Below are 56,768 nucleotides of genomic sequence, written 5' to 3'. Positions count from 1 at the left end.
GGGTCCCTTGTGATGTGGAGGTGGAATGACCCCTGACCCACGCGCTACCCCGCCTGCCGGTTCAGGCGGGGCCGACAAGTTCGACGACGACGAGTACCCCGCTTACACGATGGGCCGGGCCGCCGAGATGCTCGGCACCAGCCAGAACTTCCTGCGCAGCCTGGACGAGGCCGGCTTGATCGAGCCGCAGCGCTCGCCTGGCGGGCATCGCCGCTACTCCCGCCAGCAGCTGCGCATCGCCGCACGCGTACGAGAGCTGGTCGACCAGGGCACGGCCGTCGAAGCCGCCTGCCGCATCGTCTCCCTCGAGGACCAGCTTCACGAGTCCCAGCGCCAGAACGAGGAACTGCGCTCCGCCGAATAGCCCCGCCGGGTCAAGTGTGCTGGCAAGACACCGCAGCACACTCCCGGCGCCTTTCGCGCACTTGCTCCGCGGGACACCCATTCGGAACCGCTAGCGCTCGGCTATGCCGTTTCCGGCTGAAACTCCGGCGCCATCGCGGCTTCCGAGCGAATCAGATGTCCAGCATGTACGGAACCTCAACCTGAGCCCGCCCGCTCATCCACTCCCGCAGGGCCTTCGTCGCCAGCACATCATCCTCGTTGTACCGCAACAGCCGTTCCCGCTGTTCGTCGTCAGGAACAGCGCCGTCCATCCCGACCGCGTCCCGGTACCACCGCATCGAGGCCTCGCCGCCGGCCTCCGGATCCCGCCACGAGAACCCGGCCACCGGAGCGATCACCTTCAACCCCTTGCCCCGCGAGCACAGGAACTGATCCGTCACACTGCGGAACAGATCCACCCATTCGTCAGAATCCACAAAGGACTGCACGGCCCGCTTCTCCGGCACCCCGGAGTACTCCCTGAACCGGTCGACCGACCCGAACAGCCACCGGTTCTCCGCGAGCGCGTTGTAGCAATACGCCCGGAAAGTCAGCCCGGCGGCAAGAGCCCGCGAGCGAACATCCGTGAACCACGCCCAGAACTCAGCGAACGACCGCGCCTCGTCGACCGTCGGCAGCGGTTCCCAGGTCGCGAACGCCCGGTACCCCTGCGGCACCCCGATGTCCGCTCCGGACAGCAGCGTCCCCCACAGATAAGCCCCGGAATCGCCGAAGCTTTCCATGTCCACGTCGACCTCGACGTCCGCGCGCGGCACCTCGATCTCCGGTGTGCGGCGCACCACCGTCAGGTCCGCCAGCCATGCCCTGGCCAGCATGATCGCGTCCGAGAACGTGCCGCCGGTCCAGTTCATCGGCGGCATCTCGGCTGCCGGGTCGAGCGCGGCCAGCTTGTCTACAGTGGACACACCGACACGGCGCAGCTCGCCCGCGTCCTCGCCGCGCACCACCAGGCTTACGTCACGCGTTTCGGTGAGCACGACCTCGCAGGTGGCCCAGAAAGGACACCGGCGGCATTCGAGCACGCGCGAGGGCGCGGCCAACGCTTCGGCGCCGGTGGCAGCGGCGGTCGCCACGGCGAGCCGGTCGGCGAAGCGTGCGTCGTATTCGTCCAGCGCGCTGCGGCCGCCTGGCCAGGTGCCCGCGGTGAGGTCGTGCCAGACGACGACGTCAGCGTCCAGCCCGATCACGCCGCCGATCGCGCGGCCGCCGGCCGCCAGTTCGCGCGTCTCCAGCATGCGCCGCAGGTGGGCGAGCCGCAGCTGGTCCCGCGGCTGCGAGCGCACCTTGCGCAGTTCGTCCGGCGAACGGCGCGCCGGGTCCAGCTCCGTCATCGCGGTGGTGGGCGCGCCCTGGCCGCGGTCGGTGATCCGGTGCCGGACCACCAGCACCGGCACGTATCCGTCGCCCACGCGCACCAGCAAGTCGATGCCGCCGCGCCGGTGCCCGACCGGATCGGCGGGCAGCAGCGCGCCCCAGATGTACTGCACGGCATCGGCGAACGCCTGCTCGGTGAGCCGCACCCGCTCGCCCGCGGGCGCGGTGCGCGGCACCCGCGCCCAGGTGGCGTCCGGGCCCGAGGCCGCGACCAGCTGTTCGAGGATTTCCTCGCGGTGCGCGGTCGCGTCGTCGATGCGCTGTTGCGCGGTCGGATCCGGCGGCGGCAACGGCACGTCGCGCATCGCCGGGTCGTGTTCCAGGTGCACCCGGCGGCGGCAACGACTCACTGCTCCCGCGTCGAGCAACACCTCGTCTCCCATAGCGATCACAATAGATCGTGGGTACGACATTCCCCGCGCGAGCCGACATGCCCGTCACGTCGGGGACCAGTAAGTTCATCCGGAGAAGGCGTGGGAGGTAACGGCCATGGCGCGCAAGGCCAAGCAAGACAAGGCCAAGCAGGACGAGGGTGAAGCCCGGATCACCCCGAAGAAGGCGAAGAACGCGGTCGCGGTGGCCAAGGTGCTCGGACCGGCGGTGCTGCCGGTGCTCGCGCCGTACGCGGTCCGCGCGGCGGGCGCGGCGCGGGAGGCGTACGACCGCTACCAGGCCCGCAAGCTGGGTGTCGCCGTCGACCAGCTCGGCGAGTACACCGGCCGCGGCGCGGCGCTGCACGCCCGGATCGCGGGTCTCGTGCAGGGGCTCGGCGAGCTGAAGAAGTCGGCGAAGGCGACCGAGCAGGACCAGAAGTTCGCTGTCGAAACGCAGTCGACGCTGGAACAGCTGTCGGCCACGGTGCGCGCCGCCGAGCGCATGCCCGCGGCTCGGCGCAAGGCCGCGCACCGCGCGGTGACCGGCGAACTGGACCGGCTGGAAGAGCAGCTGCTGCACCGCTTGGGCATCTGAAAAACGGCGAAGGGCCCCTTGAGCGAACTCAAGGGGCCCTTTCCGCTGCCGGGAAGCGCTACTTGATGAAGCCCTTCTCCAGCATCCAGTCGTGCGCGACGGTGCCCGCGTCCTTGCCGTCGACGTCGACCTTCTTGCACAGCTCGACCATCTGCTTGTTGTCGAGCGCCGCGGCCACCGTCTCCAGCGGTCCGCGGATTTCCGGGTGCTGGTTCAGGAACTCCGTCCGCAGCGTCGCCGCCGCGTTGTACTGCGGGAACGCCTTCTTGTCGTCCTCGAGCACGCGCAGGTTCAGCCCGGAGATCCGGCCGTCGGTGGTGAAGACCTCGCCGACCGGGCAGGTGCCGTTGGCCACCGCCGAATAGATGGTGCCGATGCCGAAGTTCTCGATCTTCGGGTTCTTGAACCCGTACGCCTTGACCGCCGCCGGGAACCCGTCCTGGCGGCTGGTGAACTCCGTCTCCAGGCAGAACCGGTTCTGATCGGGGTGCGTGGTGAGGAACTTCGCCAGGTCCGACGTGGACTTGAGGTTGTTCTTCGCCGCGTACGCCTCGGTGGTGGCGAACGCGTACTGGTCGTTCAGCGGCGAGTAGTTCAGCCAGGTGACGCCGTACTTCTCCGCGTCCGCCTTCTTCGTGGCCTCGTACTGCGCCTTCTCCCCGCCCGGCACCGGCAGCTCGTTGCCCTGGTAGTTGATCCAGCCGGTGCCGGTGTACTCCCAGGTCACGTCGGTCTGCCCGTTGAGCAGCGCCTGCCGCGACGAGTTCGACCCCTTGATGTCGGTGAGGTCGACGACGTCCATGCCCGCCGCGCTCAGCGCCATTTCGGCCATGTAGCCGAGGATGATGTTCTCGGTGAAGTCCTTCGACCCGACGACCACCCGCTGGCCCTCGAGCGACGAGATCGGCCGGATGGACCCTGGTTCGATCTTGAACGGGATCGAGGTGTTGACGTCGAGCCCGCACGCCGAGAGCGTCCCAGCGAGCAGGGCGGCGCCGACCAGCGCCCCCGCTTTTTTCAGGACGTTCATCAGCGCAGTCCCTTCGGTCCGAAGTACTGCTCGGCGACCGCGCCCAGCCAGTCCACCAGCAGTGCCAGCGCGACGGCCAGCACCGAACCGGTGATCAGCACCTTCGTCAGGTTGAGCTTGTAGCCGGTGTCGATCAGGAGGCCGAACCCGCCCGCGTTGACGAACATGCCGAACGTCGCGGTTCCGACCGCCAGCACGAGCGACGTGCGCAGGCCGGCCAGGATCAGCGGGACCGCGAGCGGGAATTCCACCCGCCACAACACCTTCTGCGCGGACATCCCGATGCCGCGGCCCGCGTCGATGAGCGACGGGTCGACCTGCTGGATGCCGACCATCGTGTTGCGCAGCACCGGGAGCAGCGAATAGAACGCCAGCGGCAACGCGGCGACCCAGAGCCCGCCGACCGCGCCGGTGAAGATGAACCACAGCACGAGCACGCCGAGCGCGGGCGCGGCCTGTCCGATGTTCGCGATGGCCAGGAAGACCGGCGCGAGCCATTTCGCCCACGGCCGGGTCACGATGATGCCGAGCGGCACCGCCACCAGCACCACGATCGCGGTGACCACGACGGTCATCGCCACGTGGTCGCGCAGCGCGGTGAGCAGCGACTCCGCGTTCAGCGTTTCCTTTTCGGTCGCGGTGAGCCCGCTGGCGAACACCCAGATCAGCGTCACGGCGACGATCAGCACGACCACGGCGGGCTGGGCGAACAGGCGGACGCGTTCCGCGCGGCGGGAGCCTGACTCGGTACTGAATCCGGTATCGACGGCAGCGGTCATGCCGTGGCCCCGTCCTCGTCGACGTGGTCGTCGGCGTGCTCGTCGCGCAACTGCTGGATGGTCGCGATGACGGTGTCCAGCTTGATCGTGCCCGCGTACTCGCCGCGCGCGCCGGTGACCGGCACCGAACCGCCTTCGGCGAGCATCGCCTCGAGCGCGTCCTGCAGCGTCGACTGGAGGCTCACGATGTCGCGCAGCGGCTTGCCGACCGAACCCAGCGACGTGGCGTTGGTCAGCTCGCGGACGTGCACCCAGCGGATCGGCCGTCGCCGCTGGTCGAGCACCAGCGCGAACGGCTTGCGCGATTTGCTCAGCTTCTCCCGCACGTCCGCGGGCGCTTCGTCGATCGTCGTGGTGAGCGCGTCCTGCTGGAGTTCGACGTCGCGCACCCGCAGCAGGGTCAGCTGCTTGAGCGAGGCACCGGCGCCCACGAAACCGGCGACGGTGTCGTCGGCCGGGTTCGCCAGGATCGACTCCGGGGTGTCGTACTGCAGGATCTTCGACTGGTTGCCGAGCACCGCGATCCGGTCGCCGAGCTTGACCGCCTCGTCGAAGTCGTGGGTGACGAAGACGATCGTCTTCTTCAGGTCGGTCTGCAGCCGCAGCAGTTCGTCCTGCAGGTTGCCGCGGGTGATCGGGTCGACCGCGCCGAACGGCTCGTCCATCAGCAGCACCGGCGGGTCGGCGGCGAGCGCGCGGGCCACCCCGACGCGCTGCTGCTGCCCGCCCGACAGCTGGCGCGGGTAGCGGTCGCGGAAATCGGCCGGGTCGAGCCCGACCAGGTCCATCATCTCCTCGACCCGTGCGGAGACCTTCTTCTTGTCCCAGCCGAGCAGGCCGGGCACGACGGCGATGTTCTGCGCGACGGTGAAGTGCGGGAACAGCCCGGCCTGCTGGATCGCGTAGCCGATCTGGCGGCGCAGGGTGTCCACGTCGAGCTTCAGCGCGTCCTGCCCGCCGATGGTGATCCGGCCGGACGACGGCTCGATCAGCCGGTTGATCATCCGCATCGTGGTGGTCTTGCCGCAGCCCGACGGGCCGACGAACACCACGATCTTGCCCGCGGGCACGACCATCGAGAAGTCGTCGACGGCCGGGGCGCGAGTGCCGGAGTAGCGCTTGGTGACGTGGTCGAGTTCGATCTCGACGCCGGAGACGTTTTCTTCGGTCGCAGTGTGCTCAGCCACGGACACCCCTAGAAATGGTGAATCGCTTGATCAGGACGTAGATGCCGTCGAGCACCAGCGCGAGGATGACCACGCCGAGGGTGCCGGTGAGGGCCTGGTTGAGGGAGTTCGTGCTCCCGGCGTTGGTGAGGCCGGAGAAGACCTCCGCGCCGAGGCCGGGGCCCTTGGCGTAGGCCGCGATCACCGCGATGCCCATCAGCATCTGCGTGGCGACCCGCATGCCGGTGAGGATCGCGGGCCAGGCCAGCCGCAGTTCGACCCGGGTGAGCACGGAGAGCCTGCTCATCCCGATGCCGCGGGCGGCGTCGGTGATCGCCGGGTCGACCGCGTCGAGGCCGACGATCGTGTTGCGGACGATGGGCAGCAGGCCGTACAGCACGAGCGCGATCACCGCGGTGGTCGAGCCGAGTCCCGAGAGCGGGATCAGCAGACCCAGCAGGGCGAACGACGGGACGGTGAGGATCGTGCTGGCCAGCGCCGTGGCGACGGCGGAGCCGATGGGGCTGCGATAGACGGCGATGCCGATCAGCACGCCGAGGATCGCGGCGAGGATCGTGCACTGCACGACCATGCTGGTGTGCAGCCACGCCTGGAGCAGCAGCCTTCCCCACCGGTCCGAGATGTACTCGAAGAGGTTCATCCGTATTCGTTCTCCCGCCAGCTTGCGAGCCCCGGACGTCACCCGTTCGGAGTAGCCCATCAATCGGCAGGGTGACTACCCGGAACGGATACGGTCGAAACCCCCACTTCTCGGTTGTGATTACCCACCGTTTCGCATCAACGAGGGGTCGGCAACCGAAGCGACGGGCCCCACCGGGCGGTTTTTACCGGATCGAGACCCGCCTACCTGTGCGTTTTCCGCAGGTGCTCACCATTCGAGACGCTTCAGTCACCCACCGGAGTGCCGTTAAGCTGCCCGAATGAGCACTCCGGCCCGGCACCGCGGCGCACTCGCCGCTGTCCGCGGCGGACTGCTCGCGCTGAGTTCGGCGTCACTCGCCGTCACCGCGCACGCGGTCGCCGACGGCGGGCTGCCGGATCCCGCGCTCACTCTTCTGCTGACCGGCCTGCTCGGCTGGACCGCCACCGCGCTCGCCGGCCGGGCCCGCGGACCGCTCGGCACGATCGCCGTGCTCGGCGGCGGACAGCTCGTCATGCACCTGGTGCTGACGACGCTCGGCGGGCACGACCCGTCCGGTGCGGCCGCTGCTCCAGACGGCTGGGAGATGACCGCGGCGCACGCCGTCGCGACCCTGCTCACCGCGCTGGTGCTGGCGCGGGCGGACGCGATGCTGCTCGCGGTGCTGCGCGTGGTGCGGGTGATTCTTCCGCTGCTGGTCCGGCCGTTGCCGGTGCCAGTGGCGGCGAGTGGAGTGGTGCGGGCACGGCCTGAGCGGGCGGTGCCGTTGCTGAGCGTGGAGTTGCGGCGGGTGCGGGGGCGGCGCGGGCCGCCTGGGGGCTCCTGAACCCCTCGTGAGCGGCGATCCCGGTGCTAACCGTGATCAGCACTCACCACCCCTTCCCCCCTTCCGGCGCAGGCCCTGCCTCCGTCGGCTCACCCCTGTTCAGGAGCAGTTGTGTCCCACCATGTCTTCCGTCGTGCCGGCGTGCTCGCCGCGACCGTCGCCGCCACCGGTCTGCTCGGCGCCGGCATCGCGTCCGCGCACGTGACCGCCAACGTCTACGGCGACCAGCCGGCCAAGGGCGGCTACGGCACGATCTTCTTCCGCGTCCCGAACGAGGACGCGAAGCTCGGCACGGTCAAGGTCGAGGTCGACGTCAAACCGGAGTACGGCATCGGCAACTTCCGCACCAAGCCGATCCCCGGCTGGACCGCCGAGGTCACCAAGTCGAAGCTGCCGCAGCCGGTGACCACCGCGTCCGGCACGAAGATCACCGAGGCGGTCACGAAGGTCGTCTGGACCGCGCAGCCGGGCACGAAGATCGGTTCGACCGAATTCCAGGAGTTCGAGGTCAGCGGCGGCCCGCTGCCGTCCAATGTGGACCAGCTGGAGTTCCCGGCGGTCCAGACCTACGAGGGTGGCAAAGTGGTGGATTGGAACCAGCCCACCCCGCCCAGCGGCGAAGAGCCGGAGCACCCCGCCCCGACCATCAAGCTCGCCGCCGCCGAATCCTCGGAGCACGGCGGCCACACGCAGACCGCGGCCTCCGGTGACAACGCCGAAGCCGCTTCGTCATCCGACAACACGGCGCGCTGGCTCGGCGGGGCCGGCCTCGTGGTCGGCGCGCTCGGGCTCGGCGTCGGCGCGGGCGCGGTGCTGCGTTCCCGTCGCCCGGCAGCAGGAAAGACCGAAGGAACCAAGTAATGCGTAAAGCGCTTATCGCGCTGGCGATTTCCGGGGTGGCCCTGCTCGGCACGGCCACCCCGGCGCTGGCGCACAACGTGCTGATCAACTCCGACCCGGCCAACGGCGCGTCGCTCGCCAAGGGCCCGGCGAAGGTCACGCTCACGTTCGACCAGTACGTGCAGAACGCCGACGTCAACCAGATCGCGGTGACCGGACCGGACGGCAGCCAGTGGGCCGAGGGCCCGGTGACGGTGGAGAACAACGTGCTCAGCGCGCCGCTGCGGCCGCTCGGCCCGGCGGGCAAGTACACCGTCGGCTACCGGGTCCTCTCCGCCGACGGGCACCCGGTGTCCGGCGAGATCCCGTTCACCCTCACCGCCGCGGGCACCGGCACCCCGGCCAAGGGCGACGCGGCGAAGGCGGCCGGGGCTCCGGCCCAGTCGGCTCCGGCGGAGTCCTCGTCGTCGAGCGGCGTGCCGATCTGGGTGTGGATCGCCGGTGCGGTGGTGCTGCTCGCGATCGGCCTCACCGTCGCGCTGCGCACCGGCCGCGACCCCGGATCGGACAAGGCGGACCAGTGACGCGAGCCGAGACCACCTCCGCGGTCCGCTGGGCCACGCTCGCCTGCGTGGTCGTCGCGGGACTGCTGGGCGCGCTGATCGGCATCGCGCTCACCGCGTCCTCGCCCATTCCGGGCGTGGTGGAACCCAGCGAGGTGGTCTCGGCGGCCATCCCGATCGTGCGCGTGCTGCTGGACCTGTCCGCGGTCGCGACGATCGGCCTGGCCCTGTTGTCCGTGCTGGTCGGTTATGACCGGCCGAAGCTCACCGAACCGGTGCTGCGCCGGGCCCGTCCCGCCGCTGTCGCCGCCGCGCTGATCTGGGCGGCGACGGCGGTGGTCGCGCTGATCCTGCAGACCGCGGAGTACAAGCCGGGCAAGAAGATGCTGACCGGCGGCGATATCGGCAGCTACATCGCCGACGTCGGCGCGGGCAAGGCGCTGGTGATCGTGGCGGTGCTCGCACTGCTGCACGCCGCGCTCGGGTTCGTCGCACTGCGCAAGGGCGAAAAGGTGCCCGCCGAGGTGCGGGTGGGCCTGGGAATGTTCGCGCTGCTGCCGTTGCCGGTCACCGGTCACGCGTCGAACTGGGCCTATCACGACTACACGATGATCTCGATGGAGCTGCACGTCATGAGCGCGGTCGCCTGGTGCGGCGGCCTAGGCGCGATGATCGTGCTGCTGGCGGCCAACCGGACGCTGCTCGCGCACGCGCTGCCGCGGTTCTCGAAACTGGCGACGCTGTGCCTGGTGCTCTCCGCGGTGACCGGGCTGTTCAACGGCATCGTGGAAATCCTGGCCAATCCGACGATCGGCTTCTGGGCTGGTGTGTTCACCACGCCGTACGGCCAGCTGATGGTGCTGAAGGTGCTGTGCACCGGCGCGATCGCGCTGCTGGCCGCCAACTTGCGGTGGCGGCTGATGCCGCGCATCGTGCGACACCAGCGGACGGCGCTCGCTTCGTGGGCAACGCTGGAGTTGACCGTCATGGGGCTCGCCTTCGGCTTCGCCGTGGTGCTTACCCGGGCTCCGGTCACGGTGTCCTGACCGGCCAAGGTGACGGCGGGTAGCCGCAACTTGCACAATGGGACTAGCAGTACGCTATCCGGGGCGATCTGCCGGGCCGAATTATCGCTGCGCAGCGATACCTCGTCAGCCATCGATGGAAAGCGGCGAACGGTCATCTGCAGTCGGCGAATGCACGTGCAGAATCCCGCTCAACGGTATCTCGTCCACGCGGTGTCCGTCCGGCCAGCGCGCAGGTCCGCCAGCCGACGGCGGAGTTCAGCCCGCACCGGCGGATGGCTGCGCAGAATCGGCAGCACGCTCGTCGTCAGCTTCAGCTCCCGCACCGCTCTGAGCACGGAAAACCCCGGCCAGACCGTCACGTCGAACCCGTAGGCCGCGGCGAACTCCGCATACCGGGCGGGCGGGTCGCCGAACCGGTCGCGGCCGACGGCGAGCGGCGTCAGATCCCATTCCGGCGGGCCGACGCACGAGGAATCGAAATCGCACAGCACCGGTCCGTCCGGGCCGGGCAGCACATTTCCCGGATGCGCGTCGCCGTGCACGAATCCCCTGGCCAGCGGGAAATCCAGGGTGTCGAGCCGGTCCTGCACCTGCGCGCAGCGCTCCAGCAGGAACCGCTGGTCGGCCTCGGCGAGCTCCTCCGCGTCGGCGACCCTCGCCTCGACCGAACGCAGCGGCTCCCATTCGGGAAGGCCGTCCGGCGGGGGCAGCGCGTGCACCCGCCGCAGCAGTCCGGCCAGGTCGGCCGGGGTCGGCGGCGGTCCGGCGAACGGCACCAGATCCCACACGGTGACCAGATGCCCTTGCACGTCAAGCGGTTGCTCGACCCCGGACAGCAGCCGGACCGCGGGCACGTCGTACCGGGCGAAATGCTCGGCCACCCGCACGACCGTGCCGACGCGGTGGCGCAGCCGGGTGGAGCCGACGATCCGCACGACGACCGGGGCCCCGTTCAGCGCGAACACCGCGTTGTTGGTGAACCGCAGCAGCCGCGCGCCCGCCGGATCGAAGCCGAGCCGAGCGCAGACAGCCGCCAGCACCCGGCGCAGTTTCGCAGGGGTGAACCTGCCTTCGGGCAAGGCGAATCCGGTCGGGTCAGGCCGCGTAGAAGATCTTGAGCCGGTCGGCGAGGTCGCGTGCGTCGGGGTTGTTGCGCCGCCGTTCGGCCTCGGCCTGCAGCGGCCGCATCCGGTCCTTGACCCGCGCGGATTTGATGCTCTCCGCGCATTCGATGGCCTTGCCGCCGATCTTCACGCCGTGGTCGATATCGCCCTCGAGCAGGTGATTCGTGGCGAGCGCGCTGAGCATGAACGCCTTGCTGCGCGCCATGTCGTCGGTGTAGGCGTCGACCGCCCGGCTCAGCGCCGGGATCGCGTACTTCGTGTGCTCGGGATTCTTCATCGCCAGCACGGTGTGCACGGTGCCGGTCATCGCGTAGACATCGGTCTCGTTGAAGAACTTGACCCACGATTCGGCGGTGGCCAGGTCGGCGCGCGCGAATTCGTCCTTGCACCGGCCGAGCAGCTTCACCGACTGCTCCTCGTTGCCCATCATCGCGTAGGCCCACGCTTCGTTGGCGCAGAGCACGGCGACGGCCAGCTCGGAACCGGATTCCTGCGCGGCGATCTGGCCGAGCTGGAACAGTTTGAGCGCGTCGTTCGCGGCGTCCTGGTGCAGGTAGACGCGGCCCATCCGGTACAGCACGTTCGCCACCAGGTGGTGGTCGCCGCCCTGTTTGGCCAGGTCGAGCGCCTGCGCGAAATGGCCGCGGGCGGAGTCCATCAGACCGGTGTCGAACGAGGTCCATCCGGCGAGGCTGTGCAGGTCGGCGATCGCGGTGTACAGCCGGTTCTTCACCTGCTCGGCCGCGCTGGAGTCGAGCATCTGCTGTCCCCAGGACAGCTGGGCCACGACGGCGTCGCGGCAGAATCCGCCGCCGTACTGGTAATCGAGCGCGCGCAAGGCTCTGGTCGCCGCCTCGACCTGGCGCACGTCGGTCGTCCCGATGCGCCCGGGGGCGGGAGTGCGCGCGGGCGCCTCCGACCACGTGCCTGATTCCGGACCGAACACCGCCGCACCCATCGTGACCTGGGCGGCGTGCGCGAGGAACCTCCGTCGCTTCACGGACTCGTCCTCCTCAGCCTGCCGGCCGTCGGACGCGCCGACGACCCGTATCGCCGTGGTCTCGTCATAGGCGAGACCCATGTATCCACGAGGGACACCCAGGCCGTCGGCGATTCTCGTGAGCACGTCGTAGGCCATGACCTGGCGACCCTTGAGGATCTCCGACACCTCGGACTGCGACTGGCCGGTCATCGCGGCGATCTGGCGCTGCGATACTCCGTGTTTGCGCAACAGCCGGTACACGGCGCTGACCTCGCGGGCGGCGAGCGCCTCCCGCATCTCGGGCTGTTCCCAGGCGTCGGCCGGAACCGGATTGCCTGACCGGGTGTCTGCGTTAGAGACTCCGGAACCACTGCCAGCACTGGCATCCATTGCCATTGCGCCCCCTCACCGTCTCCTGGGCGTCTGATCAGCACCCTAAGCACACGCGAGAACCTTGTGAAACGCGCGAACAGCGGGGTTGATCGGCAGGGCCGAACTCCGCTGACCGCTTACCGTGGAACGCGGTCCGGTCACCGCTATGACGCGGTTTCGACCTTCTCTCGCACCCGGTTTCACTTCACTGTAGTTGCCAGATCTCCGTCAGCGCCCGGTCACCCGCGGCGATCACGGAGAGCGATGGACCCGACGACACAGATCTGCCGGCGCTGATGCATCCCGCAAGGTGCAGCGGCCCGGGACGAGAAAGCGTGGAGGGACAGTGGAGTTCGTGGATTCGCTCGGTGGAGGACAAGCCGGGACCGCGGTGCGGTCCGTTCGGCCCGCACCGGGAATCGCCACGGCACGTCCGGTGCCGCCTACTGTCGCTTCCGCCGTCGCCGCTTCGGTGTCCGCCGACCCGCGCACCGCGGGCGTGCGGCATTTCGAGGGCGGTCAGGTCGTGTGGCGCGTGCAGTGCGGGGATCTCATCAGCCGCGAGCGCGCCGTCACGGTGTTCGTCGAGGACGACGAGGTCGTCGTGGTGTCCCCGCCGGGGGAGACCGCCCGTCTCACGTCCGGCCAGCTCGGCCAGCTCCGGGCCGCGCTCAACGAAGCCGCCACTATGGCGGAAAGGTGACGGTGAGTTTCCCCATGGATCAGGTTCTCGGTCAGGTTCTCCGCAACGCCGTATGGGAGCGCCTCGACATGCTGTCCGACCTGGCGGAACGCGCCGACGCCCCGTCGCTGGTCTCGGTCGCCCGCTCCGAACTGCCCCGGCTCGCCGAGGGCTGGCGCGCGATGCTGCAGGCGCACGAGCCCGACGAGCGCGGCGACTGCCCCACCTGCTCGACGCGCTGGCACCGCTGCAAGGCGCCGTGCTCGGTGTGGCAGGTGGCGCACGAGCACCTGGTGGCGGGCGGTCTCGCCCCGCAGGCGCTCTCCGCTGCCGGGCATCGCCCGACCCGCCGCCGCGCCGCGATCCCGGCCGTTCCCGGGCAGAACCGGCGAGCCGAATCGGCCGCGGAAACGACTGGCAGGCACGCGCTGGTGAAGCCGCGTCCGGTCAGCGCCTGATCACCCGGGTGGGGTGCTTCCGGGCGGAGCACCTCACCCGGCCTCGACTGGCGAGCGCGCGATCGTCCGGCAACCCCAACCGGCAAGGTCGCCCGGCATCCTCGCCCGGCCGAGGGTGGTCCGTCCGTCCCCCCGAGCGCGACGGACCACCTTCGGCCACCCCCTGACCCCGAACGCGATTAATCGAAAAATGTCCGGCAGAACACCTAGCGGACGCAGTAATCGGACGCTAGGTTGAAGATCATCGCACCGGCCGCCACGCGCCGGTCGCGACCAAGAACTCCGCGGGCCGGTGCCGTTGCACTCCCCTCCCCCGACCGGCACCGGCCCGCGGTTCCACCTCGCCGGCCCGCCGCGGATTCCTCGAAAACCGCGGCGGGTTTTGCCGTGTTCGCGGCGAGCACGCGCGGGTACCTACGGGGTAATTCCGTGCAACACCGCGGCTGACGCCCGGGAACGGTCGGTAACCTGCACCGGGGGCCGTGCGTACGAAATCGGCTGCGCGCCCAAGAGATGGTGTTGAGCGTGGAGAAGGGCCGGCATGTCGAATCCTTTGGTGGCCGAAAAGAAGGACTCGACCTCGGCGATCTCCGGCATCTCGATCCTCGAGGCCGGAAAGGGCCTCAAGGACGGCATCGAGTCCGGCGACTGGGCAGCGACCGTGATGGGCGCGGTCGGGGTCGGCATGGAAGCGCTCGCCGCGGTGATGGACCCGTTCGGCGCGATCCTCGCCGCGGGCGTCGGCTGGCTGATCGAGCACGTCGGCCCGCTCAAGGAAGCGCTCGACAAACTGGCCGGCGACCCGGATCAGGTCCACGCGTACTCCGAAACCTGGAAGAACGTCGCCAAAGAAGTCGGCTCGGTCTCGCAGGATCTGGCCGCACAGGTCAAAAAGGACATTGAGTCGTGGGAGGGCGGCAGCGCCGACGCCTATCGCAAACAGGCCGAGGAGGTCGCCAAGACCCTGGAAGGCGCCGCGAAGGCCTGCGAGGGCGCGGGCAGCGGGGTGAAGACCGCGGGCGAGGTTGTCGGCGCGGTGCGGATGCTGGTGCGCGACATCATCGCCCAGGTGGTGGCGCACCTGATCTCGTGGGCGCTGCAGGTGCTGTTCACCCTCGGCATCGGGATGGCCTGGGTGGTGCCGCAGGTGGTCAATCTGGTGGCCAAGACCGCCAAGCAGATCGCCGAACTGGTCAAGAACCTCACCAAGGCGCTCAAGGAACTCGGCAAGCTGCTCACCAAGGCGCGCGGCCTGTTCGACGATGTCGCCAAGTCGATGAAGGGCATCAAGTCCGGCGGCAAGGACGCCACGCACACGCCGAAGGACATCAAATCAGGCGGCGGCTCCACCAAGCCGTCCAGCGCGAAGGACACCCCGAACGAAAAGGGCGGCGGCAGTGGCGGCGGCGAGAAACCGCCGCCTGTCAAGGACGAGTCCACCAACACCTCCGGCGCGCACGACGGCCCGGGCGAAAACAAGGGCGGCGGGAACCACGAGCCGCCGCCGCGCGAACCCGGCAAAGACGAGGGCAACGGCGGATCCGGCGGCGAAGCGGGCAAAACCGACCGCGGCGGGAACGAGTCGAACACCGGGCAGGCAGGCGGCACCGAGACGTCCGGCGCGAAGAAGCAGAGCGACCCCGAGCCGGAATGCAAGACCGACCCGGTCGTCATCTCCAGCGGCGAGGTGCTCGTCGAGGACTTCGATCTCGAACTGGCGCACCTGCTGGTGCGGCGGACACATCGCTCGTCCTACCGCACCGGGCGCTGGTTCGGCCCGACGTGGGCGTCCACTGTGGACCAGCGGCTGGAGTTCGGCGAGGAATACGTCCGGTACTACGGGCCGGAAGGCGTCATCCTCTACTACCCGATGCCCGCCGGGGACGAGCCGGTGCTGCCGATCGAGGGCGCGCGCTGGCCGCTGACCCGGCACGCCGACGGCAGCTGCGCCATCGACCAGGTGCGCCCGGACCGGACGATGCGGTTTTCCGGCGAGGGCAAGACATTGCCGCTGCGCTCGATCGAGGACGCCGACGGATCGTGGACCGAACTGTCCTATGCGGACACCGGCGCGCCCGCGCTGCTCACGCATTCGAGCGGGGTCCAGGTCGGCTTCCGCACGAACGGGCACCGGATCACCGAACTGCGGGTGATCGGAGCCGGCCCGGCTCCGGACGTCGTCGTGCGCGGCTATCGCTACAACTACCAGGGCCATCTCTCCGAGGTCGTCAACTCCTCGGGGACGGCGAAGCGCTACACCTACGACCCCGACGGCAGGGTCACGACCTGGGAAGACCGCAACGGCGTCAGCTACCGCTACGTCTACGACGCCGAAGGCCGGTGCGTGCGCACCGCGGGCGCGCAAGGCTTCTACAACGGCGCGTTCGAGTACAACCCCGCCGCCCGCATCACCCGGTTCACCGATTCCCTCGGCCACGTCTCGGAGTACGAGTACAACGCGGAGGGCCGTCCGGTCCGGGAGACCGACCCGCTGGGCAACGTGACGCTCTCCGAATGGGATCGCTACGGCAATCTGCTCCGCCGGGTCGACCCGCTCGGCCGGGTCACCGAGTACACCTACGCCGACGACGGCACACCGCTCACCATCGCCCGCCCCGACGGCAGCCTCGCCGAACTGGAGCACGACGGCACCGAACTGGCCGCGATCACAGTGCACGGCAACGGCCTGCGCTGGCAGCGCCGGTACGACCAGCCCGGCTCCGCACTCGAGTTGCCCGAGTTCTTCGCGAGCGAGCCCGAGCCGGACGACCCCGCTGCGGAACTGGACCAGTTCGGCAGGCCGCGTTCGACGCCCGAGGCAGGCGGCGGACGGACGCAGCTGGGCTGGACGGTCGATGGCAAACCCGCCTCGCGGATCGGGGTGCGCCGCGAGCGTGCGACGTGGCGGTATGACCGCGAGGGCAACGAAATCGAGCACGTCGACGAACTCGGCCGGGTGACCCGGCGGGAGTACGGCCCGTTCGACGTGGTCACCGCGGTCGTGGACCCGTCCGGCGCGCGCACCAGCTACACCTACGACACCGAACTCCGGCTGACCTCGGTCACCGATCCGTTGAACCGCACCTGGACCTACACCTACGACCCGCTCGGCAGGCTGGTCGCGCAGACCGATTTCGACGGCCGGACCCGCACCTACGCCTACGACGCGGCCGGGCAGCCGATCCGGGTGACCGAGCCGGACGGTTCGGTCACCGAGAACGAGTACGACCTGCTCGGCAACCGAATCGAGGTCCGCGGTCCGCACCGCACCGTGCGCTACGCCTACGACCCGGTCGGCAACGTCGTGCGGGTCGAGTCCGCGGATTCCGTGGTGGAGTTCGACCGCGATCTGTACGGCCGGGTCGTCCGCGAGGCGATCGACGGCGTCGAGGTGCACTTCTCCTACGACGAGCAAGGCCAGACGATCCGCCGCCGCACACCGTCGGGCGCGGAAAGCGTGTGGCGGTTCGACGAGGAAGACCGGCCGGTTTCGCTGACCACGGCGGGACACACCGTGCGCTACCGGCTGGACGACGAGGGCCGCGTGCTCGCCCGCGACACCGACGGGATCAGCACCCTGCAGCAGGTGTTCGGCCCGCGCGGGCTAGTCACCGCGCAGCAGGTTTCCCGTGGAACAACGCCGGTGCAGCGGCGCGGACTCGAGTACTACGCGGACGGCAGCCTGGCCGCGGTGCAGGACAGCCTTTCCGGGAAAACCGCCTTCGCGCGGGACCCGGCCGGACGCGTGGTCACGGTGTCTTCCCCGGCAGGCAGGGAAGAACTGCGCTACAACCCGGCTGGCGAACTGACAGCCTGGTCGGGCAGCCCTGGCCTGTCCGCCGACTACGACTCCCTCGGCCGCCGGATCCGGCACCGCGAGGTGCATCCGGGCGGCGTGCGGGTGTGGGAGTACGCCTGGACCGGCGACCTGCTCACCGGCCTGCGCACACCGGACGGCGCCCAGTGGCGCTACCGGTACGACCCGCTCGGCCGCCGGATCGCCAAGGAACGGCTGCTGGCCGACGGTTCCGTCGCCGAATCGACCCGGTTCGTGTGGGATGGCTTCGTGCTCATCGAGCAGGTGCACACCGACCAGGCTGGAGTGCGCCGGACGACCACCTGGGAACGCAGACCGGGCAGCGACGAACCGGTCACTCAGCTCGAACGCGGCCCGGGCGGCGACCGGTTCGCGTCCGTCGTCACCGACGCCATTGGCACGCCGACCGACCTGATCGACGAGCACGGCGGCCTCGCCTGGACCGCGCGTCGTTCGCTGTGGGGCCGGGTGCGGCCCGGCGGCATCCCGCTGCAGTTCCCCGGCCAGTACGCCGACGCGGAATCCGGCCTGCACTACAACGTTTTCCGCTACTACGACCCAGCCGCCGCGCGCTACCTCAGCCAGGACCCGCTCGGGCTGGAGGGCGGGCCGAACCCGGTCGCCTACGTCCCCGACCCGTTCGCCGCCTACGATCCGCTCGGCCTCGAAGGCTGCGGAAAGGGCAAAGGCAAGGCGACGGATCCGCCGCCCGCGGACTCCACGGCCAAGCACAACGCCGGCAACGGCGGCGGAAGCAGCAAGTCCGCCGCCGCCGACGGCGGCAAGGGCAAAAACAAGCGCAAACGCGACGACAAGGACGACGGTTCCGGCGGCTCCGACGGCAAGTCGAAGGCGAAGAAAAAGAAGGACGAGGACGTCTGGGACCGGATGGCGTGGAACTCAGACGCCAAGAACGCGCGCAAGAACCAGACCGGTGACAAAAACGATCCGTTCCACAAGGCCGGAAGCGATGTGGCGCAGCGGCACATCATCTCGTTCCAGAAGATGCGGGACGGACTGAAGAACTGGGTACACGAGCAGCCGGTCGACAAGCAAAGCGCGCTGACCAAGAAATACGGCGAGGACGAACTGCCGAAGCTGCACAACCAGCCCAAGAACCTGCCGCTCGGCCCGCAGCACACCAATGCCGGGATCGGCGGCGTTTCGACCCGGATCGGCAACATCGAGGACGGGATCGCGGGCAAGCTCAAGGTCGACAAGAACGAGAACATCAAGACCGAGAACCCGAAGTGGCCGAGCGATTCGCTGGACAAGAGCGGCGGCTACAAGCACAAGGACCACCCGGATCTCGACAAGAACTGGCGTCCGATCGGCCAGCAAGCGGACCGCATCACCGACCCCAAGCAGATGAACCAGGCCACCCGGGACATCGGCGACAGCGCGGACTTCGACTGGCCCGGCGGCAAGAAGGAAGAATTCGAGAAGTGGCACAAGTCCTTCCTCGAATTCACCGATCTCAAGGAAAACCCGAAGAACTACACCGAAAAAGACGTGGACGACATCATCAAGCGGTTCCACGATCTGCCCTCGCCGTCTGGGCGGCATCCCACGATCGACGAGTACAACAAGGCTCCGGACGGGCATCCCTACCGGCTCGACGACAACGGCAAGCCGATCGACGTCGACTCCGACCCGCATAAGGACTGGAAGCGCCCGGACAAGCCGCTGGACGGAAACTCGATGCGCACCGAATGGGGCAACCGGAACGAGCAGGGCATCGGGCCGACCAAGAAGGACTGGGACGACCTCGAAAACGGGAAGTACGACCCGAAGGAGTGGAGCGACCCCGAAAAGAAGAAGTACCTGGACGAGGTCGGCGAGCCCAGCAAACAGGACGTGCGGGACGCCGCCGCGGAGGCGAAAGCCAAGTCCGACAAGATGGCGGACGACGCGCGGAAAAACCGCGGCTGGTGACCTCCGGAGCCCGGCAAGAGAACCGAGCCGGGCTCCGCGGGCGTCAGGCGGTTTCCTCCGCGTCGCGCGCGGCGAACACCTCGCGCGCGGCGAAGGTGGCGTTCAACGCTCGCGGGAACCCCGCGTAAACCGCCGAGTGCATGAGCGCCTCGGTGATTTCCTCGCGGCTGAGCCCGACGTTCAGCGCCGCGCCGATGTGCACCTTGAGCTGCGGTTCGCAGCCGCCGAGCGCGGTCAGCACGCCGAGGGTGACGAGCTGGCGGCTGCGCGGGTCGAGGCCGGGCCGGTCGTACATGTCGCCGAAGGCGAACGCGGCCACGTGGTGTCCGAGGGCGGGGTTGATGTCGGCGAGGGAGTCGATGACGGCTTCGCCCTGGTGGCCGTCGATGCGGGACAGCACGTCGAGCCCGTGCTTGCGGCGGGCGAGGTTTTCCGGGCTGTCGACGTCGTGCTGGATCACGGCAGGGGGCCTTCCTGGTAAGTGGCGATCTTGTATTCGGTGGCGGCGAGGGAAAGCTGCAGCTGAGCGATCTGCGCGCGCAGCGTGTCGCGGTGTTCCAGGAGCATTTCGCGTCGTTCGGGCACGGTTTCCGCGCCGGAATCGACCAGCTCGATGTAGCGGCGCAGGTCGCTGATCGACATGCCCGACACGCGCATCCGCGTCAGGAACACCAGCCGGCGCACCGACGCGGCGTCGTAAACGCGATGCCCGGCGCTGTCCCGGGCGACCTGGACCAGCCCGATCCGCTCGTAGTACCGCAGCGTGTGCGGGTTCAGCCCGAGGTGTTGCGCGGTGGTGGCGATGTCCCACTCGTTCGCGTCATCGTCCCGGGCCAGTTCCCGCAGCGCTTCGACCGACACCGTGCCCGGCGGGTCGACCGCCAGGCGCAGCGCCTCGGTCAGCGCGTCTTCCTTCTCCATGCCGAAGACGCTAAGCCTGTGAGCGCGCTCAAACGCAAGCGCTAACCCACCGATCGCACCCGAGTCACCAAAACCCCGGCCAGCAACGTCGCCACCGCGGACGCCGCGAACAGTCCCGGATACCCGCCCAGCCACTGCAGGATCAACGTCGTGAGCAGCGGCGCGACCACCTGCGGCAGGGAGTTCGCGATGTTGACCACGCCGAGGTCCTTGGCCCGGTTCTGCGCCGCGGGCAGCACCTGCGTCAGCATCGCCAGCGCCACCGCCATGTACGTCCCGAACCCGACTCCCAGCAGCGGCGACGCCACGAGCGCCACCGGCCAGCTCTGCCAGATCACCAGCAGCAACGCGGCCAGCGCCATGATCGCCGCCGAGCCGAGGACGTACGGCTTGCGGTTGCCGGACTTGTCCGAGAAGTGCCCGGCCAGCACCGCGCCGATCACCAAGGCCACGCCGTACAGGCCCATCATGATCAGCAGTCCGCTGTCCGGATCCGGGTAGTGCACCGCGTCCTTGAGGAAGAACAGCAGGTAGAGCGTGCCGAAGGCATTGCCGAGGTTGATCATGAAGTGACAGGCCCACGCCCACGCGAAATCCGGATGCCGCCGCGGCGAGACCCACAGGTCGGCGAGGATCTCTCGGATCTGCCCGCTCGGCCGGAGCTCCAGCGGCAGCCGCGCGTCCGGCGTGCGCAGCACGAACGCCGCCGCACCGGCGAGCACGATCGCGGCGCAGGCCGCGTAGCCGAGCGGCAGCCCGGCGAGGTCGAGCATCACCACGACCACCACCGCGCCGAGCACGGTGCCGAGCATCTGCGCGATGCCGACCAGCCCGCCGACCTGCGCGCGCTGCCCGACCGGAACCCGGTCGGCGATGCCGGACATCAGCGTCGCGAGCATGCCGTTGAGCCCGGCCTGCACGAGACACCAGCCGATCGTCATCACGACGACGTTCGGGGCCTCGGCCAGCACCAGCAGGCCGGCCGCGCCGATCGCGCCGCCCGCGATCGTCCACGGATGCCGCCTGCCGAACCGCGAGCAGGTGCGGTCCGAGAGCAGGCCGATCGCCGGGTTCGCGACGAGCGCGACGGCCGCGCCGATGCCGGTCACGATGCCGAAGACGGTTTCCTTGTGCGCGGCGTCGAGCAGTTCGGCCTGCTGGGGCAGCAAGACCTGGATCGGCGCGTAAATGCCCAGCCACAGCGCGATGTTCGCGAGGAACAGCAGCGTCATCCACCCGGCGCGGACGCGCTTGACCGGCTCGGCGAAAACGTCCGGGACAGCGGCGGCGGTGTCACTCATGGCGGACCAGCTTCCGGTACCAGGCGAAGGAATCCTTGGGCGTGCGGCGTTGCGTCTCGTAATCCACGTGCACGAGCCCGAACCGCGGCGCGTAGCCCTTGGACCATTCGAAGTTGTCCAGCAGCGACCAGACGAAGTATCCGCGCACGTCGACGCCGGCATCCATCGCTTCGCGCAGCGCTTGCAGGTGGCTGGCGAGGAATTCGATGCGTTCGGGATCGGGAACGCTGCCGTCGGCGGCGGGTTCGTCGGCGAAACTGCAGCCGTTCTCGGTGATCTGGACCGGCGGCAGGTGTTCGCGGTAGCGCTCGTGGAAGGACACCAGCAGATCGCGCAACGCCTGCGGGACGATCGGCGAATCGTTGGTGGTCATCGGATAACCCTCGATCGGGCGCAGTTCGAACGGCAGCGGGTTGCCCTGCCCGGGTGCGGTCACGCCTTGGGGTTCGTAGTAGTTGACGCCGTAGAAATCGAGCGGCTGGGCGATCGTGGGCAGGTCGTCGGCGAAGTTCTCCGGCAGATGCGGGTGGACCTGCTCGGGGTAGCTGCCGAGCAGCATCGGGTCGGCGAAGGTGCGGTTGATCAGCGCGTCGAGCCAGTCGGCGGCTTCGCGGTCGGCGGGCGTGTCGTGGTCCGGCCAGATCGGCGAGTGGTTGTTCGCGGTGCCGATTCCGGTCGCGCCGGCCGCACGCAGCGCCTGCACGGCCAGTCCGTGCGCGAGGTTTTGGTGATGCGCGGTGGGGAGCGCGTCGAGCAGCAGGAACTGGCCGGGCGCGTACTCGCCGATGCCGTATCCGTAGATCGACATGACCATCGGCTCGTTGAGCGGGATCCAGAGTTTCGCCCGATCGGCGAAATGCTCCCCCACGATCGTGGCGTATTCGGCGAAGCGGAAGGCGGTGTCGCGGGACCGCCAGCCGCCCGCGTCCTCGATCGCCTGCGGCGTGTCCCAGTGGTACAGCGTGATCGCCGGGGCGATTCCGGCCGCGCAGACCTCGTCGATCAGCTTGTCGTAGAAGGCAAGTCCCTCCGCGTTGGGCTTGCCGGTGCCATCGGGCTGGATGCGCGGCCACGCGATCGACATCCGGTAGGCGCCGACGCCGAGTTCCGCCATCAGGGCGATGTCCTCGGAGTAGCGGTGGTAGTGGTCGGCCGCTACCTTGGCGTCCTCGCCCCGGGCGATCTTGCCTTCGGCGGCGGTGAACGTGTCCCAGATGGACGGTCCGCGACCGCCTTCGGCCGTCGCCCCCTCGATCTGGAACGCCGAGGTCGAGACACCCCACAGGAAGTCGGGCGGGAAGGTCGGATGGTCCACGCTGAGCACCCCTTGCCTTCGGACACCCTCGCGGGTGAACGTGAAAAGTTCTCATATGTTAGGTCGTCACTCGTCTCGGGGGAAGCCCCGCGGGGCGCTAAAGTCCCAGATCAGATGAGTGAATCGCGAGAGACTCCGAGGAACGACGTGGCCGAGACCCAGGCTGAACCCACACCGCTGCGGCGAAAGCCGGTTCAGCAACGCAGCGCCCGGCGGGTGGAACAGATGCTGGACGCGAGCGCCGTGCTCATTGACGAGGTGGGCTACGACGCGCTCACCACCACGCTGATCGCCAAACGCGCGGGCGTCGCGGTGGGGTCGCTGTACCAGTTCTTCCCGGACAAACGCGCGGTCGTGCAGGCGCTGACGCAGCGGAACCTGGAACGGTTCGTGGCCGCGGTGAACGAACGGCTGCAGCAGCTGAGCCCCGAGCACTGGTGGAACATCGTCGACTCGGTGCTCGACATCTACCTGCAGATGCACCGCGAGGTGCCGGGGTTCTCGAAGGTCCACTTCGGAGACGTGATCGACGTCCGGCTGCTGGCTGACGACCGCGACAACAACTCGGTCATCGCGGACTCGCTGGTCGAAATCCTGCGCGGGCACGTCGACCGGCCCGCCGACGAACTCCGGTTCGCCATCGCGATCGCCAACGAGACGGCGGACGCGCTGCTGAAACTCGCCTTCCGCCGCGACCCGAACGGGGACGAGCGGATCGTCGCCGAGGCCAAGCACGTGGTGAAGGGTTACCTGGCAAGCAAATTCGGCGACTGACCGCTTCCCCAATGTGGCGTTGGGTGCGCCCCACGCACCCAAAGTGGCGTTCGGTGCGTCGCATGCACCCAATGCCACATTGGGGCGCTCGGGGCCCGCGCTCAGCCGAAGTTCTGCCCCTCGCCGCGGTAAGTCGGGACGGTTCGTTCCACCTGGCTGCCGCGGACGAGGTGGTAGGCCAGGAATCGTTCGGCCAATTCCCCGGCTTTCGCGTGCCGCAGCCAGACCCGGTCGCCGAGCCGCAGCGTGCGCGCGGCCTCGCCGGTCACTGGGGTCTGCACTTCGCCGGCACCTTCGAAACCCAGCAGGCGCAAGCCTTCCGGCAGATACGGCGACGGTTCGCGCGACGGACCGGTCGGTCCGGAGGCGATGTAGCCGCCGGAGTACAGCGTCGCGACATTCTTCGCCGGACGGCGCACCACCGGCAGCGCGAACAACGCGGCGGGCCGCGGCTGGAAGTGCGAATAGCCGTCGAACAGCGTCGGGGCGAGGAATCCGGACCCGGCCGCGATCTCGGTGACCACGTCCTCCGCGCCGGTGGTCTCGATGCTTCCGGTGCCGCCGCCGTTGACGAACTCCAGGTCGGCGACCTCGCGCACGGCCCGCACCGCCGCACCTCGGCGACGGGCGAGTTCGGCCGCGGAACGGTGTTGCATCCAGCCGATCACGCGGTTTTGCAGGCCTTTTCCGGCGGCGTCGCCGAGTCCGGCGATCTGGCCTTCGTACGCCATCATCCCGACCAACTGGAAACCCGGCCGCGTAACTATCCGGCGGGCGATCGCGACGGCTTGCGCCGGTTTGAACACCGGCGAACGTCGGGTGCCGACGTGTACCCCGGGCAGCGGACGCCAGGACGCGTCGAGTTCGAGGCACACGCGGATGTCCGGGTGGCCATGGCCGAGCGCGGCGTCGACGAGATCGAGGTGCTCGGTCGAATCGACCATGATCGTGACCGCCGCGCGAGCGCGTTCGCTCGCCGCCAGCCGGCGGAGCGCTTCGTGGTCCGCGGTCGGGTACGCGACCACGATGTCGTCGGAAGTGCCCAGCTCAGCGTGCCAAACGGCCTCGGCGAGCGAGTAGCACATCAGGCCTTCGAAACCGTCTCGCGCGAGCGCCCGCTCCAGCAGCGCACGGCAGCGCACGGACTTGCTGACCACCCGGATCGGCTTGCCCGCGGCCCGGCGCAGCAGGTCGTCGGCGTTGGCGTCGAAGGCGTCCAGGTCGACGATCGCGAGCGGCGGATCCAGGTCCTTCGTCGCGAGGTCGTACCCGTGCGCTGAGGTGGTCACGCACTTACGGTACGACAACAACGCTTGAAACGCGAATACTATTCACTTACGGTTTCGGCATCTATCGTGGGAACCTTCCAGCGAAGAACAGGTGCCGCAATGACGTGGAGCAACTGGGCCGGAACGGCCAAGGCCACCCCGCAACGGGTGCACCGGCCGCGCAGCACGGCCGAGATCGCCGAGGTCGTGGCCGGGGTCGCCGAGGCGGGGCACCGCGTCCGCGCGCTCGGCAGCGGGCACTCGTTCACCGCGATCGCCGCCGCCGATTCCGACGCGCTCGACCTCACCGCCTGGACCGGCATCGAACGTGCCGACCTCGAAACGCAGCAGGTCACGGTCCGTTCCGGCACCACTCTCCGCACTCTCAACGCGGCGCTGGACGCGCTCGGGCTCGCCATGACGAACCTCGGCGACATCGACGCACAGACCATCGCCGGCGCGATTTCCACCGGCACGCACGGCACCGGTGCGAGGTTCGGGGGAATCTCGACGCAGATCGTCGCGCTGGAACTGGTGCTCGCTGACGGTTCAGTGGTCCGCTGCTCGGCCGACGAGCGTCCGGAGTTGTTCCACGCCGCCCGCGTCGGCCTTGGCGCACTGGGCGTCATCAGCACCGTGACTCTCCAATGTGAACCGTCCTTTGTGCTCTCCGCGCAGGAACGCCCGGAGCCGCTGGAACAGGTTCTCGAAGGTTTCGACGACAACGCGGCGAACAACGATCACTTCGAGTTCTACTGGTTTCCCTACGGCAGCAAGGCCTTGGTGAAGCGCAACAACCGCCTGCCGCTGCACGCCGAGCGGAAACCGTTGTCCCGCTTGCGACAGTTCGTGGACTACGAGCTCACCGAGAACGTCGCGTTCGGCGGGCTCTGCCGGCTCGGCCGTGCGGTGCCGAAACTGGTGCGGCCGCTCGGCGCGTTCGCGTCACAGGTGTCGTCCCCGCGCGAGTACAGCGACCTTTCGCACCGCGTTTTCGTCACCCATCGCGGCGTGCGGTTCGTGGAGTCGGAGTACGCGGTCCCGCGCGAATCAGTGCTCGACGTGCTGGCCGAGCTGCGCGGGGTGGTGCCGCGGCTGAAAGACCCGGTGGCGTTCCCGGTCGAGGTGCGCGTCGCCGCGGCAGACGACATCTGGCTGTCCACCGCGAACGGCCGCGATTCCGCGTACATCGCGATCCACCAGTTCCTCGGCATGCCCTACCGCGAGTACTTCTCCGCGTTCGAGAACCTCGTGGGCCAGGTCGGCGGGCGGCCGCACTGGGGCAAGATGCACGACCTCGACGCGTCCGTGCTGCGCACCCGCTATCCGCACTTCGACGATTTCCTGCGGATCCGCAAGGAATGCGACCCGGCCGGGACGTTCACGAACACCTATCTCGACCGGGTCCTCGGCAGCGTCTGATCAGTTCGGCTCGAACAGCGAGCTGACCGACTCTCCGTTGTGGATTCGCCGCATCGCCTCGGCCAGCGCCGGGGCGATGGACAGGATCCGCAGTTTCTCCGTGCGTTCCTCGGCGGGCACCGGCACGGTGTTCGTGCAGACGATCTCCAGCACGTCCTCCTGGCTGCCGATCCGCTTGAGCGCGCCGTCGGCGAACAGCCCGTGCGTGCAGGCCACCCGGATCGTCCGCGCGCCCATTTCCCGGAGCCGGTCCAGCAGTTCCAGCACCGTGCTGCCGCGCGCGATCTCGTCGTCCAGCACGATGATGTCGCGGCCGGCGATCTCGCCGATCACCGATGTGATCTCGACCCGGTCGTCGGCGAACCGCTGTTTCGCGCCCGCCGCGACCTTCGCCCCGAGCAGCCGGGCGAAATGCGCGGCTTCCTTGGCGTTGCCCAAATCCGGCGACACGACCGTGGTTTCCGAGAGGTCGTACTGCCGGAAGTACCGCGCCAGCTCGTGCAGTGCGTGCAGATGGTCGACCGGCACGCTGAAGAATCCGTGCACCTGCGGTGAGTGCAGCGTCATGGTGAGCACGCGGTTCGCGCCCGCGGTGACCATCAGATCGGCGACCAGCCTGCCGCCGATGGAGATCCGCGGCGCGTCCTTTTTGTCCGAACGCGCGTACGAATAGTGCGGCATCACCACAGTGGTGCGCGCGGCCGAGGCGCCGCGGGCCGCGTCGAGCATCAGCAGCAGCTCGACCAGGTGCTCCTGCACCGGTTTGACCAGCGGCTGGATCAGGAAGACGTCCCGCTCGCGGCAGTTGGCCTGGAGCTGGACCTGGAGACAGTCGTTGGCGAATCGGTCGATCTCCACCGGGAGCAGCGGAACGCCGAGGTTGGCGCAGATTTCCTCGGCGAGTTCGGGGTGCGCGCTGCCGCTGAAAACCGCGATGTCGCGCATCAGATCCGGGACAGCGCGTCGGCGATGGAATCGTCGCCGGAGACCAGCTCCAGCGTGCGCCGGGCCGTGGCCGGAGTGTCGAGCAGGGCCAGCAGCACCGCGGCGACGTCCTCGCGCGGGATCTCCCCGCTCCCGACCTTGTCCGCGATCTTCACCTGGCCGGTTCCGGAATCGTTGGTCAGCCGACCGGGGCGCAAGATCGTCCAGTCGAGGTCGCGGGCCTTGAGGTCTTCCTCGGCGGCGCGCTTGGCCCGCAGGTAAGCGGCGAAAACCGGCTCGAAGCCGGGGTCGTCCGCCTTGTCCGCGTTGATCGAACCGACCTGGATGAACCGGCGGACGCCCGCCCGCTCGGCGGCGTCGGCGAACAGCACGGCCGCGCCGCGGTCGACGGTGTCTTTGCGCCCCTCGCCGCTGCCCGGGCCCGCCCCGGCGGAGAACACCGCGGCGTCCGCGCCCTCGAGCACCTTGGCGACAGCGTCCACATCGGACTTCTCAAGGTCGAGCACGACGGTCTCGGCACCGACGGCCGTGAGGTCGGCTTCGTGATCGGGGTTGCGCACGATGCCGACCGGCGCGTCGTGCCGCTGCGCGAGCAGCTTTTCCAGGTGCAGGGCGATCTGGCCGTGTCCGCCAGCAATGACGACTCGCATGAGCCCGACTCTATCGCCGCGCGAACACCGTCGCCGGTGCTTCAGTCCGCCTCGGCGGGAACTGGAGCGTCGGAGTCCTGGCGCAGCAGCAGGTCGTAGGCCATCTCGTTGACCCAGCGCGAAACCGGGTCTTCCTGCAGCAGCACCCGGTCGTGGTGGGTGTCGAGGTCGAGGTCGGTGGTGGCGTACGGGTCGGCGGTGACGACCGCGAGACCGTAGGCGCGGGCGCGCGGCAGGCAGTTCGTCACGTAGTCATCGGTCAGCACGGCAGGCGATGGGAGCACCATCGCGGCCTCGCCGTAGCGCGAAAAGGGCACCGCGGAGGCCATCGCGGTCCGCCAGTGCCGGGCGACCGCGAGGACGCCGATGATCTCGGCGGCCGGCGCGGGTGCGGTCGCGGCCAGCTCTGGCCAGGTCCAGGTGTCGACGAGGGCGCGATCGGCGACGGGACCGACACCCATCGCGATCCGCTCCGCGTGCACGTCGGTCTTGAGCTTCGCGACGATGCTGACCTTGCGGCCGAGCAGGGTCGTCGCGGGCAGCACCACGCCGTTCCAGCCCAGCAGGGCAGCGGCCTTGCGCGCCAGCTCGTCGACGCTCGCGGGGAGCTCGATCGGCGGCAGCACCCGGCTCGCTGTCGTCCGGCTGCGCTTCGCACCGCCGGCGACCGTCGAGCGCTCGGTGTTCTGTGGGGTAGCCGCCACGAGTCCGCCTCCTTCAAGCACCTGTTCCCGTGCACCGGCGAAAACCGGTACATGAACTGAGTACCAGGGCAAAGACGCGAGGTCTCCGGGTTGCCCGGCCGCGTGCGATCGGCGGCGCTCAGCGGTCGGTGACCGGTCGGTAGGCGGTCGTTCGACTTCAGCCCGACCGTGCGGCCAACCGAGTGAGACAGGGGTGAGTGGTGCGCACGGAGCGCTTCCCCTGGGTGTGGCCCTGCCCCGCACGAGGCAGGGCAAGCGGCGCAGCGTCTTACTCCGATCGGCCTAATCGACGCGGTTCCACAGTGGACTTTCGCTGGTCACGGGCATCACCCGGTTGGCGGGTGAGCTTCGCCGCAGCGAGGGTTCGCATCTCCGGTTTAGGGTTACCCGTCGGTCAAGTACCCGCCGGGAGGACCAGGATGCGCTCGCCGAAGGACTTCTTCGCCCCGCTCGCCGTCGGAGCGCCGCAGCCGCCGCGGCAGATCCCGGTGCGGCCGTCGCGCATGATCCACTTTTTCGATCCGGGCAACGAAAAGATGGCCGCGAAGGTCCCGGACCTCGCGAAGAAAACCGACGTGCTGCTCGGCAACCTGGAGGACGCGGTCCGCGCGGACCGCAAGGAAGCGGCGCGCGCTGGCCTGGTGTCGATCGCGAAGGCGACGGACTTCGGCCGCACCCAGCTGTGGACGCGGGTGAACAGCCTCGATTCGCCGTGGGTGCTGGACGACCTGATCACCCTGGTCACCGAGATCGGCGACAAGCTCGACGTGATCATGATCCCGAAGGTCGAAGGCGCACAGGACATTCACTACGTCGACCGGTTGCTGGCGCAGCTGGAAGCGCGGGCCGGGCTGACGGAACCGCTGCTGGTGCACGCGATCCTGGAAACGGCGAGCGGCGTGGCGAACGTCGAGGAGATCGCCGGCGCCTCCCCGCGCATGCAGGGCATCTCGCTGGGTCCGGCCGACCTGGCCGCGAGCCGCCGGATGAAGACGACCCGCGTCGGCGGCGGCCACCCGGGATATCTGGTGCGCACCGACCCGGTCGGCGAGGACCTCGACGAGGGCCGGACGACGTACCAGCAGGATCTGTGGCACTACACGGTCGCGCGGATGGTCGACGCGTGCGCGATGAACGGAATCCTGCCGTACTACGGACCGTTCGGGGACATCCGCGACGTGGTGGCGTGCGAGGACCAGTTCCGCAACGCGTTCCTGCTCGGCTGCGTCGGCGCGTGGAGCCTGCACCCGGTGCAGATCGACATCGCGAAGAAGGTTTTTTCGCCGTCCCCCGCCGATGTGGCCTGGGCCCGTCGCGTGATCGCCGAGATGGGCGACGGAACCGGCGCGGTGATGATCGACGGGAAAATGCAGGACGACGCCTCGGTCAAACAGTGCCGGGTGGTCGTGGAACTGGCTGACGAACTGGCCGCCACTGACCCCGAACTGGCCGCCGCGTACGACGCCGCGACGAAGGAGATCCAGTCATGACCGAACTCCGCCCGCGGCGGTCCGTGCTGTACATGCCCGGCGCGAACGAACGCGCGCTGGAGAAGGCCAAGTCCCTGCCCGCGGACGCGTTGATCCTGGATTTGGAAGACGCCGTCGCCCCCGACGCGAAGGAAGCCGCGCGGGAACGGGTCTGCGCCGCTGTTTCTTCTTATGGTTCGAAGGAAGTGACGATCCGCGTCAACGGCCTGGACACCGAATGGCACGACGCCGACCTGCGCGCCGCCGCTGCCGCTGGTCCGGCCGCCGTGGTCGTGCCGAAGGTGAACTCGGCGGCTGAGGTGCACAACATCGAGCGCGCGCTGGAACTCGGCGGAGCGCCGGAGCACACGAAGATCTGGGCGATGGTGGAGACGCCGATCGCGATGCTGCACGCCGAGGAGATCGCGGGGGCGTCGGAGCGGTTGACCGTGCTGGTGATGGGCACGAACGACCTGGCGAAGGAACTGCACGCGGAATTCGTGCCGGGCCGGGGACCGTTGCTGGGCGGGCTTTCGCTGTGTCTGCTGGCGGCGCGCGCGACCGGGAAAGTGATCCTGGACGGGGTCTACAACGACGTCAAGGACGCGGACGGCTTCGAGGCGGAATGCTTGCAGGGGCGGCAGTACGGGTTCGACGGGAAGACGTTGATCCATCCTTCGCAGGTGGAGCCGTGTAACCGGATTTTCGCTCCTTCAGCGGAAGAGATCGACCGTTCGCGGCGGATCATCGCGGCGTTCGAGGAGGCTTCGGCCGCAGGACGCGGTGTGGTGACTGTGGACGGGCGGATGATCGAGAACCTGCATGTGGAGAACGCACAGCGGGTGCTGGCGTTGGCGGAGGCGATCGGGGCGGCTAGCTGACCGGCCAAGGACGCTGTTCCCCGCGCAGTTCCTCGTAAGCCGCCGCCACCCGCAGCACCTCCAGATCCGCGAAGCGACGCCCCGCGATCTGCAACCCGATCGGCAGCCCCTCCGGGGTATAGCCGCAGTTCACCGACACCGCGGGCTGGCCGGACATGTTGTACGGCACGGTGAAAGCGATGTGCTCGAACGGTCGCGTCGGGTCGTTCGTCGGGGATGGCCAGTCGGCGGGCGGCGGCAGGACGGGGCAGGTCGGCGACAGGACCACGTCGTACGGTTCCGTCGCGCGCAATGCGGCCACGCTGATCGCGTCGATGGCGGCGAAACCGCGGTAAGTGTCCACCCCGGTCGCCTCCGCTCCCCCGGCTGCCCATTCCGCGATGTACGGCAGGACTTGTGCGCGCTGGCCTTCCGTCAGCGCAGCCATGTCCGACCAGGCGCGGACTCGCCAGAAGGTGTCCAGGCCGTTCAGGTGTTCGCGGGTCAGGAACGGGGCGACGGGTTCCACGATCGCCCCGGCGGAGGCGAACAGATCGGCGGCAGCGGTGACCGCGTCGGCGACAGCCGGGGTGACCGGGAGGCCGACGCCGGGGTCGAGGTGCAGGCCGACGCGTAGGCCGGACAGGGAACCAGTCAGGGAAAGCCAGTCGATGGAAGCGGGCGGCAGGCTCAGGTGGTCCCGCGAATCGGGTTGAGCCAGGACGCTCATCAGCAGGGCGGTGTCGGCGACAGTCCTGGTCAGGGGGCCGGCGACGCGGCCGAGGAAGGGCGGATCGACTGGGACGCGGCCGAAGCTGGGTTTCAGGCCGACCAGGCCGCACCAGCCAGCGGGGAGGCGGATGGAGCCGCCGATGTCGGTGCCTACATGCAGGGGGCCGTAGCCCGCGGCGGCTGCGGAGGCGGCACCGGCGCTGGAGCCGCCGGGCGTGCGCGTGACGTCCCATGGGTTGCGCGAAGCGGGGTGGAAGCTCGAGAGGCCTGAGGTGAGCATGCCGTAGTCGGGCATGGTCGTCTTTGCCAGCAGTACTGCGCCTGATTCGCGTACGCGCGCCGCGGCGGGGGCGTCGGCCGTAGCGGGCTTTAAAGCGGTAGCGGCGGTGCCGAGCGGCGTGGGGACGCCGACGGAGGCGATGTTTTCTTTCAGTGTCAGAGGGACACCGTCGATGGGGCCGGACGGTTCACCGGCGTGCCAGCGTGCTTCGGACGCCTTCGCTGCTTCGCGTGCTGAAGCGGCGTCGTACGCGTACAGGGCCCGCAGTTCGGGTTCGCGGGCATCGATGCGGGCGAGGACGGCTTCGGTGACTTCGACGGGCGACAACGTCTGCGCGCGGTACCCGGCTACCAGCTCGTTAGCGGTCAGGTCGGCCAATTCGGTCATCGCGGAACCTCCGATTCACGAAGCGGGTGGGTCAAAGCGGCCGTCCACTGCGGTCCAGCCGCCGTCGACGGCCAGGACGGAGCCGGTGACGAAGGTCGAAGCGTCCGAAGCGAGGTACACGACAGCGCCGGCCAGTTCGTCTGCGCGCGCCCAGCGGCCGAGGGCGCCCTTCTGGGCGTAGGCGTCGTACCAGTCGGGGCGCGCTTTGATCTGCGCGGTCAAGGGCGTCTCGACAACGCCAGGGGCGATGGCGTTGACGCGTACGCCGGACGGTCCGAACTCAGCGGCAGCTGTGCGGAAGAGCTGCACTAAGCCGCCCTTCGATGCCGCGTACGGGCCTTGGCCGGGTTCGACCGTGGTGCCGCGGATTGAGGAAAAGCCGATGATGCTCCCCCGGCCCTGCTCGACCATCGGGGCGCCGAACGCGCGGAGCACCTCGAAGGCGACGCCCAGGTTCAGCTCCACGACGCGGTCGAACTCTTCGCGCGTGTAGTCCAGCAGGCGTTTCCGGACGTTCGTAGCTGCGGTCAGCACGACGGCGTCCAGTGGCCCCAGTTCGGTAGCAGCGGCCGCGATGGCCCGGGAGGCGAGCAGGTCGATCTCGTACGCCTCGCCGACGCCGGTCTCCCGGGCCGCAGCAAGGTCGCGGTCCGCGCAGATCACCGACGCACCGTGCGCGTCCAAGGCTCGGGCGGCTTCGCGGCCGATTCCGCTGCCCGCTCCGAGTACGACGGCTCGGCGGCCGTCCATGCGGAACAGTTCGGCGTAGTTCACGGGCGCAACACCGCCATCCTGGTCACGGTCAGCTCTTCGACGGCGAATCGCGGCCCCTCGCGGCCGATCCCGGAGTCCTTGACCCCGCCGTACGGCATCGTGTCCGACCGGAAACCCGGCACCTCGTTCACCACTACCCCGCCGACTTCCAGCTCGTCCAGCGCCCGGAACGCGGTCTTCAGCGAGCGGCTGTACACACTCGCGTGCAGGCCGTACCGCGACGAGTTGACCGCGGCGAACGCTTCGTCCACATCGGACACTGTGCGCAGGCAGACGACCGGGCCGAAGATCTCCTCGTCCCAGCATTCGACGCCGTCCGGGACATCCGCGAGAACCGTCGGCTCCAGCACTCCGTCGCGCACCGAACCGCCCGCCAGCAGCCGTGCGCCCGCCGCGATCGCTTTGTCGACCCACTCAGCGACGCGGGCGGTCGAGCGTTCGTCGATCAGTGCGGACACTCTCGTGGACAAAGAACGCGGGTCGCCGACGGTCACTTCGCCAAGCCGGGCAAGCACCTTGTCGGTGAACTCCGCGGCCACCGACGAAACCGCCAGCACCCGTTGTACCGAAATACAGGCCTGTCCGGACGCGTAGAACCCGCCGCGCAGCACGGCGTCCGCGGCTGCGTCGAGGTCGGCGTCCTCGGCGACCACCAATGCGGCGTTCGAGCCCAGCTCCAGCAGGGTCTTCGTCGGCGCGGCGTCGCGGGCGATCTGGTGCCCGACGGCGGCCGAGCCGGTGAAGGACACCGCACCGATCCGCCGGTCCGTGACCAGCGCCGATCCGACCGAAGCGGCTCCGGTGACCAGTTGGACCATCGCGGGCAGGTCGGTGCAGGAGCGGACCAGGTGCACCAGCCACAACGTCGCCAGTGGGGTTTGCGGCGCAGGTTTCACCACCACCGGACAACCAGCGGCAATGGCGGGCGCGATTTTGTGCGACGCCAGCAGCAGCGGGTAATTGAACCCGGCGATGCCGACGACCACGCCGATCGGCTTGCGCTTCCAGAACCCGACCAGCCCGTCGCCGGACGGCAGCAGGTCGAGCGGCACGGTTTCGCCGTGCAGCCGCGACACCTCCTCGGCCGCGGCCTCCCAGGTGACGATCGTCCGCGCTACTTCGACCTGGCAGTCGACCAGCGGCTTTCCGGTCTCCAACACGAGCAGCTGCTCGAACTCCGCCCGACGCTCGCGCACAGCCGAAGCCACGTCGTTCAGCAACGCCCGGCGAGTTCGCGAAGGCAGCGAAGCGACTTCGCGAGCCACTGCCACCGCCTCATCCACAGCACGCGAAGCCAGCACGGCAGTACCGACCGGCGCGGTGCCGATCACGGTGCCGTCATAAGGGAACACGACGTCTGCGGTATCCACTGTGGACACCCAGCCGGGACCGATCGGCAGGCCGTCCGGGTAGTCAGGCATCCGTTTCTCCCTTCAACCGGGCCAGCTCGGTCCGCAGATTCGGCGCGGCGGCCAGCAGTTCCCGGGTGTACTCGTGCTCCGGCTCGGCGTAAACCTGTTCGACCGCACCGATTTCCACGATCTCCCCGCTCCGCATCACCGCGACGCGGTCGCACACGTGCCGCACCACGCCGAGATCGTGCGAGACGAAAATCAACGTCAGCGAGAACTCGTCGACCAGCCGGGCCAGCAGGTCAAGGATCTGCGCGCGCACCGAAACGTCGAGCGCGCTCACCGGTTCGTCCGCGATCAGCACGCTCGGGTTCGGCGCGAGCGCGCGGGCGATCGAGATCCGTTGCCGTTGCCCGCCGGAGAACTGGTGCGGGTACCGCATCGCCGCGTCCTCGGGCAATCCGACGGCGGTCAGCAGCTCCGCGACGCGCTCCGGCGACCGGCGGCCGAGCGGTTCGGACACGATGTCCCGCACGCGCATCCGCGGGTCGAGCGAACCCATCGGGTCCTGGAAAACGATCTGCATTTCGCTTCGCAGGAACCGCAGTTTCCGTTCCGGCAGCGAGTCGATCCGCTTCCCCTGGAACGACACCGTTCCCGCGGTCGGGCGGTCCAACGCGGCGAGCAAACGCACCAGCGTGGACTTCCCCGACCCGGATTCGCCGACGATCCCGAACCGCTCACCAGCAGAAACGTCGAAACTCACGCCGCGCAACGCGTGCACGTCCCGCCGCGAATACCGCCGTTCCAAGTCTCGTACGGAGATCATCGCGCGCCCCCCAGATCGGACGCCGCCAGCAATCGCTGCGTATAAGAATGCTTCGGCGCGGTCAGCACTTCTCGCGTCGAGCCATGCTCCACAATAGACCCGTCGAGCATCACCAGCACCCGGTCGCACATCTGCGCCACCACCGCCAGATCGTGCGTGATGAACAGCAGCGAACTCATCCCCGACAATCGCTCGCGGATCAGGCCGAGGATCTGCGCCTGCACGGTGACGTCCAGCGCGGTGGTCGGTTCGTCGCAGATCAGCAGCGCCGGGTCGTTGGCCAGCGCGATCGCCAGCACCACCCGCTGCCGCTGCCCGCCGGACAGCTGATGCGGATACGCCCGCGCGACGTCCGGCAGTCCGACCGCGGCCAGCAGTTCCTCTGCCGGACGCCCGCGACGGCCGTGCACCCGGAACGGCTCGGTGACCTGCCGCCCGATCCGCATCGCCGGGTTCAGCGCCGTCATCGGCTCCTGGAACACCATCGCCATCCCGTTGCCGCGCAACCGGGACAGCTCCTTTTCCGACGCTCCGAGCAACTCCCGGTCGTCCAGCCGCACCGAGCCGGTGGCCGACAGTCCTTCCGGCAGCAGGCCCAGCACCGACAGCGCGGTGAGCGATTTCCCGGAGCCGGATTCGCCGATCAGCCCGACCCGCTCGCCGGCGCCGAGTTCGAACGAAACACCGCGCACCAGGTCCGCGACCTGCAAGTTTTCCACCGTCAGCGTCATACCCGCGCCGCCAATCGGGGGTCGAGACGGTCGCGCAGACCGTCACCGAGAAGGTTGAAGCCGAGCACCGCCAGCGCGATCGCGACGCCGGGCACGAGCGCCAGCCGCGGATGCGCGGTGAGCAGTTCCTGCGATTCCTGCAGCATCCGGCCCCACGACGGCGTCGGCGGCCGCGTGCCGAAGCCGAGGAACGACAACGCCGCTTCCGCCAGCACCGCGATCGCGAACGACACCGAGGCCTGCACGATCAGCAGCCCGCCGATGTTCGGCATTACGTGCGACCAGGCGATCCGGGTCCGCGACCGGCCGCCTGCCCGCGCCGCGAGCACGTATTCGCTGGCCATCACCTGCAGCGAGCCCGACCGCGCGATCCGGGCGAACGACGGGATGGTCGCGATGCCGATGGCGACCATCGCGGTGAGCGTGTCCGCACCGAACACCGCGCCGAACATGATCGCCAGCAGCAGCGCGGGAAACGCGAGCACCAGGTCGTTCACCCGCATCACGAACTCGCCGAGCCAGCGCGGGGCCATCGCCGCGAGCACGCCCAGCGGCGTGCCGATCACCGCCGCGATGCCGACCGCGACCACGCCGACATACAGCGTCGTCCGCGCGCCGACGAGGATCTGGCTGAAGACGTCGCGGCCGAATTTGTCCGTGCCGAACAGGTGCTCGGCCGAAAAGCCCAGCAGCCGGTCCGCCGCGTTGACCTGCACCGGGTCGTACGGCGTCCAGACGAACGACACCAGCGCGGCCAGCACGACGAGCGCGACCAGTATCCCGCCGAGCAGAAGATTTCCGTTGCGGCGCATCAGGACCCCCGCAGTCTCGGGTCGAGCACCGAATAGAGCACGTCGACCACGAAGTTCACCAGCAGCACCCCAGCGACCAGCACCAGCACGATTCCTTGCACGGTCAGCAAATCGCGCTGCGCGACCGCGTCCAGCAGCATGCTGCCGAGCCCGGGCAACACGAACACCCGCTCCACCACGACCGCGCCGATCAGCAGCGTCGTCAACTGCAGCCCGAGCACGGTGACCACCGGGACGGACGCGTTGCGCAACCCGTGCCGGAACAGCGCCTGACCAGGCAAGAGCCCCTTTGAGCGGGCAGTGCGCAGGTAGTCCTGGCCGAGCGTGTCGAGCACCGCCGAGCGCACGTATCGCGTAAGCACCGCGCCCTGCACGAGGCCGAGCGACAACGCCGGGAGGATCAGCCCGCGCAGGAACTCGCCCGTGTCCTGGTCGGGTGGCGTCCATCCGCCGCTCGGCAGCCAGCGCAGCTGTACGGCGAAAATCTGCACCAGGATGATGCCCGCGAGGAACGCCGGGATCGCGACACCGACCTGCGACAGCCCGGAAACCGCGACGCCGCTGGCCTTCCGGTGCCGGACCGCGGCGAACGCGCCGGCCGGAAGCGCGATCACGAGCGCGACGATCATTCCCGCGCCGACCAGCCACAACGTGACACCGAGCCGGTCAAGCAGCTGCGGGCTGATCGCCTCGCGCGTGACGTACGACCGGCCGAAGTCGCCGTGTAGGACGCCGCCCATCCAGCTCAGGTACTGCTCGACCAACGGCCGGTCGATGCCGAATTCGGCGCGGGTCTTCCCGAGCAGTTCGGGCGTCGCGTTCACGCCCAGCGCTACCTGCGCCGGATCGCCCGGCAGCACCGCCATGAACAGGAACACCACAATGGACGCCACGAACAGGCTCACCGCGAACACGGCCACCCGCCGCAGCACGCGCGCGGTCATGCCGGCCTCACCCCAGTCAGGTCGAAGGACTCGCTGACCTGGTTGCGCGCGAGCCCGGTCACCTTCTTCTTGGCGACCACGACGTTGGGGAACAGGAACAGCCAGTCCGCGGCCGCGTCGGTGTTCAGCTGCCGCGCGACCTCCTTCATGTCAGCCACCTGTTCCTGCGGGGTGCCGCTGTCCGCCGCGGCGAGCAGCTGCTGCACGCGCTTGCTGTCGTAACCCCAGTAGTACTTGGGTTTTCCGAACGTCGAGATGTCGCGGGCTTCGACGTGCTGGATGATCGAGAGGTCGTAGTCGTGGTCGGTGAAGACCTGCTTGAGCCACACCGCCGGGAAGTCGAGCGGTTCGATCGTCGCGGTGACCCCGACGTCCGCCAGCTGCGATTGCACCACCTGCGCGGCCGACACCGCGTACGGCAGGTTCGGAATCCGCAGCCGCAGCTTGAGATCGTGTACGCCCGCCTCGGCGAGCAGCTGTTTCGCCTTCGCCGGGTCGTAGGAATAGACCTTCGACAGGTCCTCGTACCACGGGTCGGTGGGCGGGACCATGCTGCCGATGAGCGTGCCGCGACCGCTGAAGACCAGGTCAAGCACGGCTTTCCGGTCGATGGCGTAGGTGAGCGCGCGGCGGACGCGCACGTCGTTCAGCGGCGCGCGACGGCCGTTGAAAGCCAGCGTGACCTCGCTGTTCGTGGTGCCCTGCTGCACGGTGAACCGGTCGTCGCCTTGGAACTGCGGAATCGAATCGGCCGACGTGAGGTTGGAGATCACGTCGATTCCGTTCGACAGCAGGGCGTTGTTGAGCGCGGTCGGATCGGCGAAGTATTTGAGCACGACCGTGCGATACGCCGGTTTCCGCCCCCAGTACCGCGGATTCTCCCGCAGGACAATGGAATCGCCGCGACGGCGCGAGGCCACCTCGTACGGTCCGGTGCCGACCGGATGATTCGCCAGATCCGCGACGCCGGTCGGGCTGAACATCGCGCCGAGCCTGCTGGTGAGGCTGAACAACCAGCCGTTGCTGGGTTTCGACAGCACGACGCGGGCATGATCCGGCGCGACGACCTCGACGTGGTCCACGACGTCCATCGCCGACTTGAGCGAGATCGTCCAGTCCGTCTTCACCCGCATCAGCGAGAACTGGACGTCGGCGGCGGTGAACGGCGCTCCGTTGCTGAACTTGACGCCCTGTTGCAACTGGAAGTCGTAGGTCTTGCGGTCCGGGCTGATCGTCCAGGACTTCGCGAGCAGCGGCACGATCCGGCCCTGCGGATCGAGCTTCACCAGGCCCTCGTAGACGTTGTAGAGCAGCGCCTGCGGGATGGCCACGCCGTCGGAACGGGTGAAGTCGAAGTTGGCCGGCTCCGCCGTGTATCCCACGGAAAGCGTGTCCGGACCTGGGGAAACACTCGCGCTGGAGCCTGCCGAGCAGCCGGACGTCACGAGCAGCAGCGCCAGTGCCGCGGCAGTGCTCCGGGCTTTCATTCCGCCTCCTGCTCAGTACACTGGTCTGACCAGTAACTCAGGCAGACTCGCATCCGGCAGACACCGAGGTCAAGATGAAGTTCGAACCGGTGGCTCCGGTCCGCGCCTACGAGCGGATCGTCGAGCAGATCGAGGAGGCCGTGGTCAGCGGCCGCCTCAAACCCGGCGAACGGCTGCCCGGCGAACGGGAGCTGATGACGCAGTTCGGCGTCGGCCGCTCGACCGTGCGCGAGGCGCTGCGGGTGCTCCAGGCAGCCGAGCTCATCCGGTCGCGGCCGGGCGATCCGCGCGGACCCGAGGTGCTGGCCGCTTCCCCGGGCGCACTGCACCGGTCGATGCACCGGCTGGCACGGGCGGAACACGTCGGGCTGGCGGAACTGCTGCAATTCCGGATGGTGCTCGACGGTTCGTCGCACCTGCTGGCCGCGGAACTGCGCACCGCCGAGGATTTGACCGCGCTCGACGTCGCGTTGGAAGGAATGGCAGCAGCGGACGGATACGCCGAATTCAGCCGGGCAGACGTCGCGTTCCATGACGTCATTGCCCGAGTTTCACGGAACCCGCTGCTGGTCGTCAGCGGAGAAGTGGTCCGCGGCGTGGTGCTGGAATTGATCGAGGACAAGCTCAGCCACGCCAACGACCGCGGCACGCTGATGCATTCCTGGCTGCGGCACCACGAAGAGGTGCTGAACGCGATCCGCGCCGCCGACGGGGAGTCGGCGGCGCGGCTGGCGCGTCAGGCGCTGTATGACAACTACGCGGAGTACGTGCCGAAGGAACAGCGAACGCTGCTCACTCCGTTGCTGACCTGAGTCAGGAGACCAGGTTCGCGTACACCACGATGTTGTCCTTGTAGCTGTGCTCGGCGTGGTCGAACACGCCGCCGCAGGTGATGAGGCGCAGCTGCGGCTTGTCCGTGTTGCCGAAGACGGCCTGCGTCGGGAACGTGTCCTTGGGGACCTGTTCCTTGTGGTCCACGACGAACTTCAGCTTCTTGCCGTCGCTGCGTTCGATGTCGACCTCGTCGCCCGGGTTCACGTCCTTGAGCTTGTAGAAGATGCCCGGCTTGTGGTTGCCGTCGACGTGCCCGAGCACGATCGCCGGGCCCACGTCGCCCGGCACCGGCGAAAGCCGGTACCACGCGGCCTGCATCGGGTTCTTCACCGACGGAACCGAAATCTGGCCGTCCTTGTTCGGCAGGACGGTGATCAGCGACGATTTCGCGCCGATCTTCGGGATCTCCACCGACGTCGGCCGCAGCCCGGTGAACGGCTTGGTCACCGGGACCGCCGCACTGGCCGGGGCCTGCGCGGCGGGCGCCGCCGGGGCGTCCGAACCGCACGCGCTCAGCGAGAGGGAGAGGAGCAGAGCGCCCGCGAGAGCGACGCCCTGCCCGTACTTCCTGGTCATCAGGCGGCCATGCCCCCGAAGCCGGTCTCGATGCCGTGCTTCGGCGCGTACTTCACCTGCGAGCCGCCGTGGCCGCCGGTGGTGCCGGCCGAACCAGCGCCAGCGCCGCCAGCCGGGGGAAGCGTGCCGCCGTCGGTCGGCTTGCCGCCGCAGGTCCATTCCGCGCGCACGGTGCCGCTGTCGAAGGAAACGCCGTCGTGGCGCTTGACCAGCCACTCCCAGTAGCGACCGTCGGTCTCGTCCTGGTGCGGGCCCTCGAGCAGGTCGAAGTCGTTGGAGCGCAGGCCGGTCGGCTCGCCCGCCGCGCACGCGATCACGACGACGCCGAGGTTCTCGTCGAGGTCGACGCCGTAGCCGGTGTCGTCGACGTACGGCGGCTCCTCCGGAGTGGAGGTCTCCGAGGAGGTCGGCGTGGTCGGCTTGCTGGTGTCAGTCGGCTTGCCGGTCTCGGTCGGCTTGCCCGTCTCCGTCGGCTTGCCGGTTTCGGTCGGCTTGCCGGTCTCCGTCGGGGCACCGGTCTCGGACGGCTTGCTCGGCTCGGTCGGCTTGCCGGTCTCGCTGGCAGGCGGCGTGGCCGAGCTGGTCTCCGTCGCGCTGGCCGGGGCCGAGACGGGAACCGCCGGGGCCTCCTCCGCGTTCGCGGCAGGCACGACGGCAAGGCTGATCAGGGCGCCCGCGAGCACAGCGCCCGCGAGTCTGCCCAGGGTCTTCTTCAAGATGATTACCCCTCTGAGGAAAAGCGCGATGACCCCCACCGCGCCCGCTGATCCTGCCGAAGATTCAGCCCATAGGGGTAACCCTTTAGCTGGTGATTAATGACACGAGGGAAAGCGGTAACGAACGCCTTCCCGGTAGCGATGATTCCGCCCGATTGCCGGGAATCCGCCCCGTCGTGCCCATACCGTAACAGTTGCCAGGCAACCCGCACAGCCCTCGTTAAAGAATGGCGGAAATCAGCCGAGCGCGGTCAGCAAATCTCGCCACAGGTCTTCCGGGTCTTCCAATCCGACGGAAAACCGGATGAGCCCCGCCGGCACGCGCTCCTCGCCAGGCAGCCACGCACGCCGTTCCATCAGGCTTTCCACCCCGCCGAGGCTCGTCGCTGGCCGGATCAACCGGACGCTGGCGCACACTTTGTCGGCCGCGTCGGCGTCCGCGACCTCGAACGCCGCCATCATCCCGAAACCGGGATAGCGAACCTTTGTTACCGCCGGGTGTTCCGCCAACCGGGACACCAGCAATTCCGCGGTGCGAGTTTGCTCGGCGAGCCGCACCGGAAGCGTCCGCAAACCACGCAACGCGAGCCACGCTTCGAGCGCACCCGGCGTCGCACCGACCCGAGTCCGCGCCGAGCGAAGTTCGTCGACAATGTCCTGATCGGCTGCGACCGCGACACCGAGAAGAAGGTCGCTGTGTCCGCCGATGAGCTTCGTCGCGCTGTGCACAACAATGTCCGCGCCGAGCGACAGTGGTTGCTGATGCAGCGAAGTCGCGAAGGTGTTGTCGACGACTACGCGTCCCCTCGTGCCGCGCGCGATGGTCTCGATCTCCATCACGTCGAGTGTCGGGTTAGTCGGCGACTCAAGCCACAACAGGTCGGCGTCGCAATCAAGCCACGCCTGCGTGTCCGTCGGCTCCAATTCGGTGACTGTGAGGCGACCGAGCTGCTGTGCGTGCTTCAACGCTCCGCGCGTGACGGCGTAGCTGAACGACGGAACCGCAACCGTCGACCCGACCGGCAACGAATCCAGCACCGCGGACAACGTGGCGACGCCGGACGCGTACGAGATCGCAGTGCCACCCTCAAGCGACCCGACGACTTCTTCGAAGGCAGCCCAGGTAGCCGTGCCGTCGGAGCGCGCATACACCGCGTCACCGCCGGCTTCGAAAGTGCTCGTAGCGACGATCGGCGTGGTCAGCGGCTCACCAGGGCCGTGCGGCCGACCCGCCGCGATCGCGCGGGTCCGCGGAGTCCAGTCGTCCATGCGGACACGGTAACTTCGCGACGCTCCGAACGGCAGGCGACGAATATCACCAGGTGGTCAGCCGTTCCACAACGTGGGCGACGTCAGGGTCAGCCGGGCGGTAGTGCAGGTAGACGGCCCGGGACAACCGCGGCTCCAGCGAACGAACCGCGACGGCGGCCGGTGGCGGATCCGGCAACGCCATCGCGGGCGCGACCCCCGCGGTAATTCCGGCCGAGGCCATCGCGACCACCGTCCCGACGTCGCGAACCACATGATCCGGCCGCCATTCGACCCCGTGCGCGGCGAATCCTTCGGCCAAGGCTGGCCCGCACGTTCCACCCGGATCGGCGACCCCGAGCCGGATCAACTCAGCAAGCCGGATCGTCTCCTGGCGGCTTGCCGGATGTTCCTTCGGCACTACCGCAAGGAATTCGTCATCTATTGTTCGCTGGCAATCCGGGCCGGGTTGCGTGGTCACAGCGAGATCGATGATGCCATCGGCGAGCCAGGCGACGAGTTCGTCGTCCTCGCCCTGCAATGCGAGCACCTGGGCTTGCGGCCAATCCCGTTGCAGCCGCCGCACTCCCATGGGCACGAACCGCACCAACGCACTTGCGACCGCACCGACTCGAAGCTTCGGCGCGCGAACGTCCGCGGCGAGATCGTTGATCGCCCGCAACCCATCGAGCACTGAGGACGCGTGCTCCGCCACCGCGCGGCCCAGTTCGGTGAATCCGGCGGCACCGCGATGCACGACAGGTCCGCCGAGCGCGCTCTCCAGCGCGGCAACCGCCCGGCTGACTGCCGATTGCGTCCGCCCGAGCACCTGCCCGGCGCGGGTGAAACTGCCGTGCTCCCCCACCGCGAGCAAGGCTTCGAGCTGCGCCACCGTCACGTCCACCGTCTGATGATCTCACCGCATGCTGCGGATGACGAGAAGTTGTTGGACGCATAGCAGCAGGTGAGCTGTGCTGAACCGCATGGTTTTCCTCGCGCTGGTCGGCCTCTGGCTGTGCTGGGGGACGTCATTTCCCGCGATGCGGGTCATGGTGCGCACGCTCCCGTCGCTGTCGGCTTCCGGTGCCGCGTTCCTCGCCGCTGGTCTGGTGTTGCTCGCGCTCCGGCCAACCGCGTTGCGCGGTGTGAACTTCCGGCAATTCGGCACGGCGGCCGCGATCGGTGTCTGTCTGCTCGGCGCTCAAGGCACCGTGGCACTCGCTGAACGCACGACGTTCGCCGGGACTGCCGCGTTGGTGGTCGCCGCGCTTCCGCTGTGGGTAACCATGCTGAACGCGGTGCTCGGCGAACGCCCTGCCCGGGCTGGTATTCTGCGAGTCCTCGTCGGCTTCACCGGCGTCGCCCTGCTGACCGGCACACAGGCCAACGCCTGGACCTTCGTGGTGGCCGCTGCCGGTTTCGTCTGGGCGGCCGGCACCGTCCTGACCGTCCGCACGACGCATCTCCCCGGACCGTGGGCGACCACCACCGTCCAACTGCTGAGCGGCGGCACCGTTCTCCTCGTCGCAGGCGCGGCAACCGGAGAACTCGCCGAGCTTCCCCAGCCCACCCCCGTGTCCTGGCTGGCTCTCGGCTACCTCGCCCTGGTCGATTCGCTAGCCGGTTTCGGTCTCTACACCTGGCTGCTGCGCACCACCTCGGCTGCGCTGGTCAGCACTTACGCCTACGTCGTCCCGATCCTCGCCTGCCTCATCAGCGTCCTCATCATGAAAGAACCGCCCCGGCCGATCTTGCTGGCCGGGGCGGTTCTTATCGTCATTTCAGTAGCAACAGAGGTCAGTGCGCGTAAACCTCGAACTCATACAGCGAATACCCGTACTTAGTCCCGCGCGTAACGCCCTGCATCCGAACGAACCGCGCGTCCGAAGGCGCGAACGAGACGTTGTCCGCCCCGCCGTTCCCGTCTGTCACGACAGCCGCGTCGTGCCAGTCGGTGCCATCGGTGGACAACTGGATCTTGTATCCCTTCCCATACGCCTTCTCCCACGACAGCACCGCGCGCGAAACCTGCTGCACCGAGCCGAGGTCCACGGTGATCGACTGGTTGTCGCTCCAGTCGCTCGCCCAGCGCGTGCCCGGGTTGCCGTCGACCGCGTTCGAAGCCGGGGAGTTGTAGAAGCCGGTTTCCGCGCTGGAAGCGTTCACCGGCTTGCCCGCCGCGAGATTCGAGACGTTGTCGCCGCGATGCGCCGGGTACTCCACGACCTGCTGGAACGTCGGCCGGTTCTGCGTGCTGATCTTTCCGTGCGCGATACCGCCCAGCGGACGCTGGATGATCGTGTCCGCGCACCACTGGTCACCCGCGGAGCAGTCGCCGTCGCCGGGATACACGGTGTTCGCGGGCTCACCAGCCGCTGCGGTCAGTGAGTCGACGAGCATTTGCCGGCATGCGGTCAGGTCGCCGCCGCCGCAGAACTTCGCGCCCAGCGGACCCGCGACCGGCTGTCCGAGCATGGTGCGGATGTCCTTGCTGACGTAACCCCACCAGCCGTGCTGGTAAGCCGAACCCTGGTGCGGCTGCCCGACGTGCTTGCCCGGCGTCTCGTTCTGGAAGCCGGACGGGCTTTCGTTGATCTGCAGCACGTTCGTCATCGCGCCGAACGCGTCGTCGCCCATCGCCGGTTTGAACTCGCCGGTCACCAGCAGCGGCCACCACGCGTCCATGATCCGGATCGCATCGGCGTCGTTGTAGGTCTTGCTGCCCGGGCTGGACTCGACGCGCTGGTGTCCGTGCTGCAGCCACGTCTTCAGCTTCGCCTCGGCGTCCGCCGCGGCACCGGTGAGCGGGGCTTTGTCGAGCACCTGCAACAGCAGCGGCAGCACCTTCTCCGCTCGCAGGTCGGCCAGCGCCGCGTCCTCCATCGCCTGGGTCAGGTTCACCCGGGTCACCTTGGTTCCGCTGGAAAGCAGCGCCTTGACCCGCGCGTCGAGCAGATCGCCGCGGTGCACGGCGGACTTGTCCGCCCCGCCGGACGCGTAACCGTTGGACTGTGCGTTGTTCCAGCTGATGTAGTAGTCCTGGTTCACCGACTGCGGGTGTTCCGACGCGGGCGTGTAGTCCGCCTTGTTGCCCGCCGGGTTCCAGCCCTTCCAGTCGAACCCGCGATCGCCCCACGCGGGCATCATCGGGTCCACAGTGGAATTGCGCACCGGGTTCGCGCCGGAGTTGAAGTACGCGATGTCCTTCGAATCCGCGTAGAACCAGTTGAAGGTGAAGTTGACGTCGTTGGCGGCGCGCTGGAAGTCCGCGGCCGATTTGACGAAGCCAGGGTCGTTGAACTCCTGGAACCCGATCAGCGAATCCACCTCGTGGAAGTACGAGGACCGCAGCGACGAGTACGCCACCGGCTTCCCGTCGACCGTCGCCCGCGAGGTCACCGGGCCGTACTTCGTGCGGTAGCTGCGCAGGGTGTAGGACCCGGCGGCGGTGCCGTCCGCGACGGTCGGCGACCAGGCGTTCTTGCGCTCCACGGTGTCCATCGGGAGGCATTTGCCCTGGTAGAGGTAGTAGTTCGAGTCCTTTGTGGCCGGTTTGCCGCTCGGGTCGCACAGCGGCAGCGCGTAGGTGTCGATGATGTCCTGCGCCGCGGTCGTCGCGCTCCACGAGTAGTCCTGGCCGCGGCCGAGCAGCACGTACATGCTGAGCCCGGCGAACGACGCGCCCCGCGCGCTGATGCCCGGGCCCTGGATTTCCTGCAGCAGCAACAGCTGTGGCGCGAAATACCCGGTCTGCGGACCGAACACGGCGACCGGATGCCCGCTGGCGGTCTTCGCGCCGGACACCAGCAGCGCGTTGGACATGCCGTGCTTTTCCTTGAGCATGTTGCCCGGCAGCACGCCGTTGTCGAACATGCCGCGCGCGGACTCCTGGTCCTTCGGCGCGGAAACCTTGACCTTCGGCTGCGCGGCGGCGGCCGAGCCGGTCTGGTCGAACACGAGTTGCTGGTTGGTCACCGAGCCCTTGTCCGGCAACGCCGCGCCCTGCGGGTTCGCCGGAGTGTTGCCGTACGGGAAATTCTGCCCGTCGTGCAGGGTCTTCACGGCCTCGGGGTCATCCGCGGCGCGCAGGCTCTGCCACACCTTTTCGCCCTGCTCGACGCCGTACTTCTCCTGCAGCGCCAGCTTCGCGACCGCGTTTTGCACCTCACCGCCGCCTCCGGCGCCGAACTGCGCGCCGACCACCGAGGCGAGCACGACGAGGTCGGTGAGCTTGAACGGTTCGATGGTGCCCGCGTTGGTGATCGCGTCGACGTGCCCGGTCAGCACGTATTCGCCGGGGAAGTACCGGCCGTTGTGCGAATCGGTGATGTATTTGTTGATGCCTTCGATGTACGCCTGCGCATCGGCGAGACCCTGCTTGCCGCGCGGGCCGCTCGCCGCCACCGCGTCGATCTGCTGCTGCAGTTCGTCCTCGGTATAAGGCGCGGAGGCGAAGAAAGACTGCTCCAGCTCGCGGTTCGCTTCCGCCCCTCCGGCATACGAAGTCAGCTGACCGCGGCCGACGCGACGCATGATGTCCATGAGCCACAAGCGATCCTGCGCCGCCGCGTATCCCGCGCCGTATTCGGTGCCGGACCGCGTCGTGCCCTGGATGTGCGGGACGCCGGTCGCCTTGTCGCGCGTGATCGTCACGTCGTCGCGCGGTTTCAGCGTGCTCGCGACCTGGTCGGCCGGCACGCCGAAGGACGAGTCGTTGAAGAATTTGCCGATCGTGTCGGTCGTCAGCGTCTTGTAGCCGCCCGCGAGGTCGGCGTATTTGCCGAGCTGGTCGTCGGCGTGCCCGGGCTGGGTGCCGAACGCCTTGTTGGCGAGGATTTCGGCGAGCGTCGCGCTGCCGTTCTCGCCTGGCGGGAGGATGTCGTTGCACTGGCCGGCGCAGTAATCGTTGCCGGGCAACGCGGCGGAAGCCGGTGTCGCGGTCCCGATCTGCACTAGCCCGGCCGTGAGCACGGCTACCGCGCCCGCGGCCAGGATGGGAATGCGTCGTCGCATGCCACAAGCTCCGTCCACGAAGGATGCCCCAGGGTGACCCAGCGCACGCTACCGACGGGTAGCGCACATGTGAAGAGTTTTCGCGTTTATCCCCTCGTTGGGAGTAGTCCGTCCGGCGGTACTCCATCCGGCGCAGCGTTTGCCCGATAGGTACGGTGAGCCCCATGAGCGTGGAAAAGCCCCAAGTCGAGCGCCCGGACGGACCGCCGCCCGCCGAGCTGCAGATCAAAGACATCACTGTCGGCGACGGCCCCGAAGCCAAGTCGGGCAATGCGGTGAGCGTGCACTACGTCGGGGTCTCGCACTCCACCGGCGCGCAATTCGACGCCTCTTACGACCGCGGCGCGCCGCTCGATTTCCAGCTCGGCGCGGGCCAGGTCATCCCGGGCTGGGACCAGGGCGTGACCGGCATGAAGGTCGGCGGCCGCCGCCAGCTGGTCATCCCGCCGCACCTGGCTTACGGCGAACGCGGCGCGGGCGGCGTGATCGCCCCGAACGAAACGCTGATTTTCGTCGTCGATCTCGTCGGCGTGAGCTGATCGGAAAGAAACGCGGGCAGCCGGGAAAGCCCGAACGGGCAGCCCCGGCTGATCCCCCTTTCGGGGGAACCGGAAGGCGCCTAACGTTCGCATTGAGTAGTCGTCTTCCGGAGGATATTTCATGCGTTTGCGTGCTGCCCTTTCCGCTGCCTTCCTCGCCGCCGGCGCCGCGCTGGCCGTTGCGGCTCCCGCGTCCGCGGTCGCGAACGGCAACGATGTGGCGCCCGGCGAGTATCCGTTCGCGGCCAAGCTGTCCATGCCCGTCATCCCGCGCGCGGACGGCACCACCTATTCGAGCGGATGCTCGGGTTCCCTGATCGCGCCGCAATGGATCATCACCGCCGGGCACTGTTTCCACGACGTCAATCGCAAGCCGGTTTCCGGCCCGGTGCCGTACGGGACTTCGGTGCTTCTCGGCGCGACCACCGACGAGCCGGGCAAGGGCGAGCGTCGCCAGGTCACCGAGGTGCAGCAGGCAGGCATCAACGACGTCGCGATCGCCAAGCTCGACCAGCCGGTCACCGACATCAAGCCACTGACGGTTTCTCCCGCCGCGCCGACGAACGGCCAAAAGGTGCTGCTCGCCGGATGGGGCAGCCTGACCGAGGTTTCGCCGAAGCCGTCGGACAAGCTGCAGCAGGGCGAGATGCAGGTCGTCGGCTCCGACGCCACCACCGCGAGCATCATCGGCGTCTCGCCGAAGAAGGACACCAGCGCGTGCAGCTACGACTCGGGCGCGCCGTATTTCGTCGACGACGGCGACAACACCGGCCGCCTGATCTCGGTCGAGTCGACCGGCCCGGACTGCCCCCACGCGACGCCCGAGACGACCGCGCGTGTCGACATCCTCAAGGACTGGATCGCCTCGCACACCCAGTGAGGACAAGTCGCGAGATCGGTCGGTTTTCGTCGCCCATCAAGGGAATTCCGCATCGCGGACGGTGTCGTTAGCGTGGAAGGCCGAGTTCATCGGCGTCCGCCGGTGACCCGGACGAAGGGACAGAATGCGCGTCCGCGCCGCGATCTCCGCAGCAGTTCTCCTGCCCATCCTCACCGCGAGCCCGGCCTTGGCCGTCGCCAACGGTTCTGACGTCCCAGCAGGCCAATTCGGCTTCGCCGCGAAGCTGAGCATGACCGGAATCCCGCTGCCGAACGGAAGCACGTACTCGAGCTTCTGTTCGGCAGCGCTCGTCGCGCCGCAGTGGATCGTCACCACCGGCCACTGTTTCCACGACGCCAACAAGAACCGGGTGTCCGGCCCGGTGCCGTACCCGACGACGGTGTCGCTTGGCCTCGTCGACGAGACCAAGGAAAAAGGCGTCCAGCGCAAGGTCACGCAGGTCCTGCAAGCCGGCCCGAACGACGTCGCGCTGGCGCAGCTCGACAGCCCGGTCCAGGGCCTCACCCCGCTCACGGTGAACCACCTGGTGCCCGGCGTCGGACAGCAGGTGACGCTGGCGGGCTGGGGCAGCCGGACGGCGCAGAATCCGGTGCCGTCCAAGCAGTTGCAGCAGGGCACGATGAAAATCTCGTCGGTCGGCGGCACGACGGTCGGCATTCACGGTGTCGCGCCGCAAGCGTCCACCAGCGCGTGCACCTACGACACGGGCGCGCCGTATTTCACCGACGGCAAGCTGATCTCGATCGAGAACAACGGCCCGGACTGCCCGCACACCGGCGCGGAAACGACGTCCCGCATCGATGTGATCGCCGAGTGGATCGACGAGCACGCGAAGTGAGTACGGTGGAGGGGCCGTCGACCTGAGGAGAGTCGCATGCCCGAGCCGATCTTGACCGCTGTCGCCACCGCGCTGGCCACGAAGGCCGCGACCGGGCTGTATGACCTGGTCAAGCGCAAGTTCTCCGGCAACAGCAAGGCAACCGCGGAACTGGAGGCGGCCACCCCCGACAACCCGGCCACCGTCACCGCATTGGCCGAACGCCTCGACGAGGCCAGCCGTCAGGACCCGGAGTTCGGCGCGGCCCTGCGCACCGAATTCGAGGTGCACCAGGAAGCCCGCAGCGGCGGGGTGACGAACCACGTGGGCACCGTCGCCGAAGGGGCCAAGGTCGTTCAGTTGCGTGACGTACAAGGCAATATCAGCCTCTGAGCCTTTTCCGGCGACCGGCACGGAGCGCGATCGGTAGGATCGCTCTCCGTGCCTTCGTCGTCTTACCCCGTGCCGCGCCGATGGCGCACTGTGCCCACGGAACGGACGCTGCTGGCGGTAGTGCACAACGTCACCGCGGCGACCCGGCTGCTGGACGTGCTGCCGTTGTTCGCCGGGGATCCCCGGGTGCAGGTGGTGTTCACGTGCCCGGATTCGAGCGCGTTCACCCGGGGGACGGAGGAGTACCTCGCCGCGCGCGGCATCCCGCTGGAGCCGTGGGACGACGTCGTGGCGGAGGACTTCGACTGGGCACTGGCGGCGAGTTACGGCGGGGATTTGCATAAATTGCGGGCTCCGTTGACTGTTTTGCCGCACGGAATGGGTTATAATAAATTCTTGGAAACCGGAAACCGGAAACCGGAAACCGGAAACCGGAAACCGGAAACCGGAAACCGGAAACCGGAAACCGGAAACCGGAAACCGGTTTTCGGGTTATCCGAGCAATGGCTGATGCACAACGGCGAGGTGATCGCCGAACATCACGTCCTCTCGCATCCCGAACAGCTCACCCGGCTGCGGCAGTACTGCCCGGAAGCCGCTGACCACGCCGTCATCGCCGGAGACTCCTGTCTCGACCGCCTGCACGACGCCCGCGAACTGCGCGAGTCCTACCGCCAAGCCCTCGGCGTAACCGGCGAACAAACCCTGGTGCTGATCTCGTCCACGTGGGGCCAGCTCTCGTCGTACGGATCCGGTCCCGACCTTCCTGACCGGATCGCCCGGCAACTGCCGCTGGACGAATTCGCCGTCGTCCTGGCGCTGCACCCGAACATCGGCCATGGCCATTACCCGTGGCAACTGAAAATGTGGCTGCGGGAATGCGAACGCGCGGGCGTAATCATCCTCCCCGAAGAAGATCTGTGGCAACCAGCCGCAGTAGCCGCCGACGTCACCATCGGCGACCACGGCTCTGTCACCTACTACTCCGCCTGCCTTGGCACCCCGGTCCTGCTGGCCGCCGCCCCGCACGAAGCCGTCGATCCGGATTCCCCGGTAGCCGCCCTGCTGCGCGCCGCCCCCTCGCTGACCGACGAAAACCTGGCCGGCCAACTGCGCACCGCGACCCAGCCAGCAGCCCTGATCGCCGCGACCGAACTGGCCACCAGTGTCCCCGGCGAATCCGCGGAGTTGCTGACCGACCTCGGCTACCGCACGCTCCGACTACCGCCACCGGCCGAACCAGCCGGATTCACCGCGTTCCCGCTGCCGCGAGTCCAACGCCCAGAACCCGGCGCCCAATGGATCCGAATCCTCGGCGACGAAGTCACCAGATTCACTGCTGCCTCCCCCGACACCCACCTGGTCGTCCACGTCGACGGCCCTGACCCGCGTCAGCTGCGCCGCGCCGAAATCGTGCTCGGCGACCGCTTCCCCGATCCGGGCCGCTGGATCGCCGTCACACTCGCCGAATTCCCCGGCTGCGAATGGGCCGCCTGCCCAGCCGGATCAGGCTGGCTGGCCGGCAGCCGCGACGGCTTGGTCGTCTCCTTCACCGGCACCGACTTGCCGCAAGCCGTGCCGTCACTGCTCTACAAGCGCGCTCAGCTAGGCCTCGGTTTCCCCGGACAACTGCCCTTCACCGCAGGCGGCCGCAAACACGAGGTGCGGCTTACTGTCCACTATGGATAGTCAGAGCCGGCCAAGCCAGATCAGCAGATCGGTCGCCTCAGCCGTAAAACCGTGCAGCTGTGCGACGCTCACCGCGTCCTCCACGTGCGCCTTCGCCTGATCGCGGAAGCCCCGGGCCAACGCCGCCTCCGCACGCGACCGGAACGCGGCAATGCGTTCGCGGTGCAGGCGTAGCTGTTCTGCCGCCGAATCAAGTTCGGCCAGCACAGCCGCGCCTTCTTCGTACGAACCAGCCTCGATCAGCTTCCGCCCTTGCCACAACCTGATCTTCACCAGGTTGCCCGGTTCGTTCTTCAGGCTCTGCTCCGCTTGTGCCAGCAGGAGGGCCGCTTCCTCCGGCGGCACGACCTTGGCCAGATGCATCCGGATCAACGCGAGCCGACGGCCATCGGGGAGTGCCTCGGCCAACGCGAGACTTTCCCGGAAACAGACTTCCGCCTGGCCCAGCAACGAAACCGCCTCGTCCGGCCGCCCCTGCTGCCGCGCGATCAACCCAGGTTCGAAGAACGCGAGCCCGCGTGCTTCCAGCGCGGACGCGTGTTCCTCCGGAGTCGTAGCCAGCTCGGCCGCAGCGGCGTACTGCTCCCTCGCCGCCGCCCAATCCCGCCGCTGCATCCGAGCGAACCCAAGCTGAGTACGAACCAGCCCTTCGGCAAGCGGCATCCCAGCAGCCTGCGCGGCCTGGACCGCGTCCTGGCTCACCGCCGCCAGCTCAACGGGATAGGCACCGTCCTTGTAGACCGGCCACAACGCCCTGGCCAGCCGGATGACGTCCTCGTGCGCCCCGGTCTGCAACGCGGCCTCCGCCGCGGCAAGCAAATTCGCCTGCTCGGCGAACAACCACTCCCAGGCGTCGGCCTCGGGCAATGACGCCGGCACGAAGCCCTCCCAGATCTTCTCCGGCCAGCGAGTGCGCAGCGCCCGTTCCGCGATCTCGAGCCCTTGCCGGGCGTAGTACCCGACCACGATCTCCTCGAGGTCGCCAGCCAGCCCGGCGGCGTGCAAGCGAGCCAGCTCGGACATCCGGTACCGGCCCTTGATGACCTCGAGCAGTTTGGCCGAAACCAGTTTCTGCAACGCGTCCTCAGCCTCGAACTCTTCGAGACCGAGTACCGCCGCGACAGTTTCCAGCCGGACGTCGCCGCTGCCCGGATGCGCGCCGAAGAACCGGTACCCGGCTTGTTCGTGCTCACCCATCAGGTCGTAAGCGACGTCGAACACCGCGCTGGCCAGCGTGCCCTTCGCCCGGATCCGCGCGAGCAGCCGCCGCACCGTCGCGTCCGGCCGCGCGAGGAGCATGCCCGCGACGTTGAGCTCCGCGGCAGAACCAGCGCAGATCCGCAGCAGTTCCTTCCGCTGTTCCGGCTCCGCGGCGAGCTTTTCCTCGCCCACCAGCGCGGTCAGCACGCCCAGCGCCGCGTCGTCGCTCAACGGCTCCAGCTCGACGTCCCGAGCGGAATACCGGGCCCGCAACGCTTCCAGGTCCGATCCGACCGCGAGCACGTACGACCCGGGACGCGTCGGCAGCAGCGCCTTGACCTCAGCCGCGCTCAACGCGTCGTCGACCAGCAGCGCGACCTTGAACCCAGCGGTCCGCGACTGCCACATCGCCGCGCGCGCTTCGAGACTCGCCGGCATCTCGTCCAGCCCGTATCCCAGCTTGGACAGCAGTTCGGCGAGCACGTCCGCGCCCACCCGATGGCCCACCCGCACCTCGTAGAACCGGTCGAACCGGTCCTGATGCTGGTGCAGCCAGGTTTCGCACAACGTGGTCCGCCCGCTGCCCGGCGCACCCCGCACGATCGCGATCGGGACCCGGTCCAGCGCTTCGTCATGAATCTCGGTCAGCAAATCAAGCTGCGGCTTGTTGTTCCGGTAATGCTTCGGCGGCGCCTGAACCTGCAACACCGGCGCGGCGGGCTGCTGCGGCCCGTGGAAATGCACGTCGCCGTAGACGTCGCGCGCCTGGAAGACCTTGTCCGCCTGGCCGTCGAAGTAGTTGCCGTCGCTCACTGTTCCCCCGCCCAGCTGGTCCCGGCTCAGGCTACCGGAAACGTAAAATCGAACCGCTGAAAATCACCGCGGTGCGAGCATCAACATCGAGCCGTCTTCCCAGTACAAACAGGCAGGCGAAGGACTCCACTGCGCAGTCCCCTGCCACACCACCACCGGTGCGGCGTCCCCCATCTCGACCAACGCGACCCGCGCCGCCCCACGCACCACGGCTATCTCGCCGCTTCGCCCCTTCAACATCGAGGCCGCCTCGAACGCCTGCCCGCGCGCCGGCCCACTGGGCACCGCCACCGGTTTCCGGCGGCGCTTCGGAACTGTCACGAACTCCCAAAGCACCATGAACGGCCAGGCGATATTGGCGAGGATCTCGAGGACAGCCTCCGCGACACACCCCAGCGACCGATCAGCCCGCTTCCGCCGATCACGCCCCGCCTTGACCCGACCGAGCACCACGACTTGGACAGGCTCCCGCCAGTCGCTCTCGAAGCACCGCTCGATCCGGGCTCCCAAATCCTGGCCCATCAGCCACCCGTCCGATTCGGTTATGCCGCCCTGGAACCGTACCGACTCAGCCTGCGAGGCGAGCGGAAAAAGCGAAAAGACCATGATCAAGTTGAGGGAGTTGACGAGCGCCGCGACTACCGGGAATAGCAGTCCTCCCACTGAACTCCCAGCACGGTTCACTCCTTGCGGTACCTGAGTGCCCAGGCGCGAAATAGGAACGCGACCCGATCAGACCGACCCCGGAAAGCAGCAGGCAACGCCGCTGCCCCTCCATGGACCGGAGCGCCCCGCGAATCTCGCCGACCGGCCAACCCTCCCCAGGCCCCAATGCGGTAGCGGTCCGTGATCAAACAGCCACTCCAACACCGCTCCGCGAAATGTGCCCTGGCCCACACCCACTCGGCCACCCCGCCACCCGCAACCGAAGGCACCGCGGGGGGCCGGGGGCTCGGCCCCCGGGTGAAAGGACGACCGACAAACGGGAAGAGCCCCAGTCGCGCAAGCGACTGGGGCTCTTCCCGTGGTGGGCGAGGAGGGAGTTGAACCCTCACGTCCTTTCGGACACACGGACCTGAACCGTGCGCGTCTGCCATTCCGCCACTCGCCCGAGTTGCTTCCTTGAGGCAGCCAGCAAAGCTTAGCAGGGCCTTCTGACGGGTTTCACCGGGGGCATGCCCAACCCTTCCTCCCCCGGATAGGATCGATGCGGAAGCACACGTGTGAGGAGGTTGTCCCCGGTGGGTCGCGTTGAGCGCTTTGACAGGCGACTCGAGAACCTGGTGGGGAATACTTTCGCGCGCATGTTCGGCGGCAACGTCGTCACGCAGGAAGTGGCGGTTGCGCTCGAGAGGGAAGGCGAGGAGAACGTTCGTGAGCTGGCAGGCGGTCGGCAGCTCGCCCCGAATCACTACATCGTGTCGTTGGGGGCGGCTGACCACGATCGCATGGCCGGCGATGAGCAGCGGGTCACCGGGGTTCTCGCGAAGGCGGTGGCGGAACACCTCGCCGCGCAGGGCTGGGACACCTATGGTGACGTCGTCGTATCACTCGAGCGCAACGAGGCGCTGCATACTGGACAGTTCAAGACCCGTTCGTCCGTCGATCCCGACGCCCGCGCCACTGCGGGGGAAGGGCCGTCACGGTCGGCACGACCCAGCAACGCAGGAGACCCACCAATGAGCCAGCCCCCCGGCTACGGCCAATACGACCAGGGTGACCCGTACGGCCAGCAGGGCCAGTACGGCTACGGACAGCAGGGTGGCCAGCAGCCCGGGTACGACCAGGGTTATGGCGGTCAGCCGCAGCAGGGCTACGACCAGGGCTACGGCGGCCAGCCCCCCGCGCAGGGCTACGACCAGTACGGCGGCCAGGGCCAGCAGCCCGGTTACGACCAGGGCTACGGGCAGCCCCCGGCCCAGGGCTACGACCAGGGTTACGGCCAGCAGGGCGGCTACGACCAGGGTTACGGCGGCCAGGCTCCGCAGGGCGGGTACGACCAGGGCTACGGGCAGCCGCAGCAGGGCTATGACCAGGGTTACGGCGGTCAGCCCCCGGCGCAGGGCTATGACCAGGGTTACGGCCAGCAGGGCGGGTACGACCAGTACGGCGGCCAGCCGCAGGCGGCCTACGGACAGGACCCGTACGCGCAGCAGGGCGCTCCGGCCGCGGGCCGTCAGCTTCAGGCGAGCCTTCAGCTGGACGACGGGTCCAACCGCACCTACTCGCTGAAGCAGGGCGGCAACGTCGTCGGCCGCGGGCAGGACGCGGACTTCCGCCTTCCGGACACCGGCGTTTCGCGACGGCACCTGGAGATCACCTGGGACGGGCAGAGCGCGACGCTCGCCGACATCGGGTCGACCAACGGGACCACGGTCAACGGCACTCCGGTGCAGACGTGGCAGCTGGCGGACGGCGACGTGATCCGGGTGGGTCATTCGTCTCTGGTGTTCCGAACCCAGGGCTGATCGCAGACCGTCCACAGGGTTCCCGCAGAATTGTCTTGCGGGGGGATCCGCGGCGCGCGTGGCGCCGCGGCTTGCAGGCACAGGCGGGAGCGGACACAACAAGTGCCAGAGCTGGTCGTTCAACTCACCAGAGTGGGCTTTCTCGTGCTGCTCTGGCTCTTTGTGTTCGCCGCGCTCCGAGTCGTGCGCTCGGACCTTTACGCCGCGTCGGGCCTCCGGGTCCAGGTGCCGTCCTTCCGCCGCAACAAAGAGAAGAAGCCGCGGGGCAGCAAGGCCCCGCAGCAACTGCTCGTGACACACGGGGCCCTCGCGGGCACCCGCATCGCGCTCGACGGGCGGCCGATCCTCATCGGCCGGGCCGACGACTCGACGCTGGTGCTCGACGACGACTACGCATCGACCCGGCACGCCCGGATCGCGCTGCGCGGGGAGGACTGGTACGTGGAAGATCTGGGCTCGACGAACGGGACCTACCTCGACCGGGCTAAGGTCACTGCACCCCTCCGGGTCCCGCTCGGAGTCCCCATCCGGATCGGCAAGACGGTGATCGAGCTTCGCCCATGACTCTCGTCCTCCGCTACGCGGCCCGCAGC

The 56,768-nt window shown here is 68.5% G+C and carries 53 protein-coding genes and 1 tRNA gene (1 of these 54 only partly in view); 23 read left to right on the top strand and 31 right to left on the bottom strand.

Translation table 11 applies throughout. The features are described from left to right. Nucleotides 1-25 precede the first annotated feature (25 nt). Nucleotides 26-364, top strand: coding sequence for a MerR family transcriptional regulator (locus tag H4281_RS26200; protein ID WP_182893585.1), 339 nt, complete (start codon nt 26-28; stop codon nt 362-364). A gap of 151 nt (nt 365-515) precedes the next feature. Here H4281_RS26200 and H4281_RS26195 read toward each other — a convergent pair whose 3' ends face one another. After that, nucleotides 516-2,162, bottom strand: coding sequence for a TM0106 family RecB-like putative nuclease (locus H4281_RS26195; RefSeq protein WP_182893584.1), 1,647 nt, complete (start codon nt 2,160-2,162; stop codon nt 516-518). 106 nt (nt 2,163-2,268) lie between these two features. Here H4281_RS26195 and H4281_RS26190 point away from each other — a divergent pair, with 106 nt between their 5' ends. Beyond that, a complete protein-coding gene (locus tag H4281_RS26190; protein ID WP_182893583.1) occupies nt 2,269-2,748 on the top strand; it encodes a DUF6474 family protein in 480 nt (159 codons plus the stop codon). A 58-nt stretch (nt 2,749-2,806) separates the two neighbouring features. Here H4281_RS26190 and H4281_RS26185 read toward each other — a convergent pair whose 3' ends face one another. Genes H4281_RS26185 through H4281_RS26170 form a run of 4 tightly spaced genes read right to left on the bottom strand, consistent with a single transcriptional unit; the run spans nt 2,807 to nt 6,384 of the window. After that, nucleotides 2,807-3,778: a glycine betaine ABC transporter substrate-binding protein gene (locus H4281_RS26185; RefSeq protein WP_182893582.1), complete on the bottom strand. Its 972-nt coding sequence runs from the start codon at nt 3,776-3,778 to the stop codon at nt 2,807-2,809. Beyond that, complete coding sequence (locus H4281_RS26180) at nt 3,778-4,557, bottom strand: ABC transporter permease (protein ID WP_182893581.1); 780 nt, start codon at nt 4,555-4,557, stop codon at nt 3,778-3,780. The genes H4281_RS26185 and H4281_RS26180 overlap by 1 nt, the downstream gene beginning before the upstream one ends. Then, nucleotides 4,554-5,750 carry an ABC transporter ATP-binding protein gene (locus H4281_RS26175; protein WP_182893580.1) on the bottom strand — a complete coding sequence of 399 codons (1,197 nt, stop codon included), beginning with the start codon at nt 5,748-5,750 and terminating at the stop codon, nt 4,554-4,556. The genes H4281_RS26180 and H4281_RS26175 overlap by 4 nt, the downstream gene beginning before the upstream one ends. Beyond that, nucleotides 5,737-6,384 carry an ABC transporter permease gene (locus H4281_RS26170; protein WP_182893926.1) on the bottom strand — a complete coding sequence of 216 codons (648 nt, stop codon included), beginning with the start codon at nt 6,382-6,384 and terminating at the stop codon, nt 5,737-5,739. Before H4281_RS26170 ends, H4281_RS26175 begins: the two co-directional genes overlap by 14 nt. Nucleotides 6,385-6,664: 280 nt before the next feature. Between H4281_RS26170 and H4281_RS26165 the strand changes: the two genes are divergently transcribed. From H4281_RS26165 to H4281_RS26150, 4 genes are all read left to right on the top strand, one after another. Then, on the top strand, nt 6,665-7,210 hold the full coding sequence (locus H4281_RS26165; RefSeq protein ID WP_182893579.1) for a hypothetical protein: 546 nt from the start codon (nt 6,665-6,667) through the stop codon (nt 7,208-7,210). A gap of 111 nt (nt 7,211-7,321) precedes the next feature. Beyond that, nucleotides 7,322-8,071 carry a YcnI family copper-binding membrane protein gene (locus H4281_RS26160; protein ID WP_182893578.1) on the top strand — a complete coding sequence of 250 codons (750 nt, stop codon included), beginning with the start codon at nt 7,322-7,324 and terminating at the stop codon, nt 8,069-8,071. Then, nucleotides 8,071-8,634, top strand: coding sequence for a copper resistance CopC family protein (locus tag H4281_RS26155; RefSeq protein ID WP_182893577.1), 564 nt, complete (start codon nt 8,071-8,073; stop codon nt 8,632-8,634). The genes H4281_RS26160 and H4281_RS26155 overlap by 1 nt, the downstream gene beginning before the upstream one ends. Then, nucleotides 8,631-9,659, top strand: a complete 1,029-nt coding sequence (locus H4281_RS26150; protein ID WP_182893576.1) for a CopD family protein — start codon at nt 8,631-8,633, stop codon at nt 9,657-9,659. The genes H4281_RS26155 and H4281_RS26150 overlap by 4 nt, the downstream gene beginning before the upstream one ends. A gap of 170 nt (nt 9,660-9,829) precedes the next feature. On the opposite strand, the gene H4281_RS26145 is transcribed toward H4281_RS26150, so the two are convergent. Further along, a complete protein-coding gene (locus H4281_RS26145) occupies nt 9,830-10,720 on the bottom strand; it encodes a phosphotransferase family protein (RefSeq protein WP_182893575.1) in 891 nt (296 codons plus the stop codon). A gap of 16 nt (nt 10,721-10,736) precedes the next feature. Further along, nucleotides 10,737-12,137: a helix-turn-helix transcriptional regulator gene (locus tag H4281_RS26140; RefSeq protein ID WP_182893574.1), complete on the bottom strand. Its 1,401-nt coding sequence runs from the start codon at nt 12,135-12,137 to the stop codon at nt 10,737-10,739. A 328-nt stretch (nt 12,138-12,465) separates the two neighbouring features. On the opposite strand from H4281_RS26140, the gene H4281_RS26135 reads away from it, so the two are divergent. From H4281_RS26135 to H4281_RS26125, 3 genes are all read left to right on the top strand, one after another. Beyond that, the gene (locus H4281_RS26135; protein WP_037806886.1) at nt 12,466-12,822 is read left to right on the top strand and encodes a hypothetical protein; all 357 of its coding nucleotides are present in this window, start codon (nt 12,466-12,468) and stop codon (nt 12,820-12,822) included. A gap of 14 nt (nt 12,823-12,836) precedes the next feature. Next, nucleotides 12,837-13,259 (top strand): hypothetical protein, encoded by a 423-nt coding sequence (locus tag H4281_RS26130; RefSeq protein ID WP_182893573.1) that lies wholly within the window; start codon nt 12,837-12,839, stop codon nt 13,257-13,259. A gap of 541 nt (nt 13,260-13,800) precedes the next feature. Continuing rightward, complete coding sequence (locus tag H4281_RS26125) at nt 13,801-19,011, top strand: RHS repeat-associated core domain-containing protein (protein ID WP_182893572.1); 5,211 nt, start codon at nt 13,801-13,803, stop codon at nt 19,009-19,011. 43 nt (nt 19,012-19,054) lie between these two features. Here H4281_RS26125 and H4281_RS26120 read toward each other — a convergent pair whose 3' ends face one another. Genes H4281_RS26120 through H4281_RS26105 form a run of 4 tightly spaced genes read right to left on the bottom strand, consistent with a single transcriptional unit; the run spans nt 19,055 to nt 22,548 of the window. Continuing rightward, on the bottom strand, nt 19,055-19,471 hold the full coding sequence (locus tag H4281_RS26120; RefSeq protein WP_182893571.1) for a carboxymuconolactone decarboxylase family protein: 417 nt from the start codon (nt 19,469-19,471) through the stop codon (nt 19,055-19,057). Beyond that, the gene (locus H4281_RS26115) at nt 19,468-19,932 is read right to left on the bottom strand and encodes a MerR family transcriptional regulator (RefSeq protein ID WP_182893570.1); all 465 of its coding nucleotides are present in this window, start codon (nt 19,930-19,932) and stop codon (nt 19,468-19,470) included. Before H4281_RS26115 ends, H4281_RS26120 begins: the two co-directional genes overlap by 4 nt. A 41-nt stretch (nt 19,933-19,973) precedes the next feature. Then, the gene (locus H4281_RS26110; protein WP_182893569.1) at nt 19,974-21,233 is read right to left on the bottom strand and encodes an MFS transporter; all 1,260 of its coding nucleotides are present in this window, start codon (nt 21,231-21,233) and stop codon (nt 19,974-19,976) included. Beyond that, on the bottom strand, nt 21,226-22,548 hold the full coding sequence (locus H4281_RS26105; RefSeq protein ID WP_182893568.1) for a GH1 family beta-glucosidase: 1,323 nt from the start codon (nt 22,546-22,548) through the stop codon (nt 21,226-21,228). The genes H4281_RS26110 and H4281_RS26105 overlap by 8 nt, the downstream gene beginning before the upstream one ends. A 114-nt stretch (nt 22,549-22,662) precedes the next feature. Here H4281_RS26105 and H4281_RS26100 point away from each other — a divergent pair, with 114 nt between their 5' ends. Then, on the top strand, nt 22,663-23,322 hold the full coding sequence (locus tag H4281_RS26100) for a TetR/AcrR family transcriptional regulator (protein WP_182893567.1): 660 nt from the start codon (nt 22,663-22,665) through the stop codon (nt 23,320-23,322). A gap of 101 nt (nt 23,323-23,423) precedes the next feature. Here H4281_RS26100 and H4281_RS26095 read toward each other — a convergent pair whose 3' ends face one another. Next, nucleotides 23,424-24,611: an amino acid deaminase/aldolase gene (locus H4281_RS26095; protein WP_182893566.1), complete on the bottom strand. Its 1,188-nt coding sequence runs from the start codon at nt 24,609-24,611 to the stop codon at nt 23,424-23,426. Nucleotides 24,612-24,710: 99 nt separating this feature from the next. On the opposite strand from H4281_RS26095, the gene H4281_RS26090 reads away from it, so the two are divergent. Then, on the top strand, nt 24,711-26,012 hold the full coding sequence (locus H4281_RS26090) for a D-arabinono-1,4-lactone oxidase (protein WP_182893565.1): 1,302 nt from the start codon (nt 24,711-24,713) through the stop codon (nt 26,010-26,012). Here H4281_RS26090 and H4281_RS26085 read toward each other — a convergent pair whose 3' ends face one another. From H4281_RS26085 to H4281_RS26075, 3 genes are read right to left on the bottom strand one after another with little or no spacing between them, the layout of a single operon-like run. Beyond that, on the bottom strand, nt 26,013-26,957 hold the full coding sequence (locus H4281_RS26085; protein WP_182893564.1) for a ribose-phosphate diphosphokinase: 945 nt from the start codon (nt 26,955-26,957) through the stop codon (nt 26,013-26,015). After that, nucleotides 26,957-27,607 carry an SDR family oxidoreductase gene (locus tag H4281_RS26080; RefSeq protein ID WP_182893563.1) on the bottom strand — a complete coding sequence of 217 codons (651 nt, stop codon included), beginning with the start codon at nt 27,605-27,607 and terminating at the stop codon, nt 26,957-26,959. Before H4281_RS26080 ends, H4281_RS26085 begins: the two co-directional genes overlap by 1 nt. A 41-nt stretch (nt 27,608-27,648) precedes the next feature. Continuing rightward, on the bottom strand, nt 27,649-28,311 hold the full coding sequence (locus tag H4281_RS26075; protein WP_182893562.1) for a hypothetical protein: 663 nt from the start codon (nt 28,309-28,311) through the stop codon (nt 27,649-27,651). Nucleotides 28,312-28,730: 419 nt separating this feature from the next. On the opposite strand from H4281_RS26075, the gene H4281_RS26070 reads away from it, so the two are divergent. Both H4281_RS26070 and H4281_RS26065 read left to right on the top strand, forming a co-directional pair. Continuing rightward, nucleotides 28,731-29,801, top strand: coding sequence for an HpcH/HpaI aldolase/citrate lyase family protein (locus tag H4281_RS26070; RefSeq protein WP_182893561.1), 1,071 nt, complete (start codon nt 28,731-28,733; stop codon nt 29,799-29,801). Further along, entirely contained in the window at nt 29,798-30,661 is an 864-nt protein-coding gene (locus H4281_RS26065) for an HpcH/HpaI aldolase/citrate lyase family protein (RefSeq protein WP_182893560.1), read from the top strand. The genes H4281_RS26070 and H4281_RS26065 overlap by 4 nt, the downstream gene beginning before the upstream one ends. On the opposite strand, the gene H4281_RS26060 is transcribed toward H4281_RS26065, so the two are convergent. The 8 genes from H4281_RS26060 to H4281_RS26025 are packed head-to-tail and all read right to left on the bottom strand — an operon-like array spanning nt 30,654 to nt 38,968. Then, entirely contained in the window at nt 30,654-32,039 is a 1,386-nt protein-coding gene (locus tag H4281_RS26060; protein WP_182893559.1) for an amidase, read from the bottom strand. The genes H4281_RS26065 and H4281_RS26060 overlap by 8 nt on opposite strands. Nucleotides 32,040-32,054: 15 nt before the next feature. Then, entirely contained in the window at nt 32,055-32,813 is a 759-nt protein-coding gene (locus H4281_RS26055; RefSeq protein WP_182893558.1) for an SDR family NAD(P)-dependent oxidoreductase, read from the bottom strand. Next, complete coding sequence (locus H4281_RS26050; RefSeq protein WP_182893557.1) at nt 32,810-34,234, bottom strand: aldehyde dehydrogenase family protein; 1,425 nt, start codon at nt 34,232-34,234, stop codon at nt 32,810-32,812. Before H4281_RS26050 ends, H4281_RS26055 begins: the two co-directional genes overlap by 4 nt. Further along, nucleotides 34,227-34,994, bottom strand: coding sequence for an ATP-binding cassette domain-containing protein (locus H4281_RS26045; protein WP_182893556.1), 768 nt, complete (start codon nt 34,992-34,994; stop codon nt 34,227-34,229). The genes H4281_RS26050 and H4281_RS26045 overlap by 8 nt, the downstream gene beginning before the upstream one ends. Next, on the bottom strand, nt 34,991-35,725 hold the full coding sequence (locus H4281_RS26040; RefSeq protein WP_182893555.1) for an ATP-binding cassette domain-containing protein: 735 nt from the start codon (nt 35,723-35,725) through the stop codon (nt 34,991-34,993). The genes H4281_RS26045 and H4281_RS26040 overlap by 4 nt, the downstream gene beginning before the upstream one ends. Then, entirely contained in the window at nt 35,722-36,537 is an 816-nt protein-coding gene (locus H4281_RS26035; RefSeq protein ID WP_182893554.1) for an ABC transporter permease, read from the bottom strand. The genes H4281_RS26040 and H4281_RS26035 overlap by 4 nt, the downstream gene beginning before the upstream one ends. Beyond that, complete coding sequence (locus H4281_RS26030; protein ID WP_182893553.1) at nt 36,537-37,481, bottom strand: ABC transporter permease; 945 nt, start codon at nt 37,479-37,481, stop codon at nt 36,537-36,539. The genes H4281_RS26035 and H4281_RS26030 overlap by 1 nt, the downstream gene beginning before the upstream one ends. Next, a complete protein-coding gene (locus H4281_RS26025) occupies nt 37,478-38,968 on the bottom strand; it encodes an ABC transporter substrate-binding protein (protein ID WP_182893552.1) in 1,491 nt (496 codons plus the stop codon). The genes H4281_RS26030 and H4281_RS26025 overlap by 4 nt, the downstream gene beginning before the upstream one ends. Nucleotides 38,969-39,042: 74 nt before the next feature. Between H4281_RS26025 and H4281_RS26020 the strand changes: the two genes are divergently transcribed. Next, nucleotides 39,043-39,780, top strand: a complete 738-nt coding sequence (locus tag H4281_RS26020; RefSeq protein WP_182893551.1) for a FadR/GntR family transcriptional regulator — start codon at nt 39,043-39,045, stop codon at nt 39,778-39,780. 1 nt (nt 39,781) lies between these two features. Here H4281_RS26020 and H4281_RS26015 read toward each other — a convergent pair whose 3' ends face one another. The 4 genes from H4281_RS26015 to H4281_RS26000 all read right to left on the bottom strand — a co-directional run bounded on the left by H4281_RS26015 (nt 39,782) and on the right by H4281_RS26000 (nt 43,246). Further along, a complete protein-coding gene (locus H4281_RS26015; RefSeq protein ID WP_182893550.1) occupies nt 39,782-40,378 on the bottom strand; it encodes a class F sortase in 597 nt (198 codons plus the stop codon). After that, on the bottom strand, nt 40,378-41,094 hold the full coding sequence (locus tag H4281_RS26010; protein ID WP_237597702.1) for a hypothetical protein: 717 nt from the start codon (nt 41,092-41,094) through the stop codon (nt 40,378-40,380). Before H4281_RS26010 ends, H4281_RS26015 begins: the two co-directional genes overlap by 1 nt. A 237-nt stretch (nt 41,095-41,331) precedes the next feature. Continuing rightward, nucleotides 41,332-42,363 (bottom strand): trans-sulfuration enzyme family protein, encoded by a 1,032-nt coding sequence (locus tag H4281_RS26005; RefSeq protein WP_182893549.1) that lies wholly within the window; start codon nt 42,361-42,363, stop codon nt 41,332-41,334. A 46-nt stretch (nt 42,364-42,409) separates the two neighbouring features. Beyond that, nucleotides 42,410-43,246, bottom strand: coding sequence for a LysR family transcriptional regulator (locus tag H4281_RS26000; protein WP_182893548.1), 837 nt, complete (start codon nt 43,244-43,246; stop codon nt 42,410-42,412). Between the two features lie 67 nt (nt 43,247-43,313). Between H4281_RS26000 and H4281_RS25995 the strand changes: the two genes are divergently transcribed. Next, the gene (locus H4281_RS25995) at nt 43,314-44,186 is read left to right on the top strand and encodes an EamA family transporter (RefSeq protein WP_312872182.1); all 873 of its coding nucleotides are present in this window, start codon (nt 43,314-43,316) and stop codon (nt 44,184-44,186) included. Here H4281_RS25995 and H4281_RS25990 read toward each other — a convergent pair. Continuing rightward, nucleotides 44,140-47,355 (bottom strand): penicillin acylase family protein, encoded by a 3,216-nt coding sequence (locus H4281_RS25990; protein WP_182893547.1) that lies wholly within the window; start codon nt 47,353-47,355, stop codon nt 44,140-44,142. The genes H4281_RS25995 and H4281_RS25990 overlap by 47 nt on opposite strands. Nucleotides 47,356-47,519: 164 nt before the next feature. On the opposite strand from H4281_RS25990, the gene H4281_RS25985 reads away from it, so the two are divergent. The 5 genes from H4281_RS25985 to H4281_RS25965 all read left to right on the top strand — a co-directional run bounded on the left by H4281_RS25985 (nt 47,520) and on the right by H4281_RS25965 (nt 51,694). Further along, a complete protein-coding gene (locus H4281_RS25985) occupies nt 47,520-47,894 on the top strand; it encodes an FKBP-type peptidyl-prolyl cis-trans isomerase (protein WP_037809223.1) in 375 nt (124 codons plus the stop codon). Between the two features lie 121 nt (nt 47,895-48,015). Beyond that, the gene (locus tag H4281_RS25980; protein ID WP_182893546.1) at nt 48,016-48,774 is read left to right on the top strand and encodes a S1 family peptidase; all 759 of its coding nucleotides are present in this window, start codon (nt 48,016-48,018) and stop codon (nt 48,772-48,774) included. Between the two features lie 124 nt (nt 48,775-48,898). After that, a complete protein-coding gene (locus tag H4281_RS25975; protein ID WP_182893545.1) occupies nt 48,899-49,633 on the top strand; it encodes a S1 family peptidase in 735 nt (244 codons plus the stop codon). A 36-nt stretch (nt 49,634-49,669) separates the two neighbouring features. Then, a complete protein-coding gene (locus tag H4281_RS25970) occupies nt 49,670-50,005 on the top strand; it encodes a hypothetical protein (protein WP_093572255.1) in 336 nt (111 codons plus the stop codon). Nucleotides 50,006-50,053: 48 nt separating this feature from the next. After that, nucleotides 50,054-51,694: a hypothetical protein gene (locus H4281_RS25965; protein ID WP_182893544.1), complete on the top strand. Its 1,641-nt coding sequence runs from the start codon at nt 50,054-50,056 to the stop codon at nt 51,692-51,694. Here H4281_RS25965 and H4281_RS25960 read toward each other — a convergent pair whose 3' ends face one another. From H4281_RS25960 to H4281_RS25950, 3 genes are all read right to left on the bottom strand, one after another. After that, nucleotides 51,695-53,707 (bottom strand): ATP-binding protein, encoded by a 2,013-nt coding sequence (locus H4281_RS25960; RefSeq protein WP_182893543.1) that lies wholly within the window; start codon nt 53,705-53,707, stop codon nt 51,695-51,697. Nucleotides 53,708-53,770: 63 nt separating this feature from the next. After that, nucleotides 53,771-54,370: a hypothetical protein gene (locus tag H4281_RS25955; RefSeq protein ID WP_182893542.1), complete on the bottom strand. Its 600-nt coding sequence runs from the start codon at nt 54,368-54,370 to the stop codon at nt 53,771-53,773. A gap of 362 nt (nt 54,371-54,732) precedes the next feature. Next, nucleotides 54,733-54,818: transfer RNA gene (locus tag H4281_RS25950), tRNA-Leu, on the bottom strand. A 130-nt stretch (nt 54,819-54,948) separates the two neighbouring features. Here H4281_RS25950 and H4281_RS25945 point away from each other — a divergent pair. From H4281_RS25945 to H4281_RS25935, 3 genes are all read left to right on the top strand, one after another. Then, a complete protein-coding gene (locus H4281_RS25945) occupies nt 54,949-56,175 on the top strand; it encodes an FHA domain-containing protein (protein ID WP_182893541.1) in 1,227 nt (408 codons plus the stop codon). Nucleotides 56,176-56,277: 102 nt separating this feature from the next. Then, nucleotides 56,278-56,739 carry an FHA domain-containing protein FhaB/FipA gene (locus H4281_RS25940; RefSeq protein ID WP_037718919.1) on the top strand — a complete coding sequence of 154 codons (462 nt, stop codon included), beginning with the start codon at nt 56,278-56,280 and terminating at the stop codon, nt 56,737-56,739. Continuing rightward, on the top strand, nt 56,736-56,768 hold the 5' end (the start) of the coding sequence (locus tag H4281_RS25935) for a PP2C family protein-serine/threonine phosphatase (protein WP_182893540.1). It continues 1,344 nt past the right edge of the window; 33 of the gene's 1,377 nt are visible here — the first part of the coding sequence; the start codon lies at nt 56,736-56,738; the stop codon falls past the right edge of the window. The genes H4281_RS25940 and H4281_RS25935 overlap by 4 nt, the downstream gene beginning before the upstream one ends.

This window comes from Amycolatopsis dendrobii (genome assembly GCF_014145675.1).
GTDB lineage: Bacteria > Actinomycetota > Actinomycetes > Mycobacteriales > Pseudonocardiaceae > Amycolatopsis > Amycolatopsis dendrobii.
Note: the sequence above shows the minus strand (reverse complement) of the source record. Positions and strands in the feature narration are given on the sequence as shown.

Bases quoted from the DNA above. Each gene is read 5' to 3' on its own strand.
- H4281_RS26200 (WP_182893585.1), top strand. From the start codon at position 26: ATGACCCCTGACCCACGCGCTACCCCGCCTGCCGGTTCAGGCGGGGCC.
- H4281_RS26195 (WP_182893584.1), bottom strand. From the start codon at position 2,162: ATGGGAGACGAGGTGTTGCTCGACGCGGGAGCAGTGAGTCGTTGCCGC.
- H4281_RS26190 (WP_182893583.1), top strand. From the start codon at position 2,269: ATGGCGCGCAAGGCCAAGCAAGACAAGGCCAAGCAGGACGAGGGTGAA.
- H4281_RS26185 (WP_182893582.1), bottom strand. From the start codon at position 3,778: ATGAACGTCCTGAAAAAAGCGGGGGCGCTGGTCGGCGCCGCCCTGCTC.
- H4281_RS26180 (WP_182893581.1), bottom strand. From the start codon at position 4,557: ATGACCGCTGCCGTCGATACCGGATTCAGTACCGAGTCAGGCTCCCGC.
- H4281_RS26170 (WP_182893926.1), bottom strand. From the start codon at position 6,384: ATGAACCTCTTCGAGTACATCTCGGACCGGTGGGGAAGGCTGCTGCTC.
- H4281_RS26165 (WP_182893579.1), top strand. From the start codon at position 6,665: ATGAGCACTCCGGCCCGGCACCGCGGCGCACTCGCCGCTGTCCGCGGC.
- H4281_RS26155 (WP_182893577.1), top strand. From the start codon at position 8,071: ATGCGTAAAGCGCTTATCGCGCTGGCGATTTCCGGGGTGGCCCTGCTC.
- H4281_RS26140 (WP_182893574.1), bottom strand. From the start codon at position 12,137: ATGGATGCCAGTGCTGGCAGTGGTTCCGGAGTCTCTAACGCAGACACC.
- H4281_RS26130 (WP_182893573.1), top strand. From the start codon at position 12,837: ATGGATCAGGTTCTCGGTCAGGTTCTCCGCAACGCCGTATGGGAGCGC.
- H4281_RS26125 (WP_182893572.1), top strand. From the start codon at position 13,801: ATGTCGAATCCTTTGGTGGCCGAAAAGAAGGACTCGACCTCGGCGATC.
- H4281_RS26115 (WP_182893570.1), bottom strand. From the start codon at position 19,932: ATGGAGAAGGAAGACGCGCTGACCGAGGCGCTGCGCCTGGCGGTCGAC.
- H4281_RS26110 (WP_182893569.1), bottom strand. From the start codon at position 21,233: ATGAGTGACACCGCCGCCGCTGTCCCGGACGTTTTCGCCGAGCCGGTC.
- H4281_RS26100 (WP_182893567.1), top strand. From the start codon at position 22,663: ATGAGTGAATCGCGAGAGACTCCGAGGAACGACGTGGCCGAGACCCAG.
- H4281_RS26090 (WP_182893565.1), top strand. From the start codon at position 24,711: ATGACGTGGAGCAACTGGGCCGGAACGGCCAAGGCCACCCCGCAACGG.
- H4281_RS26085 (WP_182893564.1), bottom strand. From the start codon at position 26,957: ATGCGCGACATCGCGGTTTTCAGCGGCAGCGCGCACCCCGAACTCGCC.
- H4281_RS26080 (WP_182893563.1), bottom strand. From the start codon at position 27,607: ATGCGAGTCGTCATTGCTGGCGGACACGGCCAGATCGCCCTGCACCTG.
- H4281_RS26070 (WP_182893561.1), top strand. From the start codon at position 28,731: ATGCGCTCGCCGAAGGACTTCTTCGCCCCGCTCGCCGTCGGAGCGCCG.
- H4281_RS26065 (WP_182893560.1), top strand. From the start codon at position 29,798: ATGACCGAACTCCGCCCGCGGCGGTCCGTGCTGTACATGCCCGGCGCG.
- H4281_RS26060 (WP_182893559.1), bottom strand. From the start codon at position 32,039: ATGACCGAATTGGCCGACCTGACCGCTAACGAGCTGGTAGCCGGGTAC.
- H4281_RS26050 (WP_182893557.1), bottom strand. From the start codon at position 34,234: ATGCCTGACTACCCGGACGGCCTGCCGATCGGTCCCGGCTGGGTGTCC.
- H4281_RS26045 (WP_182893556.1), bottom strand. From the start codon at position 34,994: ATGATCTCCGTACGAGACTTGGAACGGCGGTATTCGCGGCGGGACGTG.
- H4281_RS26040 (WP_182893555.1), bottom strand. From the start codon at position 35,725: ATGACGCTGACGGTGGAAAACTTGCAGGTCGCGGACCTGGTGCGCGGT.
- H4281_RS26035 (WP_182893554.1), bottom strand. From the start codon at position 36,537: ATGCGCCGCAACGGAAATCTTCTGCTCGGCGGGATACTGGTCGCGCTC.
- H4281_RS26030 (WP_182893553.1), bottom strand. From the start codon at position 37,481: ATGACCGCGCGCGTGCTGCGGCGGGTGGCCGTGTTCGCGGTGAGCCTG.
- H4281_RS26025 (WP_182893552.1), bottom strand. From the start codon at position 38,968: ATGAAAGCCCGGAGCACTGCCGCGGCACTGGCGCTGCTGCTCGTGACG.
- H4281_RS26020 (WP_182893551.1), top strand. From the start codon at position 39,043: ATGAAGTTCGAACCGGTGGCTCCGGTCCGCGCCTACGAGCGGATCGTC.
- H4281_RS26015 (WP_182893550.1), bottom strand. From the start codon at position 40,378: ATGACCAGGAAGTACGGGCAGGGCGTCGCTCTCGCGGGCGCTCTGCTC.
- H4281_RS26005 (WP_182893549.1), bottom strand. From the start codon at position 42,363: ATGGACGACTGGACTCCGCGGACCCGCGCGATCGCGGCGGGTCGGCCG.
- H4281_RS25990 (WP_182893547.1), bottom strand. From the start codon at position 47,355: ATGCGACGACGCATTCCCATCCTGGCCGCGGGCGCGGTAGCCGTGCTC.
- H4281_RS25985 (WP_037809223.1), top strand. From the start codon at position 47,520: ATGAGCGTGGAAAAGCCCCAAGTCGAGCGCCCGGACGGACCGCCGCCC.
- H4281_RS25980 (WP_182893546.1), top strand. From the start codon at position 48,016: ATGCGTTTGCGTGCTGCCCTTTCCGCTGCCTTCCTCGCCGCCGGCGCC.
- H4281_RS25975 (WP_182893545.1), top strand. From the start codon at position 48,899: ATGCGCGTCCGCGCCGCGATCTCCGCAGCAGTTCTCCTGCCCATCCTC.
- H4281_RS25970 (WP_093572255.1), top strand. From the start codon at position 49,670: ATGCCCGAGCCGATCTTGACCGCTGTCGCCACCGCGCTGGCCACGAAG.